Annotated in this window: 55 protein-coding genes, 1 tRNA gene and 1 pseudogene (2 of these 57 cut by a window edge); 30 read left to right on the top strand and 27 right to left on the bottom strand. The window is 68.3% G+C overall.

The window, feature by feature from the left end; all coding sequences use genetic code 11:
- The 4 genes in view from ACT3CF_RS01600 to ACT3CF_RS01585 are tightly spaced (at most 8 nt apart) and all read left to right on the top strand, a layout consistent with a single transcriptional unit that may run on beyond the window.
- Positions 1 to 1084 carry the 3' portion of an ABC transporter permease gene (locus ACT3CF_RS01600; protein WP_478419979.1) on the top strand. Its footprint begins 26 nt before the window's first position, so 1084 of the gene's 1110 nt are visible here — the last part of the coding sequence; the start codon falls outside the window, past its left edge; it ends in the stop codon at positions 1082 to 1084.
- Positions 1081 to 1935, top strand: coding sequence for an ABC transporter ATP-binding protein (locus tag ACT3CF_RS01595; RefSeq protein ID WP_478419978.1), 855 nt, complete (start codon positions 1081 to 1083; stop codon positions 1933 to 1935). The genes ACT3CF_RS01600 and ACT3CF_RS01595 overlap by 4 nt, the downstream gene beginning before the upstream one ends.
- 7 nt (positions 1936 to 1942) lie before the next feature.
- Positions 1943 to 2908, top strand: coding sequence for an MlaD family protein (locus ACT3CF_RS01590; RefSeq protein WP_478419977.1), 966 nt, complete (start codon positions 1943 to 1945; stop codon positions 2906 to 2908).
- 8 nt (positions 2909 to 2916) lie between these two features.
- Positions 2917 to 3504 carry an ABC-type transport auxiliary lipoprotein family protein gene (locus ACT3CF_RS01585; RefSeq protein ID WP_478419976.1) on the top strand — a complete coding sequence of 196 codons (588 nt, stop codon included), beginning with the start codon at positions 2917 to 2919 and terminating at the stop codon, positions 3502 to 3504.
- A gap of 494 nt (positions 3505 to 3998) precedes the next feature.
- Here the strand turns inward: ACT3CF_RS01585 and ACT3CF_RS01580 are convergent, their stop codons facing one another.
- On the bottom strand, positions 3999 to 4937 hold the full coding sequence (locus ACT3CF_RS01580) for a peptidylprolyl isomerase (protein WP_478419975.1): 939 nt from the start codon (positions 4935 to 4937) through the stop codon (positions 3999 to 4001).
- Between the two features lie 78 nt (positions 4938 to 5015).
- On the opposite strand from ACT3CF_RS01580, the gene ACT3CF_RS01575 reads away from it, so the two are divergent.
- Positions 5016 to 5106 (top strand) — tRNA-Ser (locus tag ACT3CF_RS01575).
- Positions 5107 to 5241: 135 nt separating this feature from the next.
- Here the strand turns inward: ACT3CF_RS01575 and ACT3CF_RS01570 are convergent.
- The 3 genes from ACT3CF_RS01570 to ACT3CF_RS01560 form a co-directional block, all read right to left on the bottom strand.
- Positions 5242 to 6291, bottom strand: coding sequence for a hypothetical protein (locus ACT3CF_RS01570; protein WP_478419974.1), 1050 nt, complete (start codon positions 6289 to 6291; stop codon positions 5242 to 5244).
- 6 nt (positions 6292 to 6297) lie between these two features.
- A complete protein-coding gene (locus ACT3CF_RS01565; protein WP_478419973.1) occupies positions 6298 to 7815 on the bottom strand; it encodes a hypothetical protein in 1518 nt (505 codons plus the stop codon).
- A 115-nt stretch (positions 7816 to 7930) separates the two neighbouring features.
- Entirely contained in the window at positions 7931 to 8734 is an 804-nt protein-coding gene (locus tag ACT3CF_RS01560) for a hypothetical protein (protein ID WP_478419972.1), read from the bottom strand.
- Between the two features lie 245 nt (positions 8735 to 8979).
- On the opposite strand from ACT3CF_RS01560, the gene ACT3CF_RS01555 reads away from it, so the two are divergent.
- The 9 genes from ACT3CF_RS01555 (at position 8980) to ACT3CF_RS01515 (ending at position 19170) form a co-directional block, all read left to right on the top strand.
- Positions 8980 to 9333, top strand: a complete 354-nt coding sequence (locus tag ACT3CF_RS01555; protein WP_478419971.1) for an ArsR/SmtB family transcription factor — start codon at positions 8980 to 8982, stop codon at positions 9331 to 9333.
- Complete coding sequence (locus tag ACT3CF_RS01550; protein WP_478419970.1) at positions 9330 to 9854, top strand: arsenate reductase ArsC; 525 nt, start codon at positions 9330 to 9332, stop codon at positions 9852 to 9854. Before ACT3CF_RS01555 ends, ACT3CF_RS01550 begins: the two co-directional genes overlap by 4 nt.
- Positions 9844 to 10275, top strand: a complete 432-nt coding sequence (arsC, locus tag ACT3CF_RS01545; RefSeq protein ID WP_478419969.1) for an arsenate reductase (glutaredoxin) — start codon at positions 9844 to 9846, stop codon at positions 10273 to 10275. The genes ACT3CF_RS01550 and arsC overlap by 11 nt, the downstream gene beginning before the upstream one ends.
- On the top strand, positions 10272 to 11363 hold the full coding sequence (arsB, locus tag ACT3CF_RS01540) for an ACR3 family arsenite efflux transporter (RefSeq protein ID WP_478419968.1): 1092 nt from the start codon (positions 10272 to 10274) through the stop codon (positions 11361 to 11363). Before arsC ends, arsB begins: the two co-directional genes overlap by 4 nt.
- Positions 11364 to 11389: 26 nt before the next feature.
- Positions 11390 to 12136, top strand: a complete 747-nt coding sequence (gene arsH, locus ACT3CF_RS01535; protein ID WP_478419967.1) for an arsenical resistance protein ArsH — start codon at positions 11390 to 11392, stop codon at positions 12134 to 12136.
- A gap of 371 nt (positions 12137 to 12507) precedes the next feature.
- Positions 12508 to 13089, top strand: coding sequence for an RNA polymerase sigma factor (locus ACT3CF_RS01530; protein ID WP_478419966.1), 582 nt, complete (start codon positions 12508 to 12510; stop codon positions 13087 to 13089).
- Positions 13089 to 14075 (top strand): FecR family protein, encoded by a 987-nt coding sequence (locus ACT3CF_RS01525; RefSeq protein WP_478419965.1) that lies wholly within the window; start codon positions 13089 to 13091, stop codon positions 14073 to 14075. The genes ACT3CF_RS01530 and ACT3CF_RS01525 overlap by 1 nt, the downstream gene beginning before the upstream one ends.
- 77 nt (positions 14076 to 14152) lie before the next feature.
- Positions 14153 to 17089 carry a TonB-dependent receptor domain-containing protein gene (locus ACT3CF_RS01520; protein ID WP_478419964.1) on the top strand — a complete coding sequence of 979 codons (2937 nt, stop codon included), beginning with the start codon at positions 14153 to 14155 and terminating at the stop codon, positions 17087 to 17089.
- Positions 17083 to 19170 carry an Atxe2 family lasso peptide isopeptidase gene (locus tag ACT3CF_RS01515; protein ID WP_478419963.1) on the top strand — a complete coding sequence of 696 codons (2088 nt, stop codon included), beginning with the start codon at positions 17083 to 17085 and terminating at the stop codon, positions 19168 to 19170. Before ACT3CF_RS01520 ends, ACT3CF_RS01515 begins: the two co-directional genes overlap by 7 nt.
- Here the strand turns inward: ACT3CF_RS01515 and ACT3CF_RS01510 are convergent.
- The 7 genes from ACT3CF_RS01510 to ACT3CF_RS01480 all read right to left on the bottom strand — a co-directional run bounded on the left by ACT3CF_RS01510 (position 19089) and on the right by ACT3CF_RS01480 (position 24757).
- Positions 19089 to 20837, bottom strand: a complete 1749-nt coding sequence (locus ACT3CF_RS01510) for an asparagine synthase-related protein (protein ID WP_478419962.1) — start codon at positions 20835 to 20837, stop codon at positions 19089 to 19091. The genes ACT3CF_RS01515 and ACT3CF_RS01510 overlap by 82 nt on opposite strands.
- Complete coding sequence (locus tag ACT3CF_RS01505) at positions 20834 to 21565, bottom strand: lasso peptide biosynthesis B2 protein (protein ID WP_478419961.1); 732 nt, start codon at positions 21563 to 21565, stop codon at positions 20834 to 20836. Before ACT3CF_RS01505 ends, ACT3CF_RS01510 begins: the two co-directional genes overlap by 4 nt.
- Positions 21562 to 21693: a benenodin family lasso peptide gene (locus ACT3CF_RS01500; RefSeq protein ID WP_478419960.1), complete on the bottom strand. Its 132-nt coding sequence runs from the start codon at positions 21691 to 21693 to the stop codon at positions 21562 to 21564. The genes ACT3CF_RS01505 and ACT3CF_RS01500 overlap by 4 nt, the downstream gene beginning before the upstream one ends.
- A 136-nt stretch (positions 21694 to 21829) precedes the next feature.
- Positions 21830 to 22438, bottom strand: a complete 609-nt coding sequence (locus ACT3CF_RS01495; protein ID WP_478419958.1) for a GntR family transcriptional regulator — start codon at positions 22436 to 22438, stop codon at positions 21830 to 21832.
- Positions 22435 to 23316: a phytanoyl-CoA dioxygenase family protein gene (locus tag ACT3CF_RS01490; RefSeq protein WP_478419957.1), complete on the bottom strand. Its 882-nt coding sequence runs from the start codon at positions 23314 to 23316 to the stop codon at positions 22435 to 22437. The genes ACT3CF_RS01495 and ACT3CF_RS01490 overlap by 4 nt, the downstream gene beginning before the upstream one ends.
- 14 nt (positions 23317 to 23330) lie before the next feature.
- Positions 23331 to 23948 carry an acyl-homoserine-lactone synthase gene (locus ACT3CF_RS01485; RefSeq protein ID WP_478419956.1) on the bottom strand — a complete coding sequence of 206 codons (618 nt, stop codon included), beginning with the start codon at positions 23946 to 23948 and terminating at the stop codon, positions 23331 to 23333.
- A 77-nt stretch (positions 23949 to 24025) separates the two neighbouring features.
- On the bottom strand, positions 24026 to 24757 hold the full coding sequence (locus ACT3CF_RS01480; protein ID WP_478419955.1) for a helix-turn-helix transcriptional regulator: 732 nt from the start codon (positions 24755 to 24757) through the stop codon (positions 24026 to 24028).
- Between the two features lie 365 nt (positions 24758 to 25122).
- On the opposite strand from ACT3CF_RS01480, the pseudogene ACT3CF_RS01475 reads away from it, so the two are divergent.
- The 5 genes and pseudogenes from ACT3CF_RS01475 to ACT3CF_RS01455 form a co-directional block, all read left to right on the top strand.
- Positions 25123 to 25185, top strand: a pseudogene (locus tag ACT3CF_RS01475) (hypothetical protein); the annotation flags it as partial.
- Complete coding sequence (locus ACT3CF_RS01470; RefSeq protein ID WP_478419954.1) at positions 25166 to 25843, top strand: DUF2285 domain-containing protein; 678 nt, start codon at positions 25166 to 25168, stop codon at positions 25841 to 25843. The pseudogene ACT3CF_RS01475 and the gene ACT3CF_RS01470, both read left to right, overlap by 20 nt.
- Positions 25844 to 26444: 601 nt before the next feature.
- Positions 26445 to 27494, top strand: coding sequence for an ArdC family protein (locus tag ACT3CF_RS01465; RefSeq protein ID WP_478419953.1), 1050 nt, complete (start codon positions 26445 to 26447; stop codon positions 27492 to 27494).
- Positions 27491 to 27922 (top strand): DUF2958 domain-containing protein, encoded by a 432-nt coding sequence (locus ACT3CF_RS01460; protein WP_478419952.1) that lies wholly within the window; start codon positions 27491 to 27493, stop codon positions 27920 to 27922. Before ACT3CF_RS01465 ends, ACT3CF_RS01460 begins: the two co-directional genes overlap by 4 nt.
- 85 nt (positions 27923 to 28007) lie before the next feature.
- Positions 28008 to 29852: a ParB/RepB/Spo0J family partition protein gene (locus ACT3CF_RS01455; RefSeq protein WP_478419951.1), complete on the top strand. Its 1845-nt coding sequence runs from the start codon at positions 28008 to 28010 to the stop codon at positions 29850 to 29852.
- Positions 29853 to 29991: 139 nt separating this feature from the next.
- Here the strand turns inward: ACT3CF_RS01455 and ACT3CF_RS01450 are convergent, their stop codons facing one another.
- On the bottom strand, positions 29992 to 30411 hold the full coding sequence (locus tag ACT3CF_RS01450) for a thermonuclease family protein (protein ID WP_478419950.1): 420 nt from the start codon (positions 30409 to 30411) through the stop codon (positions 29992 to 29994).
- A gap of 440 nt (positions 30412 to 30851) precedes the next feature.
- On the opposite strand from ACT3CF_RS01450, the gene ACT3CF_RS01445 reads away from it, so the two are divergent.
- The 4 genes from ACT3CF_RS01445 (at position 30852) to ACT3CF_RS01430 (ending at position 32770) form a co-directional block, all read left to right on the top strand.
- Complete coding sequence (locus ACT3CF_RS01445) at positions 30852 to 31172, top strand: DUF736 domain-containing protein (protein ID WP_272781441.1); 321 nt, start codon at positions 30852 to 30854, stop codon at positions 31170 to 31172.
- Between the two features lie 179 nt (positions 31173 to 31351).
- Entirely contained in the window at positions 31352 to 31579 is a 228-nt protein-coding gene (locus ACT3CF_RS01440) for a helix-turn-helix transcriptional regulator (RefSeq protein WP_478419949.1), read from the top strand.
- Complete coding sequence (locus tag ACT3CF_RS01435) at positions 31572 to 32144, top strand: S26 family signal peptidase (protein ID WP_478419948.1); 573 nt, start codon at positions 31572 to 31574, stop codon at positions 32142 to 32144. The genes ACT3CF_RS01440 and ACT3CF_RS01435 overlap by 8 nt, the downstream gene beginning before the upstream one ends.
- Positions 32132 to 32770 carry a lytic transglycosylase domain-containing protein gene (locus tag ACT3CF_RS01430; protein ID WP_478419947.1) on the top strand — a complete coding sequence of 213 codons (639 nt, stop codon included), beginning with the start codon at positions 32132 to 32134 and terminating at the stop codon, positions 32768 to 32770. Before ACT3CF_RS01435 ends, ACT3CF_RS01430 begins: the two co-directional genes overlap by 13 nt.
- A 12-nt stretch (positions 32771 to 32782) precedes the next feature.
- Here ACT3CF_RS01430 and ACT3CF_RS01425 read toward each other — a convergent pair whose 3' ends face one another.
- The gene (locus ACT3CF_RS01425; protein WP_478419946.1) at positions 32783 to 33034 is read right to left on the bottom strand and encodes a hypothetical protein; all 252 of its coding nucleotides are present in this window, start codon (positions 33032 to 33034) and stop codon (positions 32783 to 32785) included.
- 402 nt (positions 33035 to 33436) lie between these two features.
- On the opposite strand from ACT3CF_RS01425, the gene ACT3CF_RS01420 reads away from it, so the two are divergent.
- Together ACT3CF_RS01420 and rlxS are read left to right on the top strand one after the other, a co-directional pair.
- Positions 33437 to 33796, top strand: coding sequence for a hypothetical protein (locus tag ACT3CF_RS01420; RefSeq protein WP_478419945.1), 360 nt, complete (start codon positions 33437 to 33439; stop codon positions 33794 to 33796).
- Positions 33797 to 34142: 346 nt separating this feature from the next.
- The gene (gene rlxS, locus ACT3CF_RS01415; protein ID WP_478421308.1) at positions 34143 to 36116 is read left to right on the top strand and encodes a relaxase/mobilization nuclease RlxS; all 1974 of its coding nucleotides are present in this window, start codon (positions 34143 to 34145) and stop codon (positions 36114 to 36116) included.
- 127 nt (positions 36117 to 36243) lie between these two features.
- Here the strand turns inward: rlxS and ACT3CF_RS01410 are convergent, their stop codons facing one another.
- The 7 genes from ACT3CF_RS01410 to ACT3CF_RS01380 all read right to left on the bottom strand — a co-directional run bounded on the left by ACT3CF_RS01410 (position 36244) and on the right by ACT3CF_RS01380 (position 43872).
- Positions 36244 to 36642, bottom strand: coding sequence for a copper-binding protein (locus tag ACT3CF_RS01410; RefSeq protein ID WP_478419943.1), 399 nt, complete (start codon positions 36640 to 36642; stop codon positions 36244 to 36246).
- Entirely contained in the window at positions 36639 to 39806 is a 3168-nt protein-coding gene (locus ACT3CF_RS01405) for an efflux RND transporter permease subunit (RefSeq protein ID WP_478419942.1), read from the bottom strand. Before ACT3CF_RS01405 ends, ACT3CF_RS01410 begins: the two co-directional genes overlap by 4 nt.
- Positions 39803 to 41275, bottom strand: a complete 1473-nt coding sequence (locus tag ACT3CF_RS01400) for an efflux RND transporter periplasmic adaptor subunit (protein ID WP_478419941.1) — start codon at positions 41273 to 41275, stop codon at positions 39803 to 39805. The genes ACT3CF_RS01405 and ACT3CF_RS01400 overlap by 4 nt, the downstream gene beginning before the upstream one ends.
- A complete protein-coding gene (locus ACT3CF_RS01395) occupies positions 41272 to 42501 on the bottom strand; it encodes a TolC family protein (protein ID WP_478419940.1) in 1230 nt (409 codons plus the stop codon). Before ACT3CF_RS01395 ends, ACT3CF_RS01400 begins: the two co-directional genes overlap by 4 nt.
- Positions 42502 to 42631: 130 nt before the next feature.
- Positions 42632 to 42907, bottom strand: a complete 276-nt coding sequence (locus ACT3CF_RS01390; protein WP_478419939.1) for a hypothetical protein — start codon at positions 42905 to 42907, stop codon at positions 42632 to 42634.
- 97 nt (positions 42908 to 43004) lie between these two features.
- Positions 43005 to 43325, bottom strand: coding sequence for a hypothetical protein (locus ACT3CF_RS01385; RefSeq protein WP_478419938.1), 321 nt, complete (start codon positions 43323 to 43325; stop codon positions 43005 to 43007).
- Positions 43326 to 43488: 163 nt separating this feature from the next.
- Positions 43489 to 43872 carry a DUF305 domain-containing protein gene (locus ACT3CF_RS01380; protein WP_478419937.1) on the bottom strand — a complete coding sequence of 128 codons (384 nt, stop codon included), beginning with the start codon at positions 43870 to 43872 and terminating at the stop codon, positions 43489 to 43491.
- 189 nt (positions 43873 to 44061) lie between these two features.
- On the opposite strand from ACT3CF_RS01380, the gene ACT3CF_RS01375 reads away from it, so the two are divergent.
- Positions 44062 to 44811 carry a sulfite exporter TauE/SafE family protein gene (locus tag ACT3CF_RS01375; RefSeq protein WP_478419935.1) on the top strand — a complete coding sequence of 250 codons (750 nt, stop codon included), beginning with the start codon at positions 44062 to 44064 and terminating at the stop codon, positions 44809 to 44811.
- A 57-nt stretch (positions 44812 to 44868) separates the two neighbouring features.
- Here ACT3CF_RS01375 and ACT3CF_RS01370 read toward each other — a convergent pair whose 3' ends face one another.
- The 7 genes from ACT3CF_RS01370 to ACT3CF_RS01340 all read right to left on the bottom strand — a co-directional run bounded on the left by ACT3CF_RS01370 (position 44869) and on the right by ACT3CF_RS01340 (position 50511).
- The gene (locus tag ACT3CF_RS01370) at positions 44869 to 45315 is read right to left on the bottom strand and encodes a DUF305 domain-containing protein (protein WP_478419934.1); all 447 of its coding nucleotides are present in this window, start codon (positions 45313 to 45315) and stop codon (positions 44869 to 44871) included.
- 41 nt (positions 45316 to 45356) lie between these two features.
- Positions 45357 to 45959: a c-type cytochrome gene (locus ACT3CF_RS01365; RefSeq protein WP_478419933.1), complete on the bottom strand. Its 603-nt coding sequence runs from the start codon at positions 45957 to 45959 to the stop codon at positions 45357 to 45359.
- Between the two features lie 29 nt (positions 45960 to 45988).
- Entirely contained in the window at positions 45989 to 47128 is a 1140-nt protein-coding gene (locus ACT3CF_RS01360; RefSeq protein WP_478419932.1) for a copper resistance protein B, read from the bottom strand.
- Positions 47125 to 49095: a copper resistance system multicopper oxidase gene (locus tag ACT3CF_RS01355; protein WP_478419931.1), complete on the bottom strand. Its 1971-nt coding sequence runs from the start codon at positions 49093 to 49095 to the stop codon at positions 47125 to 47127. Before ACT3CF_RS01355 ends, ACT3CF_RS01360 begins: the two co-directional genes overlap by 4 nt.
- 119 nt (positions 49096 to 49214) lie before the next feature.
- Positions 49215 to 49799 (bottom strand): RNA polymerase sigma factor, encoded by a 585-nt coding sequence (locus tag ACT3CF_RS01350; protein ID WP_478419930.1) that lies wholly within the window; start codon positions 49797 to 49799, stop codon positions 49215 to 49217.
- Complete coding sequence (locus ACT3CF_RS01345) at positions 49796 to 50233, bottom strand: periplasmic heavy metal sensor (RefSeq protein ID WP_478419929.1); 438 nt, start codon at positions 50231 to 50233, stop codon at positions 49796 to 49798. The genes ACT3CF_RS01350 and ACT3CF_RS01345 overlap by 4 nt, the downstream gene beginning before the upstream one ends.
- Entirely contained in the window at positions 50230 to 50511 is a 282-nt protein-coding gene (locus tag ACT3CF_RS01340; RefSeq protein ID WP_478419927.1) for a hypothetical protein, read from the bottom strand. The genes ACT3CF_RS01345 and ACT3CF_RS01340 overlap by 4 nt, the downstream gene beginning before the upstream one ends.
- A gap of 179 nt (positions 50512 to 50690) precedes the next feature.
- Here ACT3CF_RS01340 and copC point away from each other — a divergent pair, with 179 nt between their 5' ends.
- The 4 genes from copC to cueR all read left to right on the top strand — a co-directional run.
- Positions 50691 to 51062, top strand: a complete 372-nt coding sequence (gene copC, locus ACT3CF_RS01335; protein ID WP_478419926.1) for a copper homeostasis periplasmic binding protein CopC — start codon at positions 50691 to 50693, stop codon at positions 51060 to 51062.
- Between the two features lie 3 nt (positions 51063 to 51065).
- Positions 51066 to 51998, top strand: coding sequence for a copper homeostasis membrane protein CopD (copD, locus tag ACT3CF_RS01330; RefSeq protein ID WP_478419925.1), 933 nt, complete (start codon positions 51066 to 51068; stop codon positions 51996 to 51998).
- Between the two features lie 135 nt (positions 51999 to 52133).
- Entirely contained in the window at positions 52134 to 54506 is a 2373-nt protein-coding gene (locus ACT3CF_RS01325) for a heavy metal translocating P-type ATPase (RefSeq protein ID WP_478419924.1), read from the top strand.
- Positions 54503 to 54823, top strand: partial view of a Cu(I)-responsive transcriptional regulator gene (cueR, locus tag ACT3CF_RS01320; RefSeq protein WP_478419923.1) — the 5' portion only. The gene runs 69 nt beyond the window's last position; only the first 321 of its 390 coding nucleotides appear in the window; it begins with the start codon at positions 54503 to 54505; the stop codon falls past the right edge of the window. Before ACT3CF_RS01325 ends, cueR begins: the two co-directional genes overlap by 4 nt.

Below are 54823 nucleotides of genomic sequence, written 5' to 3'. Positions count from 1 at the left end.
CATCGACGATGAAGGCGGCGTCACGCTGCGCTTCAGCGGCAATCTGTCGCTTGCCTGCCTGGCTGACCTGCCCGAACAGCTGCGGTCCGAGGACGGAGCGATCACACGGCTCGATGTCGGTGCGGTCGACCGGATCGACACCGTCGGCGCCTGGATTCTCCACCGTTTCGCGCGCGACCACGATGCCGAGATCGTCGGCCTCGGCACCGACGAGCGCCACTTGCTCGAACAGGTCGCCGCCGCCGAACAACCGATCGAACTGCCGCCGCGGCCCGCCGACCCGTTCACGCGGATGCTCGGCGACATCGGCGCGGCGGTCATCACCGCGGGCCAGACCTTTGTCGGCCTGCTCGGGTTCATGGGCGCCACGGTCGCCGCCTTCTGGAACGTCCTGCGTCACCCCGGCCGCTTCCGCTTCAACGCGACGGTGCAGCGGTTCGAGGTGGTCGGCGTTTCGGCGCTCGGCATCATCGGGCTGATGAGCTTTCTCATCGGCATCGTCATCGCGCAGCAGGGCGCGGTTCAGCTTCGCCAGTTCGGCGCAGAAATCTACACGATCAACCTGCTCGGCCGCATCACGCTGCGTGAACTCGGCATCCTGATGACCGCGATCATGGTCGCGGGGCGATCGGGATCGGCCTTTGCCGCGCAGATCGGCACGATGAAGCTTACCGAGGAAATCGACGCGATGCGCACGATCGGCGTGTCGCCGATGGAGGCACTCGTCGTGCCGCGCACGCTCGCGGTGGTGCTGATGCTGCCGCTGCTCGGCTTCTATTCGTCGCTGGTAGCGATCATGGGCGGCGGGCTGCTCTGCTGGATCAGCCTCGGCATCCCGCCGGTCAGCTTCATCCAGCGACTGCACGAGGTGGTGCCGCTCACCGATCTGTGGGTCGGGCTGGTCAAGGCGCCGGTGTTCGGTGTCATCATCGCGCTCGCCGGCTGCTTCCAGGGGATGCAGGTCAAGTCCGACGCCGAACAGGTCGGCCATCGCACCACCACCGCAGTCGTGCAGGCGATCTTCCTCGTCATCGTACTCGATGCCTTCTTCGCAGTGTTCTTCAGCGAGGTGGGCTGGATATGACGGCGACCGGAACGGCCCCTGAAACGCCCCCGGAAACGGTTGTCGACGCGGCGCGTAGACCCGACGACGATGTGCTGATCCGCGTGCGCGGGCTGCGCAACGGCTTCGGCGAACAGATCGTGCATGACGGGCTCGACCTCGACGTGCGCCGGGGCGAGATCCTCGGCGTGGTCGGCGGCTCGGGCACCGGCAAGTCGGTGCTGATGCGCTCGATCATCGGGTTGCAGATGCCGCTCGCGGGCGAGATCGAGGTGTTCGGCGAGGATACCGTCGGCAAGCTCGCGACCGAGGCGGTCGAGGTGCGCAAGCGCTGGGGCGTGCTGTTCCAGGGCGGCGCGCTGTTCTCGACGCTCACCGTCGCCGAAAATGTTCAGGTGCCGATCAAGGAATTCTATCCCGGTATCGACCCGGTGCTGCTCGAGGAAATTGCCGCCTACAAGGTGGTGATGACCGGCCTGCCCCCCAATGCCGGTCCCAAATACCCGGCCGAGCTGTCGGGCGGCATGCGCAAGCGTGCCGGTCTGGCGCGCGCGCTCGCACTCGATCCCGAACTGCTGTTCCTCGACGAGCCCACCGCCGGGCTCGACCCGATCGGCGCGGCGGCGTTCGACGAACTAATCGCGTCGCTGCAAAAGACGCTTGGGCTCACCGTGTTCCTGATCACGCACGATCTCGACACGCTCTATGCGATTTGCGACCGCGTCGCGGTGCTCGCCGACCGGCGCGTGATCGCGGTGGGAACGATCGACGAGCTGCTCGCTTCGGATCACCCATGGATCCAGGAATATTTCAACGGACCGCGCGGACGCGCCGCGGTCAGCACCGCGCACGCCGCGCAACCGCGAAAATGAGGCCCTGATGGAAACCCGATCCAACCATGTGCTCGTGGGCGCCGTCGTGCTGATCCTGCTCGGCGTGCTTGCGCTGTTCATCGTATGGCTCGCGCGGCTGGGCGGCGGCAACGAGCGCGAATACGACATTTTCTACAAACAGTCGGTCGACGGACTCAATCCCGGCTCGGCGGTCACCTTCTCCGGCGTCCCCTCGGGCCAGGTCAAGGAAATCGCCTTCTGGCAGCCCGATCCCAGCCTGGTGCGCGTCCGCATCACCGTGAAGCCCGAAGTGCCGATCCTCGAAGGTACCACCGCCTCGATCCAGGGCAGCTTCACCGGCCCCAGCACGGTCCAGCTCGACGGCGCGATGAAGGGGGCGCCGCCGATCCTGTGCCCGGCGGAAAATCCGCGCGCGGCCTGCCCGCTCGGCGTGCCCGTCATCCCCACCAAGCAGGGCGGGCTCGGCGCGCTGCTCAGTTCGGCGCCGAAGCTGCTCGAACGGCTGACGACGCTTACCGAACGCCTCGGCGACCTGCTCGACGACCGCAACCGCAATTCGATCGCGGGCATCCTCGCCAACACCAACCGGCTGACCAAGGCGCTCGCCGATCGCGGCCCCGAAATAGCCGCCACGCTCGCCGAGACGCGCGTGACGATTCAGAAGGCAGGCGTCGCCGCCGAACAGATCGGCCAGCTTGCCCAGAGCACCAATGGCGTCGTCCAGGAGGATCTGCGCCCGACGATCGCCAATCTCAACCGCACGATTACCGCGGCGCGCAGCAGCATGGAAACGCTCGACGCCGCGATCGGCGATGCGCGACCCGGGCTCCAGGCCTTCTCCAAAAAGACGATTCCGGAGGTCGGCCAACTCGTCCAGGATCTGCGCGACATGTCGCAGGCGCTGTCCTCGGTCGCCGAAAAGATCGATCGCAACGGCGCCGGCGGGCTGATCGGCGGGCCGCGCCTGCCCGACTACAAACCCAGGAAGTGAGAGGCCCGATGAACAAGCTTGCTCTGCTCGCGCCGATGGCGGCGCTCGCGCTCGGCGGGTGCATCTCGCTGGGCGCCAAGCCGCCCAAGTCGCTGCTCACGCTCACCAGTGCCACCAGCGTGCCCGTCGGCCAGCCGCAAAGCTCGGCCAAGGCGGAAACGATCACCATCGCCGTCCCCTGGGTACCCCAGGAGCTGGCGACGGGGCGCATCCCCGTCCATTCGGGCGCGGTCGCCGTCGCCTATGTCAAGGACGCGCAATGGGTCGAACAGCCGTCGCGGCTATTCGCGCGGATGCTCGCCGATACCGTCACCGCCCGCACCGGCCGCGTCGTGCTCAGCAACCGCCAGTCGCAGATCGACCCCGGCGCCCAGCTCACCGGCGAGTTGCGCCGCTTCGGCGTCGATGCTGAAACGAGCGAGGCGGTCGTCACCTTCGACGCCGCGCTGATGCGCGGGCCCGAGGCGGTTTTCGAAAAGCAGCGGTTCGAAGCACGGGTCAAGGTCGCGCGGATCGACGCCACCTCGGTCGGCGCCGCGCTCGGCACCGCCGCCAATCAGGTCGCGGTCCAGATCGCCGACTGGGTCGGCCGCTGATCGAGACAGGGGCGGCCATTCGGTCCGCCCCCGTCCCCCGCCGCCCTCTGAAGCCTCGTCGCCATCCACCGCATCCGCACCGCAGGGCTGTCGCCGCATCGCTGATCCCTACGCGCTGCACAGAGCTACCGGCTCGCGACCTAGGCTGAGCACGTCGGCCCGCATGCGGCCTCCCGACCTGGGCTCCGCCGTCCATCGCCCGAGCTACAGGACGTTCGTCGCGGCGGCGATCCCGGCCTCGGCTGCCCCTCGGTGCGCCGCAGCCGAGTGCGGACACCGCCCCCGGCCCCGCCGTTCGCTGTGTTCGGCGTAATCGCGGGAATCGACGCTTCGTGGGCCACCGCGCCGCCGCCACGCTCGCAGCCAGGAGTGCCGACCCGGTCGGCTACCTCAGGGTGCGGGGCACGGCCCGCGCCGACCGCCGCCCGCCGACCGCCCGCCCTGCCCGCAAGACCGACAGCTCTGCCCCCGCGCGAGGCGTCAGCCCCGACGGTTCAGGACGGCATCCGCCGCACCGGCGGCAGCGCGTTGCAGATGTCGGTGCCGCCCGCCGGCACGGTGAAGAAGGGCGGCTTGCGGTTCTCGCGCTCACGCAGCCAGCTCAGGAACGCGGGCGTATCGGTCGCGCGCACCTGGAAATGCGGGCGTTCGTCCTCGGGCAACTGGCTCGCCAGCCGCGCCGACAGGATGGGGGTGCGCTCGCCGGGGGTTTCATACACACCCATCGCGCCGGTACCGCGCGGCAGGCTCGACAGCCATTGCACCCCCTCGATCACGCGGCCCACGACGGCGATGTTGCGGTCGAGATGGCGCGGCGAATGGCCGATCACCGTGTAGAGTTCGGCGCCGCTGCCCGTGCTCGGTGCCATGTCGCGCGCGACACCCACCATGCCATAGCAATGCGGCAGCCAGCTCGCATTGCCGTCGCCGGCCACCGCCCAGCCGTCGGCAGTATAGCCGACGCGCGCGGCATAGGGGTCGGGCCGCGTAAGCGGGTTCGATGCCACGATGCCCCGCGTCTCATATTCGGCGGGCGGGTTGGCGATCACCATCGGCGGCAACGGCTTGCGCTCAGTTGCGTCGCCCCATTGCGCGACATAATTGTCCTGGACGCGATAGACGCTGGTGCCATCCCACCAACGCGCGTCGGCGAACTTGCGGATATTGGCGATGTGCGCCGGGGCAAAGCGCGGTGCGAGCCGGATCACCACCTGTCGACCGCCGCGCAGCGTAAACACCAGGATCTCGTCGTCGGGGATTGTGCGCCAGTCGGCATCGACATCGGCCGCCGGCGCGCCCGCGGCAGGTGCGGGCGCCGCCTGCCCCGGCAAGCCACCGCGCGCGATGACGGCATCGGTGACAAACGGCGCGGCAAGCGCAGCGAGGGCAAGCGCGGACGCCGCGGCGGCGCGCAGGAGCATGCAAGCGGTCATGTCCGCCAGCTTGGCATGCCCGACCCGGCTTGCCTAGCCCGCCGACACAGGGTAGGGCAGCGCGCTTCCAGCGCATGCGGAGCGGTGGCCGAGTGGTCGAAGGCGCTCGCCTGGAAAGTGAGTATACGGCAAAACCGTATCGAGGGTTCGAATCCCTCCCGCTCCGCCAAGACCCTTTGATTTTCCTAGATAATTTTCCTCATCAGATCCCTCCAACCCGGTTTGCAACCCGGTTTCGGTCGTGGACGTGAGCGGTCAACCGTGGACAAATCGGGTCGAATGGAGCCAATGAGCGCCTTAAGCGTCACTTCGCATTCGGCTTGCGGTAGCTGTCGAAGATGTCTTTTTCGCTTGCGAGCTTGACGTGCCTTGCGTCGATTTCATCTGCCATCGAGGCGTTGGGCACGTTCCCCGCATGTAGCGAGAAATAGGTTTCCCAGAACGGATCGGCCTCAACGATGCGATTAAACGTTACCGTTCCGGGCTTCGCTCCAGTGGCCACTCGAAGGGCCGATACGGTGTTGTGAAGAAGGATCGAGAGCAGCTGCAATTCGCAAAGCACCTTCTCGAGGGACCATGACACGCTGACCTTCTCCGTGAGGAAGTGCAGCTTGGATGCCTGCCTGGTCGCGTTCTTGAGCGGCCTTGCCACGTCAAAAAAGCTGGCGTCGCGCGAGAAACCGACCATCTGCATCGCCTCCGGCGGGGCGGGGACGCCCGGCGTTTCTTGGATGCCCACCGCCAGGCCGAACCTGCCATGCGACGCCCGGAGCCCGTGCTTGATGCTGTTGTATTCCCAGCGGTGCTGCTCACTCGCATATTCATGCAACATGCCCCGGAAGGCACGCGCGAGCCGTTCGACGATGGCGTCCCGGTCCTCCCACCCAGAGCAAAGATGGATGCCGTTGAACAGATTCACCAAAGTGAACGGGGCGTCGTTCAAGCGATTATACTTCGGGCGTTCCTCCCGCAGCAGATAGCCCGCGATCGCGGCCGCATCTTCGGATTTGCACTTCAGGAAATATGCATGCGCGGCCGAGGGGGCTTGGATCAACGCGCCTAGCATCATCACCAATGTCTCCATCCCGTGATGCCAGAGCAACCTCGAGAGGGAGGAAACGTCTTTGCGGTCCTGGTCGTCGTCGCTTTCCTGCTCGGCTGGCGCATCGTCGGGGCCGCCGGTGCCACCGATGATGTTGTGTGCAGTACGATAGTATAGCTCGGCATCCACCCGCTCGAGGAAATGGACATTGTCCCCGGACACGCCGTGCCCCCAGACCATGTACGGTTTCTCGACGACACAGAACGGCACTGACGTCATCCCAAGCTCCAGTGATTTTTCGCCGCCGGCCATCAATCGCTATGCCGCCTGCTGCAGCCGATAGGGATCGCCGATCCCGATGCGATCCGCTTCTTCGAGGAGGAAATGCAAAGCCTCGCCGCACTCCTCGGCGGAATCGTAACCTTCGGCATAGCGCGCTACGAGCCTGTTCCACGCGCGCTCCCGATTGCCCGCGCTACGCTCCAGATAATCGTTGAACAGCGCCCGGCAGTTCACCGCTGCATTGTGGTGGTCCCAATAGGAGCGAACCAACGGAGCCAGCGCAAAATTCTCGTCCGCACGCGCCGCAGCGCGCTCCCAATCGATCTCATGCGGCTGGTTCGGCGCAGCCGTTAGCACCGTGACCATGTCGCCGATCTGAAGCAGAGCGTCGGCGTCCGAGTATCGCGGCTTGCGCTGCTTCAGGCCAGGAAGAATTGTGGCGCAATCCATGCACACGAGCAGGATCTGGTGACGGTCAATAAATGCGTCTGTGGCCGAAGGCCCCACGTCATCCCAGCTCTCCGCCACGATGAACTCGGTGTGCCGGAACAGCTTGCCCGCCCAGCGACGGTTCCGATTGCGTGACCGACGAAGAATCTGAGCCTTGCTGCGTTCGCAGGCCGGACAGCGCCAATCGTTGCCTGAGGCGCGCCACAGCTCCGGTGCCCCGCCGCCGTCATAGTCCGCGACCTCCTGCGGCGTCGGGGCTTCAACCTTGATGGACCGCTTCCTGGCACTCGTCGAAGCGGCGGCCCCGTCCCGCGCAACCGAGCGCATCTCGAAGCTGGACAGATCGCGGGAGACGAGGCGATAAAGCTCCCTGTTCTGTCGAGCGAACCAGTTGTGCAGGTGGCGGAGCATTCCCACCGAACTCAGGCCGCCCGCAGGGGTCAGGTTCCCTGTCTCACAGGCGAGCGCGCCGGCGACGAGCATCGCGAATATCTGATCGACGAGTGCAAGGCGCCCGTCGAAGTCGGCCAATGCGGCATCGTGGATCGCCCGTGCGGCGCCGAGCTCAACGACATGCTCGCCGTTCGCGACCGGCCGCACAAATGACCGGATTTCGCTCGGGCGGAAGCTGAAATCGGGATGGGCATGAGCGATGCCGCGCTTCGCAGCGGCATCCGCGTTGTTGCACTCCTGGCAAACGAACGTCGGTTCGAACCGGGCCACGAGGCGGCTGGCGAGCTTCTCAACATGCTGGGTACCTTCCGGGACCTTGCCGATCCAGTCCGAGCCGAACCGAGCCTGCAGCAACGCCTTGAAGCGGTCAGTGAGGTGATCGTGATGCTCGACGAGCCGTCCCAGCAACACGCCATTGTCAAGAAGGCGAAAAATCTGCGGTTTCCGCCGCCCGCATCCCGGGCATTGCCAGTTTGACGAAGTCGAGGTCCAATTCTCGTCGAGGTCGAGCAGCTTGGTCCCGAACCGGGCAAGCGCGGCCTTGGTCGAGGCCGACCAGGAGCCATCGCGTTCGATATAGAGGCGCTCCAGCTCGTCATCCGAGCAGCTTTGCAGCATCGGAAGCCGGAGCTCCGCTTCGAACCAGTCCATGGGTACGCCCAACCTCCGAAGAACCAACAGCGTGAAGTTCGCTCAATGTTCTCCGAGACCATCGTCGCGCGTCAAGTACGGACGTGCCCGCCTGGCGGAAGGCACGTCCGAATACTCAGAGAGCGAAGCTCCCGCGATCGGCGAAGCCGGCGGGGCGCACATCCAGCGCCGCCGCTTCGGCGAGACGGTGCTTGCGGCAGCGGAAGGACCAACGCTGGGTGCTGTCGGAAGAAACCTGGAGCCAAGCACCATTGCGCCGCTCAAGCCATCCCGAAGCAAACAGCTCACCGGCATGGAAGCCAGCATTGGCGGCCGGCACGATCCGCTCCGCGTCCGGGGACGGCCAAAGCGCGACATGGACCGATATCTCGTCCCAGCCAGCATCCCAAAGCGACGCGATGGCGGGGATGTCGCCGATCGCGAAGCGATACACATGGGCCTCCTTGTGCTCGTGGCGCTCGCTATTGGCGCCCGGCCAGCGGTTGTCGCCCGGACGAAGCGAGAAGAACCGGCGTGCAAGTCCCTCGTTGATGCCCGCCACCATGGCGTTGCGCCACGCGCGTCGACGGGTTGACTTGGAATAGTCCACCTCATGGTACTTGGACGAGGTGGTCTTGAGTACATGCGTACCATGATCGAGCCCGAGCCAGTCGAATAGCATGTGCTGATCCTGGTGCGCAGGCGGCTCGCCGCGCAGCTCCGCGCGTCGAGCGAGGAAGGCAGCTTCGTCAAGGAGAACGAAGTCGGGGTCGTCGGGGTCAGTCTCGCGAACCGCGGCGAGCAGAGAGGCATGCGTGCGAAAACCGCAGGAAGCCGCCAGCGCCTCGGTCAGGTGAGAGGACTTATCTTCAGGGAAGCGCGAGACTAGCGCGCGCTTGACGGCCCGCAGGCCATCGTCGGTCAGGGAAATGGAGGCCACAGATCAATCCTTCGTATCTGGGTCGATGTCCGCCGATTACGCACCGACCAATACGAACGGTCGATCTGTCGATTGAAGTGTCAGCTTTGACCCGGCGGCAGGTCTGGCGAGACGGCCACTGCTATTTATGAGGGCCGGAGCATCAACTTTCAAGATGGACCAATTGATCTGGACAGAGCCGATAAAATTCCATATTTCCTCTTTTGTCGAAATATGGAATCATGATCCATGCTCGGATACGAATCATGGAACTGAAGAACGCCGTCGCCGCCTTGTCTGCGCTTGCCCATGACGGTCGCCTCTCCGCGTTCCGGCTGCTTGTGCAGGCCGGCCCCGAAGGAGTGGCGGCGGGCGAGATCGCTCGTCGCCTCGACGTGCCGGCGAACACGTTGTCGTCCAACCTCAATATCCTGTCGAATGCCGCGTTGATCGAAAGCCGACGCGAGGGCCGTTCGATCATCTACACCGCACGCTATTCGAACATGACGGAGCTGCTGGAGTTCCTGATGCAGGACTGCTGCGCCGGCTCGCCCGAAATCTGCGCGCCGCTCGCCGATCTGGCGCTGCGCAGCCGCTGCAGTCCGGAGGAATGCGCATGAGCGAGCACACCTACAATGTCCTGTTTCTGTGCACGGGCAACTCGGCGCGTTCGATCCTGGCCGAGAGCCTTCTGAACAAGCTCGGCGAGGGGCGCTTTCGAGCCTTTTCCGCGGGCAGCTTCCCCAAGGGGCAGGTGCATCCGGTGGCGCTCGAAATCCTCTCCTCGATGGGCTTCCCGACCGATGGCCTGCGCTCGAAGAGCTGGGAAGAGTTCGCAACGCCGGGCGCGCCCGACATCGATTTCATCTTCACCGTATGCGACAACGCCGCGGGCGAGACCTGTCCGGTCTGGCCGGGCCACCCGATGACGGCGCACTGGGGCATCGAAGATCCGGCCGCTGCCGACGAGGGACACCAGCGCGAGGCGTTCCTGAAGGCGCTGCACTATCTGCGCAATCGCATCTCGCTGTTCCTCGCGCTGCCGCACGAGAGCCATGACCGCATGGCGCTCGCGGGCAAGCTTCGCGAGATCGGCCGCAGCGAAGGCGCAACAAGAAAGGCGAGCATCGATGGCGACTGACATAATCATCTACCACAACCCGGAATGCGGCACCTCGCGCAACACGCTCGCGATGATCCGCAATGCCGGCATCGAGCCGCATGTCATCGAATATTTGAAGACCCCGCCCTCGCGGACCATGCTCGAGCGGTTGATCGAACGGGCGGGACTGACGCCGCGCGAGCTCCTGCGCGAGAAGGGCACGCCCTATGCCGAGCTCGGGCTCAGCGACGAGGCGCTGTCCGATGAAGCGCTGATCGACGCGATGATGGCGCATCCGATCCTGATCAACCGGCCGCTCGTCGTCAGCCCGATGGGCGTCCGGCTGTGCCGTCCTTCCGAGGCCGTGCTCGACATCCTGCCGTCGGCGCAGCTGGGTGCCTTCGCCAAGGAGGACGGCGAACAGGTGATCGACATCGCGGGCAACCGGGTCTCGGCATGAGCAACGGGATTGCAGTCGATCACCCGGCCCAAGCGTCAGCGCGACCCGGCATCGGATTCTTCGAGCGCTACCTGACGCTCTGGGTCACGCTGTGCATCGTTGCCGGCATCGCGCTGGGGACCTGGGTGCCCGGCGTCTTCGCCGCGATCGCCTCGGCCGAGGTCGCTCGCGTCAATCTGGTCGTCGCCGTGCTGATCTGGCTGATGATCGTGCCGATGCTGCTGAAGATCGACTTCGGCGCGCTCGGCTCGGTCCGGCAGCACTGGAAGGGGATCGGCGTCACCCTGTTCATCAACTGGGCGGTCAAGCCTTTCTCTATGGCGCTACTCGGCACGCTGTTCATCGGCTGGCTGTTCGCCCCGCTTCTGCCATCAGGCGAGATCTCGTCGTACATCGCCGGGCTGATCCTGCTGGCTGCGGCTCCCTGCACGGCGATGGTGTTCGTCTGGTCGAACCTGTGCGACGGCGAACCCAACTACACGCTGAGCCAGGTAGCGCTCAACGACCTGATCATGGTGTTCGCGTTTGCTCCGCTCGTCGGCCTCCTGCTCGGCGTCGCCTCGGTTACCGTGCCGTGGGACACACTGCTGCTCTCGGTCGTACTCTATATTGTCCTGCCGGTGATCGCGGCGCAGGTGATCAGGCGGACGTTGCTCGCGAGCGGAGGCCAACCGGCGCTCGACCGACTGCTCAAGGCGCTCGGCCCGATCTCGCTGTCGGCTTTGCTCACGACGCTGGTGCTGCTGTTCGGCTTCCAAGGCGAACAGATCCTGGCCAAGCCCCTGGTGATCCTGCTGCTTGCTGTGCCGATCCTCATCCAGGTCTATTTCAACGCCGGGCTCGCCTATTGGCTCAGCAAGCGCCTGGGCGTGGCCTGGTGCGTCGCGGCGCCGGCCGCGCTGATCGGCGCCTCCAACTTCTTTGAGCTGGCCGTCGCCGCTGCGATCAGCCTGTTCGGGCTGAACTCGGGCGCGGCGCTCGCCACGGTCGTCGGCGTGCTGGTCGAGGTGCCGGTGATGCTCTCGGTCGTGTCGATCGTGAAACGGACGCGCGGCTGGTACGAACAAGGCCGCGAAGCGGCCGCCTGACCTCCCCATATACCCGGATTGCCATCATGCCGTTGCGCGTTCTCACCGACCCCAATCACCTGCCCCAGCTCGATCCGCGTTTCGCCTACGAACGCCCAGCAGCCGGGCTCGGAGCGAGCGTTCCACCGCCGCGCATCCTCCTTCTCTACGGAAGCCTGCGCGAACGCTCCTATTCGCGGCTGGCGGTCGAGGAAGCAGCGCGGCTGCTCGGCTTCTTCGGCGCTGAGACGCGCATCTTCGATCCTTCGACGCTGCCGCTGCCCGATCAGGTCGCCGGTGACGATCATCCCGCCGTCCATGAGCTGCGTGAGCACGCGATGTGGTCGGAAGGCATGGTCTGGTGCAGCCCCGAGCGGCACGGCCAGATCACCGGCATCATGAAGGCGCAGATCGACCATCTCCCGCTCGAGATGAAAGGCATGCGCCCGACGCAGGGACGCACGCTCGCCGTCATGCAGGTCTCTGGCGGGTCGCAGTCGTTCAATGCCGTCAATACCCTGCGCCTGTTGGGCCGCTGGATGCGGATGTTCACGATTCCCAATCAGTCGAGCGTCGCAAAGGCGTTCCAAGAGTTTGACGAGAACGGGCGAATGAAGCCGTCGGGTTACTATGACCGGATCGTCGACGTGATGGAGGAGCTGGTGCGCTTCACGGTGCTGCTGCGCCCGCACGCCGATCAGCTCGTAGACCGCTATTCCGAGCGCAAGTCCGCAGGCGTCGTCATCGATCCCTCGAAAGATCTTTCAAGCATCGCCGTCTGCCAGCGGTGCTAGTTTTCTTGGCCGGCTCTCTCTCCCGAAGAGCGGCGACCTGGGGCCGCTCGGGCGGGCTGCAAATTGTGGCCTGACGCAAGCAGGTTGCGTATCTTTTCTGTGACATTACTCTGACCGCGCGCCACGAGGGTGGCGCCGAGGCGTGAGAACCTCGCTTGAGAGTCGAGACCCGCACCCATGCGGCCGGGTGGCCGATGCGCATGTCCAAGCTGCTTGCGGCCAAAGGCATCGGCGCATGTCTCAAGCATGTTCTCAACACCCGGCTTCTGCCCGCGAGCGCTCACGATTGTGGGTCAGACGGGCATGGTCGACGGTTTCGACGTTAGCGCATCCGGTCTTCCGAAGGCGGTGGCATTCGGGAGGACTGGCCGATGCGGGTGATCGGCGGCTTCCTCAAAGCAGTCACCGTTCCGCGTATCGCGGAGGGCGATCCGCTTCCGCCCGAGGATCGCCTCGTTCGGCCGACACTTGCCCTCGATGACCTCTACCGCGTGCACGGTCCGCGGCTGCTCCGTTTCTTCGCCCGCCGCGCCGACCGCCAGGACGCTTCCGACCTCGTCCATGAAAGTTTCATACGCTTCGCGAGCTCGGAGGCATGTCGGGACCAGACGGTCGAGTGCCCCGAGGCCTATCTCAATCAGATCGCGACCAACCTCCTGCGCGACCGCGCCAAGTCCGCGCTTCAGCGATCGCTGTCGAACCATGTCCCCGCCGATGAGGTGCCGCTCGCCGGAACCGACCTGGTTGCTGCGCTGGAAGCGCGCGACCGGCTCAATCGTCTGCAGAACGCATTGATGCGGCTCAAGCCGAAGACACGTGACATATTCCTTGCCCACCGCCTTGATGGCTTGAGCTACAAGCAGATCGCGGAGCGATACGGCTTGAGCACCAAGGGCGTTGAGTGGCACATGACGAAAGCGATTGATCATCTGGATCGAGCCCTGAGGCGCTGATGGAGGGTCGGACAACGGCATCCAGCGCACCCGAGGCGGTGCGAGAGCAGGCGATTGCCTGGCTCGCCAGGTTGCGCTCGGAGCCGACCGACATCGATCGTGCCGACTTCGAGCGTTGGTATATCGCGGATCCACAGCATGCCGACGTCTATGAGGCTGTGCTCACGACTTGGGATGAGACAGCCTTGGTCGGCCGGGTCCCGGCGGCGCGGAATCGGCATACCGGACGGCGCCATTCCCAAGTCAAAGTCGCAAGCGTCGCGGCGGCGGTGCTGCTCCTGTTGGTGGCGGGCAGCTTCGCCTTGACCCACTATGCGTGGCGCGGCCCTGCGCCCGAGACGCTGCTTGCCAGCCGCGTTGGGCAGATCCGCACGATCGTGCTCGACGACGGCTCGCGGGTTACGCTCGACACCGACAGCATCGTGCACGTGAACTTCGACGACGATCAGCGCCGACTCGAACTACAGCGCGGACGTGCGCGGTTCGAGGTCGCTCACGACGCGCGGCGACCGTTCATCGTGGCCGCCGGCGCCAGCGAGGTCGTCGCACATGGGACCGTTTTCGACATCGACCTGCGCCAGCCGCGCGCTCTCGTGTCGCTCCTGCAGGGGTCGGTCGAAGTCCGGCCGACCTCCAAGGCCCCTGATGTGCGCCGCCCGCCAACGATCCTGCGGCCGGGACAGCAATTCGCGCTCGACGGCACCGCCGCGATGGCGCAGCCCGCAGCGATCAGATCGTCCGAAACCCGCTGGCCAACCGGCATGCTCTCGTTCGAGGATGCACGCCTGGCAGAGGTCGTGGCCTCGGCCAACCGCTACAGCCAGACCCGGATCGTGATCGGCGATCCTGCGACGGAGGATCGCCGGTTCACGGGTACGTTCAAGGCCGGCGACTCCAAGCAGCTTGCCGACATGGTCGGATCGATGTTCGACCTGCGGGTCGAGCGCGATGCCGAGGACAATCTCGTGCTCGCCTCGCGCAAATAAATTCCCAGGGTTATCGCAGGCGGCCGCGTCGAAGTCCCCCAAGCAGCGCCACGAAGGCGCGCGAGGGGGAAACGCGAATGTCGATTGTTCCGAAGACCGCACTTGCTCTGTCCGCGTCCGTCGCGGCGATTATCCTGCCTGTAGCCCCTGCCGCCGCTCAGGAGCAGCGGCAAAGCTACAGCCTTCCGGCCCAGCCGCTGGCCCAGTCGCTGCGGGAGGTCTCGCTGCAATCAGGGCGGAACATCGTCGCCCCGGCCGAGATCCTTCGCGGGAAGACGGCGCCTGCGGTGCGCGGGAGCTACACGCTCGAGGAAGTGGTCGATGCGCTGCTGGCCGGCTCCGGCCTGGTCGTAAGGCGCGTCGGTGACGGGCTGCTCATCGACCGCAGGCAAACCAGCCTGAACGATGGCGCAGCGGAAGGCCCGGGAAGCGACGACATCGTCGTCACCGGAACCCGCATCCGCGGCGCGGCGCCGACCGGCTCGAACGTCGTCGCCATCGACCGCAAGGAGATCGAACGCAGCGGCTATGCGACGACGCAGCAGATCCTCGCCGCCGTTCCGCAGAACTTCTCCGGCGGCGCGAACGAAGGCACGGTCGGCTTCTCGGTGCGCAACAACAGCAGCACCAATTTCGGCTTCGGCTCGGGCATCAACCTGCGCGGGCTCGGCACGACATCGACCCTAACCCTGATCGACAGCAACCGCCCGGCGCTCGGGGGAGGATCGGGCACCTTCGCCGATCTCACCCTGATCCCGTCGAGCATAATCGAACGCATCGAGATTCTCGCCGACGGCGCCTCGGCGATCTACGGGTCGGACGCGGTCGCAGGCGTGGTCAATGTCAGGCTGCGCCGCGAGCTCGACGGCGCGGAGACGCGGCTACGCTACGGCTTCGCCGATGGTCTCGACGAGGTACAGGCCAGCCAGCTCGCCGGCTTCCACTGGACCGGCGGCCGGTTCATCGCCGGCTATGAATATTATCGCCGGGGCCGGCTGAACTCGGCGGACCGCGCCTATGCGACCGAGGACCTGCGCGCCTTCGGCGGGCCGGACTACCGGCAGGACTATGCCAATCCGGGGACAATCATCGCCGCGAACGGGCAGGTCTTCGGCATCCCCACGGGCCAGAGCGGGAGGGGCCTCACGGCGGGCGACCTCATCCCAGGCGTCGCCAATCTCGCCGACGGGCGCCGCGACACCGACCTGCTGCCGGCGCTGAAACGGCATTCGGCCTACGCCGCGCTCGAACAGGAGCTCGGAGACACCTTCCGTTTCAGGGCGCAGGGTTTCTTCGCCGACCGGCGCTCCTCCGCCCGCTATTTTCCCAGCAACTATGGCGGGGTCGTTGTCACCTCGGCCAACCCCTTCTACGTCGACCCGCTCGGCACGGGCGAGCCGGTGACGGTGCATTACGACTTCCGGCCCGACCTCAGTCCGCCGACGCTCGACGCGCATGTCACGAACTGGGCGGGCGCCGCCTCGCTCAGCGCCGCGTTCGGCCGCTGGAACGCCGAGCTCCACGGAACCTATGGCGAGCAGCGCGAGCGCCAGGTCACACGGAACGTGCCCAACTACTACCGGCTTGCGCTGGCGCTCGCCGACACCGATCCGGCGACCGCCTATAATCTGTTCGGCGACGGCTCGGTCACCAATCCCGCCACGATCGAGAAGGTGCGCGGCGGCTTCGTCCAGGCCGGCCATTCCCGGCAATGGTCGACGAGCCTCAAGCTCGACGGGCCGCTGTTCGCGCTGCCGGCAGGCGACGTCCGCATGGCGGTCGGGGGCGAATACCGCCACGAATGGTATGGCTATTCCTCGGCCGACGACGAGTTCACGCCGGGTCCGGTGGACGCGGGGTCGGCGGGCTTTCCGCTCGGGCGCTCAGTGGTCGCCGGCTATGCCGAGCTGCTGGCGCCGCTGGTCGGCCCGGATCAGCAGGTGCCCGGCATCGATCGGCTCGACCTGTCGATCGCCGGCCGGATCGAACGCTACAGCGACTTCGGCACCACCGCCAATCCGCGGTTCGGCCTCAGCTGGAAGCCGCTTCCCGCGCTCACGCTACGCGGCACCTTCGGCACCTCCTTCCGCGCGCCGACCTTCAGCGACATCCGCCATGGGCCCGGCCTCAATCAGATCATCCCGTTGCCGCTGCCCGACCCCGCCTCGCCGACAGGCGCAACCAACGTGCTCGCGCTGTTCGGCAACCGGCCGGACATTGGACCCGAGAAGGCGCGGACCTGGACTGCGGGCTTCGATTTCCGGCGGCCGAGCGTGCCGGGCCTCTCGATCAGCGCCACCTGGTTCGACATCGCCTATCGCGACCGCATCAGCAACGTCGCCTCCGAGCTCTTCTCGTTCCTGTCTCAGCGCAGCCGTTTCCAGTCGCTGATCACCGACAACCCCGCCGCGGCGACGGTCGCCGCGCTCTATGCCGACCCGACCTTCGTCAATCCCTACGGCATCCCGGCCTCGGCCGTGGCGGTGCTGGTCGACGCCCGCAACGCCAACCTGTCGCGCACGACCGAGCGCGGACTCGATTTCGACATCGGCTACCGCGGGGGCGACGAGAGCCGCGGCTTCGAGCTGGGGGTGAGCGGCACCTGGCTGGTCAGCCTCAAGCAGAAGCTCACCGCCACCGCCGAGAGCGCCGACGTCGTGTCGACGATCGGCAATCCCGTCGATCTGCGCCTGCGCGCCCGCGCCTCGGCGACGCGCGGCCGGGCGACCCTCGCCGCCTATCTCAACTATGTCGACGGCTATCTCAACAACGGCGTCACCCCGGCCGAACCGGTGCACAGCTGGACCACGCTCGATCTCCAGCTCGGCTATCGGCTCGGCGGCGAGAGCGGGCCGCTGCGCGGCGTCAGCCTCTCGCTCAGCGTGACCAACCTGTTCGATCGTGCGCCGCCCTACGTCAACAACCGCACCGCCTTTTCGGCCTCGGGATTCGATCCCGAAAATGCGAGCCCGCTCGGGCGCATGGTCGCCTTCCAGCTGGTCAAGTCATGGTGAGACGCTGGATTGCGCCCCTGGCGCTCCTGCTTGGCGTGCCCGGCATCGCCCATGGCCAGATGCCGACGATGCGGGATCTGATCGAGCTTACCGATCTTTCGAGCGTGGCCATCTCCCCCGACGGCAGGCTCGTGGCCTTCCGCGAGGAAAGCGCCTCGATCGAGCGCAACGACCACACCCTTACTTGGTTCGTCGCGCCGGTCGATGGCAGCACGCCGCCGCGACGCCTCGCCGACGCCGGCGAGGGCAACTGGCTCAACGGAACGCTGCTGTCCGAGCCGCCGATCTGGTCGGCGGACTCGCGCTTCCTCCTCTATCGCGCCGTGATCGACGGCGAGGTGCAGATATGGCGGGCGGCGGCCGACGGCTCGAACGTCCAGCGGATGACGCAGGAGGCGGGCAACGTTATCGATCTTGCCGCCGGGGCCGACCGCCGCTCGATTCTCTTCCGCGTCGGCGCCGCGCGTACGGAGGTGGTCCGGGCCGAGCAGCGCGAATATGACGAAGGCGTGTTGATCGACGCGAGCGTCGATCCCTCGCGACCGCTTTATCGCGGGGGCCGCATCGACGGGCGACAGGCGACCGAGCGGCTCAAGGGGCCGTGGTTCGGCCATGGCGGACTGCTCGCCGATCTTCCACCGCGTATACGGGTGCTGGATATTGCGAGCGGTACGGTCCGCGATGCGAGCGAGGCCGAGGCGGCCGGGCTGGCGCCGCCCACGCAGTTCTTCGACAGGCTCGACGGGCGCTTTCTGATCGCGCGCGCGGCGGCGGGCGATGCGCGCGGCACTGCCTATGTGCTGTCCTCCGGGATGACCCACGCCCTGCTCGTGGCGCGTGGCGCGGGACTGGCCGACGCGATCCTTTGCCAGGCTCCGGCCTGCACCGGGCAGCGCATCCGGTCGGTCACCTGGCAGGCAGGCGCCGACCGCGTCGTGTTCGAAACGCGCGACGGCAACGGCAACTCAAACCTTTTTCGCTGGGATGTCGGATCGGGAACCGTTGCCGTGCTCGCGAGCGGACAGGGCCTGCTCAATGGCGGGCGCGACGAGTCGGAAGGCTGCGCGATCGGCGCGCGCACCATGGTCTGCGTCGCTGCCGCAGCCGACGCGCCGCCGCGGCTCATCGCCATCGATCTCGACGCCGGGCACATGCGTACGCTGGCCGAACCCAATCATGCGCTCGCCGACCCGGACATCCGTTTCCGCCCGCTCGAATGGCGCGACACCGCTGGGCGCCGCTTCACCGGCCAGCTGCTGCTGCCGGCGGGCGCGGTTGGGCCTGTACCCCTGTTCGCCACCTATTATTCGTGCAGCGGTTATCTGCGCGGCGGGCTCGGCGACGAATTCCCGCTGCGCGAACTGGCGCGCCACGGCATCGCGACGCTCTGCATCAACCGCTACCCTGCGCCGGACGGCAACGGGAAAAATACCGATGCCTATCGGATCGCCCAATCGGGTATCTCTGCCGTAATCGCAATCCTCGCTGGGCAGGCCATCGTCGATCCAGCCAAGGTCGGCATGGGCGGGGTCAGCTTCGGAGGTGAGTCCACCATCTGGATCGCGATGCATTCGCGCCTTCTCGCCGCCACCTCGATTGCCAATGTGCTGCTGACGCCAACCTACTATTGGTTCAATGCGGTGGCGGGTCGGGATGTCCCTGAGACACTCCGCACTGGCTGGGGCATCGGTAATCCTGACCGTGATCGTAGTGGCTGGCGGACTCTTTCTCCATCGTTCAACGTCGAGAAGATCCGGGCGCCACTGCTGATGCAGTTGCCCGAACAGGAATACCGTCCCAATGTCGAGCTGCTGGCGCGTCTTCAACGCGCACGCACGCCGGTCGAGCTGTGGGCCTTTCCCGACGAGGTCCATATCAAATGGCAGCCGCGCCACCAGCTCGCGGCCAATGCGCGCAACCTCGACTGGTTCCGCTTCTGGCTTCGCGGCGAGATCGATCCCGACCCGGCTAAGGCGGAGCAATATCGCCGCTGGGAAGGCTATCGCCGATCGGCCGCCGGTGCGGGCTCGAGCCAGCCGCGCACCCAGGCTTCCGCGTCGATGACCGGCAGCAGGCGGTAGAAACGCTGGTCGCGTGGCCCGACCGGGCGGCGCAGGAAGGCCGCCACCGCGGGACGGTCGAGCAGGCCGGCGCGGGCGAGATGGCCTTCGAGCAGGAACGGTTCGAGCCGCGTCCGGTTGGCCTCGAAGTTGCGGATGCAATAGGCATCCATGCCGCCCTTCGACCGGCGATCAAGCACCTTTGCCGGCAGCACGTCGCGGAACGCCTGCCGCGCGACGGCGCGGTCGCGACCGCCCGCGATCCACAGCCAGGTCGGCACGCGGAAGCAGGCTTCCATCACAGGCTGACTGAGCAGCGGAAAGAGCGAGGGCGCGACGGCATGCCGGGCATAGCCGTCGAGATGGGCGAACGCGGCGATCACCGCGCGGATATGACTCCTGCGTCCTGGAAGCGCATCGTCCGGCTCGTCAAGCCAGGGATGAGGATCGGGTTCATCGGGCAGTTGGTCGCGCGCCAGGAATGCATCGTTGTTCGGCCACACACGATGGATCGGCGGGCGGTGCGCCTGGCGCCACGCCATCGAACCCGCAGTCCACAGATTGGTGTCGTGGATCTCGGTGATGTCCCGAACCGCGCGCAGGAAGCGGCGCCCCAAACCGAAGGCGCGCAGCGCGTCGGCGGCGGGCGCGGCCGAGGCCGGCGAACAGAAGACGCAATCCCCGCCCGTACCGCTGACGAAGGCATCGACGCGCCCCTCGCTGGCGATGGCGGCGAGCAGCTGATCTGCCGGGCGCAGGATGGCAGGAATGCCCGGCCGCGCAGTGCGCATCGCCACCGGCACGGTCAGGTCGACGTCGCTCGCGACGGCCTGTTCCGCCAGCGCGAGCCCGGTGCGCTCGGCGGTGGCGCGGGCATAGGTCCGCTCGTCCCCCTCGCTGCCCGGCGTGACCAGATTGATGGCGGAGGCAGGCGCGCCCGAGGCCGCGAGCGCCGCCGCCAGCACCGACGAATCGAGTCCGCCCGAGAGTTCGAGCAGGACCGAGCGGCGACCGCGCACCAGCCCCGCCACGGCCAGCTCGATGCTCTGGCGGACGGCGCGGCCCGCCTCGGCCGGGTCGACCAGCTCGCGCCCCGCCGTGGCAAAGGTCCAGGGAGTCCAGACGCTGAGGCGCTGAACGCCGGCAGCGGTGAAGCAGTTGGCGTCGCCGGCGAAGAGCTCGTCGATTCCGGCGAGACCGGTCGCGCCGGGCCGGAGATGCGGGAAGGCCAGATGATGCGCGACGAAATGCCAGTCGATCGCGGCCGGCTGCTGCGCGAGCGCCAGCAGCCATTCGGGCGTCGACGAGATCAGGGTCACACCATCCGCGGTCGTCCGAAATGCCGGCACGCCGCCGGAAGGCGCGCGGACGACCGTCGTCGCCGCCTTGGCGGCGTCATGCAGGAAGGCTACGTAATCGCCCCAGCAACCCGCAACGAGATGCCGGTCATGGGCCGGCGGCGTCTCGAAAGCTTCCATGCCCGGTTTGGAGGAGAGGATCGTGCCGATCGCGATCCCACGGTCGCCCCAGGACCGCTGTCGGCATCCCGGTGCGGCGAGGACGATCAGGCTCCCGCTTTCGAACAGGCGGTCGAGCGAGAAATCGACGCTCGCGCGGTCGGCGAGCCGGGTCGCGGCGGCGGGATCGGCGCCTGGAGCGACGATCGCCAGATAGGCGTCGTGACTCATATCGCGAGAATCGGCCGGAAGCGGCTTGCGTGGTCGAGCGCATCGGTCAGCACGGTATCGCCGTCCTGCACCCAGCAATGGGCGGTGAAGGGAAAGGCCTCTACGCCGAACACCAGCCGCGGGGCGTGGCCGCGGCGCATGACGAACCACAGGAACGCGATCGAATCGGGCAGGCAGAGCGGACGCAGCGGCAGCAACCGGCGCAGCCGGGCGAAGCGCTGGGCCAAGACGCCGAGTTCGGGTCCGTTCGCGGGCGATCGGTTGCGCGTGCGGCAAGCCGCGATGCGGTCGAGCACCGTTTTGAGCGGCCGCGCGCGCAGCACGATCCGCGCGGCGAAAGCGAGCAGCGCGACCTCGCCGATCGCCATCCAGTCCATGCGCGACGGACCGTCGGGCTGTTCGAGCATGCTGAGCGAGGGGGGCGGCAGCCGGCACTCCGGAGGGCCGGCGCGGTCGGGACTCATGCCCGCGGGCACCACAAACCCGAGCGCCAGCAGACGCGCCACGCTTCGCTCGTCCACCTGGTCGGTCGCGCCGGTCCGCAGCGCCTCCAGCGCTGCACCGGCGTCGGCGCCGAGCTGCCAGTAACGATCTGCGGTCACGTCGAGGATGATCGTGCGGCCTTCGAAGCCCACGAAGCCGATCCCGTCGCGGATCCGATGATGCGCCATGATGCGGGATGGAGCGGGCGCGTCGCAGGCGCGCCGCGTCCGCTCCGCCGGGGTCATTCGGCTTCGATGCCGAGCGGCTGGGCGATGACGCCGAATTCCGACAGGAATCCCGGCCGGCCCTTGGTCTCGGTGCTCGCCGCGCCGAGATCGATCAGCTCGTCATGCTCTTCATGCTGACGTTCCATGATGCACACTCCTTCTGATTGCTGCGCCATTGCAGCCTTGGGAGTGTACGAAGCGCCTTCTGCTATCCGAACTTTATACGGATCTTATATCGACTTTGTTTGGCGGCCGGGGGCCAGGCCCAGGGGCGGGTTCGGGCTAGTCGATCCGGTAGACCGCCCGGACGATGGCCGCCGCGGAGCGGCGGCGCCGGCTGTGATAGCCGGTGACGCGCCGTCGCAGCCGGTCACGCTCGCCCTGCAATGCCGCCACGGCCAGATCGCCAAGCTCGTCCTCGATCGCGTCGAGCACATGGGGCTCGACCAGGCGGACCGCGTGGAGCCGGGCGTTGAGCAGGTCGACGGCCCGCGCATGCTCGCTGTTCGCCGAGCAGCGGGCGATCGCGAGGAACAGCGAAGCGGTGCGAACGGCGATCGGCTCCTCGCCGAGACCGCCCGGCACCGCGACGCCGGCCATGGGACGCGGCCAGGCGCGTATGGAGAGTGCAACCAATTCCGCAGACCAGTCATAAAGGTCCTTGAGCGCCGGTTCGTCGAGCGCCGGCACGTGGAAGCCGCCGCTGGTCCGTGTCTCGACCAGGCCCTCGCCGGTGAGCAGATGGAGCGCGTCGCGGACCGGCGTCACGCTCGCCGAGAGCGGCGCGGCGAGCACCGCCGGATCGAGCCGGTCGCCCGGCCGGAACTCGCGGCCCATGATCCGCGCCTTGAGCACCTCATGGACGCGTTCGGCGGTCGCACCCGAATTCATGACGGAACCCGGCGCGCTTCTACGAAGGCGTCGACCATCGCCTGCTGGTCGGGACGGAGCGCGTCGATCGCGCCGAGCGGGCGACCGGCGCGATCATCGAGCAGGACGGAAGGGCACTGACCTTCATAGTTGCCGAGATTCGGACGATGCTGGCGGTAGCCGACCAGCGCCGCGAGCTCGCTCGGGAAGGTGCGCGCGACCTCGGGCGGATAGGCCAGCCACTGGTTCTCGTAGGGCTTGAGCCAGCCGAGCGAATAACCGACGACGAGGCCCCGTCGCACCGCATCGGTCAGGTTCGCGCCGGCGCCGTGCAGCGTCGAGCCGAGAAAGATCAGCGCCGCGCCGGGCTCCATCTCGGCCGCAATCGGGACTTCGGACGGTTCGGCCTCGAGCGCCTGTCGCCCATGGCTGCGCGGCCAGACGAGCGTGGCGCCGTTGTCGCGTGTGAAGGGGGTGAGCGGCCACATCACGTTGACGAGATATTCGATCTCGCCGACCGGCCCGCGCCACATGTCCTGGTCGCGATGCGGCAGCTGCGCCGGTGCACCGGGGTGCACCGCAATCGCCTGGGTGGTGTTGAGCTGGATGCAGTCGCACCAGGGCGACAGCACCGCCTCGACGATGCCCGTCACCAGCCGGTGCTGGACCAGCGATGCGGCATGCGGCGAACGGATGAGGAGGCGACCGAAGCGCTTGGTCGTGGTGCCGTAGAAGCCACCCTGCCCGAAGGGCGTGCGCGCGAAAGGTTCGGCGAGGTCCTCATCGAGCGCTTGGACGGTCGCGGCAGGCAGCGCATCGGGGACGATGCAATAGCCCTGCGCGGCGAGGTCGGCGATGCCGCGCGCGATCCCGGCGGCGAGGTCGGGGCTGTGTCCCATCGTGGTTCTCCCGGTCAGGCGGCCACGCGCCGCGCGTCGTGGGGTATGGGCCGCGCCTCGATGCCCGCGGCGGCGAGCAGCGCCGGGGTGTCGGGGGTGATGTCGATGCGCAGCGCCGCCAGCATCGTGCCGTCGACCACCCGCGGCAGACCGAGCGGCACGCAGCGCCAGCCGAAGGCGAGGATCTGCTGAAACCAGCCCATCTCGGCGATCGCGCTGTACGCGGTGATCCCGCTGGCGAGCGCATGCTCGACCAATGCGGTCACCAGCGTGTCGCGCACCGCGCGCCGCTCGCGCGCGGTCAGCCGCCGGTCGAGGCAGAAGCGCGTGATCTCGAAGGTGGCCGGTTCCCGCGGCGGCGCCTCCTCGCACAGCTCGGCATAGAAGGAATCGAGGATGTGCGGGCGGACGGTGGGGAGCAGCCGCGCCGATCCGAGATGGGTTCCATCCGGCTCGGCGAGGATCAGATAGGTCGCATGGACATCGTCGAACTGGTCGACCTCATAGGCGCCGGCGAGCACGGGAACGTCCCATTTGAGCAGGTCGACGAAGACCGATTTGCGCGCGGCGAACATCGATCGCATCGCCGCGTCCGACAGCGGGGCCGGGGCGGATTGAAGGATATGCAGCATGGGACTGGCTCCTGACCGTTTGCCGGCCAAGGGTCGTCGAGGAGCGGGCTACGTCACCATACCGGAAAAGGGGTATGTCAGCGGCGGAAGAGATCGGTGAAGGTCAGCGTTCCGTCGAACAGCGCCCGGATCACCAGCAATGTCCGCTTGTTCACCCCGTAGCGCTCGCAGGCATTCCTGATATGCAGCGCGACCGTCTCCTCGCTGATGCCGAGGATCTGGCCGATCTCCCAGTCGCCCTTGCCGCGCGCGACCCACAGCACGCAGTCGCGCTGGCGATCGGTCAGGACGCGCGCCGGCGGCAGGTGGCCGCGCCCGCTCCACAGCCGCCGGGCCGCCTCGAAGGCGAAGTTGCCGGCGAGCTGGGCGAGCGGCAGCATGGCCTCGGGCATCGGTCGGCCGTCCTCATTGGCGAAGGAGCAGGACCCGCGCGCCTCGCCGGGTACATGCGCGGGCACGGTGAAGCCGTCGCCGATCCCCTGCTCGCGGCCGAGCGCCAGCATGCGGTGGTCCGCCGCGGTCAGCGGGATCATCAGCGGCATGCGCGACCAGCAGAAGCCGACGCTCGTCACATGGCTGGCGCGGTGCACCGGATCGACCACGCCGAGCGCGTTGCCGTCATAATAATCCGCCCATTGCGCGGGATAATTGTGCAGCCGGATCGCGCTGCCGCTGGCCGCGACGATGTCGACATGATGCGTCAGCGCGAAATACTGAAAGCCGAGCTCCGACGCGATCGCGGCCATCGCCGCGGCGAGATCTTCGGCGTTACCCACCGCCTCGACGACGTGCATGAACCGCATCGCCATCGTATGCATACTCAACCGGCCGCAGCGCGACCGCGGGCGGCGTCTCAAGCCACCGCAATCCCGGCGATCACCCTTTCCCGTACCTACGGGCCGAACGGCGGGTTCTCAGGCCGTCGCCCGGCGACTCCAGCAATTAAGAATCAGTATCACATACACTTTGCTCAAAGAAGCGGCAGAACCGCGCCATCGAGGTGGACGAAAGGTAAAGGTCTCGCCGAAACCTCCATTATGGTTGTTCCTGGCGGCAACCAGCGTGGTCCTGCGGGCACCGGGCCGTGAACCATTCTGCCGGGGAGGATGTTCCTCCGGACTGGCGCGCGGCAACGGCCTATCTGCAGTTGCGCGGGATCGACCGCGCCGGGCTGATGTGGGAATGGCTGCGCCGCGACCCCGGCTATATCGCCTGGCATGTCCGCGCGAGCACCGCGACGCGGAGCACGCTTCCGGCCGCCGCCGGAGATCCGCTCCAGTGGGGGCTGCACTTTCGCCGAGGATCCGGACCGCGCAGCACCTTCGGCCCGGATCATCTGGCATGCCGATCTCGACCCCGGCACGATCAGCGTCGCCGCCGTCCCGGTCGATCCGACGGACCCCGACAGCCTGCGCCTCGAGCATCTCGCGCCATGGCTGGCGATCGCGGTCGGGCCCGACGGACGCGAGCATGTCGTCCTTTCGGACGGCTGGCGCCATATCCGGCTCGACATCGAGGAAGGGCGGCTCGCCGGAGAGGAGGCGGTGCTGCTCCACTATCGGCTGCGCGGCCTGGCCTCGGCCGAGACGCGCCTGCTGCCGCTGCGCCGTCTCCTGTCGCTGTGCCGGCACCGGCGGTTCGCGCGCTCGCTGTTTCCCCGCGACCCGCTGATCGGCCACGGTATCGAAGTGCTGCGCGTGCACGACGCGTTGCGCGACGGGGCGAGCCAGCGTGAGATCGCGACGGCGCTGTTCGGGGCCGAACGCGTCGACCATGACTGGAACGGCGCCTCGGACTCGCTGCGCTCGCGCGTGCGCCGGCTGGTTCAGGAGGCCCGAAGCCTGGCGCGCGGCGGATACCGGCAGCTGATGCGGTCCGGCGCCTCGCGCCGCTGAGGCGGCGCGACCGCGCTCTACGGCTCGAAGCGCCGCTTCTCGCCGCCGAGCCCCTGGCGGGTCTCGGCCTTCGGTGACGATCGGCTGGCGCGGGTCAGCTGACGCTGACCCCGGCGGAGCGGGGCTGCGGACGCACACTGCCGGCCGCTGCGCGGGCCGACAGGGTGCGGCGCCCGATCGCGGCCCCGCGGGCACTCGCGCTCCGGCGGCCGGGCGGCGCGCCCGTCTCGCGGCCGGCGACAATTGCCGCCGGGCTCGCGAAGCCCGGTTCGACGCCGCTCACCCGTCCGCCTGCGCGCGGGGTCCCGTTCTTGTCGGGCGGCGGCACGCCGCTGCGGCTGCGGTCGCCGCGCTTGCGGCGCGGCGGCGCTGCTTGTGGCCTCTCCCGGTCAAGCGCGGGTGGGCGGCGCTCCCTGCTAGGCCCGCCCGCGTCGCCGGCAAGCCGGCCCTCGGCTGCGCTCGGGACCGGCTCCTCCACTACCGTTGCGGCCCTTCGGGTGCCGGCGCCGCTCGCGGCGGGCCTTTCCGGTCGCTCGGGTGCCGCCCACCCCCGCTTTCCGGGGAGGCCATGGTGGTTTTGGGGCGGTGCAGGAGGTGAACGATGCGCGTTTCCCCGAACGCTCCCGCGCGCGGCAAGGGCCGCAAAGCCAAGGCAGCTCGTGGCGGACGGTCCCGCGCGGCCAAGGCACGAACCGATGCCCAATCGTCCCGCGTCAGCCTCTACGACGAGGTAACCGCAAAGATCATCGCCGAACTCGAGGCGGGGCGCTTCCCTTGGGTTCAGCCTTGGGGGACGGCCGGTGCTCCCGGCTGTCCGAACGGCGGCGCCGTCAGCCCCGGCCTGCCGCGCAATGCGCTGACCGGACGGCTCTATTCGGGCGTGAATGTCCTGATCCTGTGGGGCGCGGTCATCGAGCAGGGCTGGCCCTCGCAAGGCTGGCTCACCTTCCGGCAGGCGCTGGCGGCGGGCGGCAGCGTCCGCAAGGGCGAGCGCGGCACCACGGTCGTCTATGCCGACCGCTTCACCCCCGAAGCCGAGAAGGCCCGCGCCCGCGACGAGGGCGGCGAGGCGCGCGCCATCCCCTTCCTCAAGCGCTTCACCGTGTTCAACGTCGCGCAGTGCGAGGGACTGCGCCCCGGCCTCGCGCCCGAACCCGCTCCCTTGCCCGAACGGCAGATCGTGCCCGTCGCCGAAGCGGTGATAGCCGCGAGCGGGGTGGATTTCCGCGTCGGCGGCAATCGCGCCTTCTATGTCCCCTCGGCAGACTATGTGCAGGTGCCGCCGCAACCGGCCTTCTTCGAGCAGATCAACTATTACCGGACCTGCCTGCACGAGCTGACCCACGCGACGGGCCATGCCTCGCGGCTGGGCCGCAACCTCACCAACGCCTTCGGCAGCAGGGACTATGCGCGCGAGGAGCTGGTCGCCGAGATGGGATCGGCCTTCCTCTGCGCCACGCTCGGCATCGTCCCGACCGTGCGCCACGCCGACTATATCGCAAGCTGGCTCGACGTGCTGCGCGAGGACAATCGCGCGATCTTCCGCGCCGCCAGTCAAGCCAGCAAGGCCGCCGACTGGCTGCTCGCGCGCCACACGGCGGCGCAAGCCGAGGCATCGGACGACCGCACCGACGAGCGGAGGGCGGCATGATCCTGCTCACCCCCGACCTTCGCTTCGCGCTGCGCGCGAACGACATCGCCCGCCGCGCCGCCGACCGCGAAGGACGGCACGCGCCCGATCCGGCCCCCGTCGTCAAATTCTTCAATCCCGCTGGCGCGGCGACATGGCTCGCGACCGAGCTTGATGCCGATGGCGACACCCTGTTCGGCCTCGCCGATCTGGGCTTCGGCTGTCCCGAACTCGGCTGCTTCTCGCTCGCCGAGATCGAAGGGCTGCGCCTGCCGTTCGGGCTGACCATCGAGCGCGACCTCTATTTCGAGACTGCGCATCCGCTGTCGGTCTGGGCCGAATGGGCGCGCCGCGCCGGGTCCATCCTCTGGGCCGAAAGGCTGCTGGCGCGCTCGCCGTCCGCAGCGAACCCCGACGAGCTTCCGCCGCCCGAGCCGGACGGCGGCTGACGCGCGGCGCGTTCCCGCCGCATCGTAAGCCGGTCCGCCACCTCGCGAAAGATCGACGGACCGGCACTCACAAGGAGTGACGACAATGAAACTCGATTTTATCCCGCTCGACAAGCTGGTCATGAGCAAGGCCAATATGCGCCACGGCCGCAAGGCACCCGATGTCTCCGACATCCTGCCGACCGTGCGCGCGCGCGGCGTCATCCAGCCGGTCATCGTCCGCCCGAACTGCGCGCCGGACGGCTATGAGATCATCGCCGGAAGCCGCCGCTTCCACGCCGCGCGGATCGTCGCAGACGAACGCCGCGCGGGCGGCGAAGCCGATGCCGAGGCGGCGCTGCTGCCCTGCGCCATCCTCGACGCGGGCGACGATGCCGCCGCCGTCGAGGCCTCGCTGATCGAGAACCTCGCGCGGCTCGATCCCGACGAGGTGACGCAGTGGGAGACCTTCACCCGGCTGGTCCGGGAAGGCCGCAAGGTCGAGGACATCGCCGCGACCTTCGGCCTGCCCGAGCTATCCGTCCGCCGCGTGCTGGCGCTCGGCAACCTGCTCCCCGCCATCCGCGACCTCTATCGCCGCGAGGAGATCGACGCCGCCACCGTCCGCCACCTGACGCTCGCCTCCAAGAGCCAGCAGAAGGCATGGCTGGCGCTCGCCGACGATCCCGACAGCTATGTGCCGACCGGCCACCAGCTCAAGGCGTGGCTGTTCGGCGGGCAGTCGATCCCGGTCCGTCACGCGCTGTTCGACGTAGAGGCAAGCGGCCTTGCCACCGTCGCCGACCTGTTCGGCGAGGACCGCTATTTCACCGACGCCGACGCCTTCTGGACCGCGCAAAACGACGCGATCGAGGTGAAGCGCGCCGCCTATGTCGAGCAGGGCTGGGCCGACGCGATCGTCGTGCCGCCGTCCGAGCATTTCTCGACGTGGGAATATGAGAAGGCGGGCAAGCGCAAGGGCGGGCGCGTCTATCTCGACGTGCGCGCCAGCGGCGAGGTGATCGTCCACGAAGGCTATGTCAGCCGCAAGGAGGCCGCGCGCCTCGCCAAGGCGGAAGCGACGGGCGGCATCGCGACCGGCCAGAAGCCCGTCCGGCCCGAGGTGACCGGCACGATGCAGACCTATCTCGACCTGCATCGCCATGCCGCCGTGCGCGCCGCTCTGCTTGCCCATCCGGGCATCGCGCTGCGCCTGATGGTCGCCCACGCCATCGGCGGCTCGCACCTGTGGCGCGTCACTCCCGAGCCGCAATCCACACGCAACGACGAGGTGCGCGACAGCCTCGACAACAGCAAGGCGGAGGCGGATTTCGACGAGCGCCGCCGCGCGGTGCTGGCGCTGCTCGACTTCTCACCCGAAGAGCCGACTGTCACCGGCGGCAACGGCGACGATTATGGCGTCGTCGGCATCTTCCAGCGGCTGCTCGGCCTGCCCGATACGGTCGTCACGGAGGTGGTCGCGGTGGTCATGGGCGAGACGCTGGCGTCCGGAAGCGCCGCCGTCGAGGCGGTGGGCATGGAGATCGGCATCGACATGGCGCGGTTCTGGCAGGCTGACGATGCGTTCTTCTCGCTGATCCGCGACCGCGAGGTGCTGACCCGGATCGTCGCCGAAGTGGCGGGCGAAGCCGTCGCCAGCGCCAATGCCGGGGAGAAGTCGAAGACGCTGAAAGCCATCGTCCGCGACCATTTGGGCGGCACCAACGGACGGACGAAGCGCGACCATTGGGTGCCGCGCTGGATGGCGTTCCCGCCCGCCGCCTATACCATGCGCGGCGGCGTCGGCACGGTCTCGGCCCATGCCAAGGCACAGGCGGCGCGCGAGATCGAGCGGCGGGTGCCGGGCGACGACGACCCCGATCCGACCGCGCCGGGCGCGGTTCTGGCACCCCCGGAACCCGAGGAAGAAGCCGACCGCCTCGCGGCGTGACCGATCAGCCGGGCGGCCTCGTGCCGCCCGGCTCCTTGCCCGGACCCCTGAAATCCGGCCGCGCGCCCTCGCCCTGGCGGGCTCGGGCGCGCGGTTTCGGAATGCCCAATCCCGGCCGTCCAGCTCGCCCGGCAGCCGGTCAGCGGCCGCGGCGTCCGCACCAATCGGGCTTGCGCGCGCCGCGCGGCCACCAGCGCGCGACCCCGATCGCGACCAGCGTTTCGGCCAGATCGCGCCCGCCGAGCCGGACTTCGGCAACCGTCCGATCATAGCTGCGGCCGACCCGCGCCAGCGTAACCGGGCGGCCTTCGAGCACCGCGCGCGCCCGCGCGGTCGCCGCCTTGCCCAGCGCCAGTTCGGCCCTGCACCTGGCTTGGCCCTGCCGCGATTCCGGCGCGTCGATGCCCGCGATCCGGATGCGCTCGCCGCCCGCCAGCCGGAACGTGTCGCCGTCGATCACATAGGCGACCCGCGCCTGATCCGGACCGGGCGCGGCGATCAGCGGTTGCGCGAGGCAGGCGGACAGGACGATCGCGGCGAGCGCCGGCACGGACTTCACTTGCTGCTCCTTCGTTCCGGGCCGGGCGTCGGTCGGCCCTCGCGTTCGAGGCTTGCCGACGCCGATATCGGTGCGGCCACGGCGCGTCCATCGGACTGCCCGGTCGGCACGGCGAAGCGTTGCGCAAGCCGTTCTCTTCTCGCCATTGCGGTCATTCGCAGCGGCATTACGGTCCTCGCTCTGTCGGCCTGCCCGCACCGTTCCCGGCTCCTCGGGCGCATGACCTGGGGCGGTCGCAGTCCCGCGAAACCATCGCCCTGCGGCTTATTTCCCCGCCTGCTGACGCAGGCTCCTCGCGGCCGCTGGCGCTCTCAAATAAGCCTTCGGCTCCGGTCCTGCGCTGCGCTCCGGCCTGCCGGTTCGCGAGCCCGCTCACACCGCCCCTGACGGTCCGCCCATCGCCCGGAAACGGTTCGGGCGACCAGTCAAGGAGACGAACAATGCCCGCCATCGGTTATGTCACCCGCGAAGGCCAAGGCTTCAAGGGCCAGCTCAAGACGCTCTCGATCCGCACCGAGATCGAGATCATTCCGAACAGCCGCAAGACCGGCGACACGCAGCCCGACTATCGCGTGTCGGCGAACGGCGTCGAGGTCGGGGCCGGCTGGGTCCGGCGCGGCGAAATGAGCGGCAAGGACTATGTGTCGCTGTCGCTCGCCGCGCCCGAGTTCGGCCCGCGCCGGCTCTACGCCAATCTCGGCCGCGCCGCCGGACAGGACGACGACGACGCCTTCGCGATCATCTGGAACCCGGCCGACTGAGCCGGCCCGGCGCTCCCGCGCCCGCAGGCGCGGGAGCGCCATTCCACGAAACGCAATCCCCAGAAATGGGGGGGTCGAATCCGGCTATAGGCGAATCCGACCCTGCCGGCGGCGGACCGATCGGGCGATGTCGGGCCGGACGCGGCGATGACCGCCGCGTGGCAACGCTGGACCGCACCATGACCGACGACGCCGAAGCGCGCGCCAGAGCCGCGCGCGAGACCTGCCCGTTCCTCACCGCCAAGCAGACCGCCTTCCATCTCGGCATCGCCGGCTCGACGCTCAAGGCGATGCGCCTCGCCGGCAAGGGACCGCGCTGCCGGCTGCACGGCCGCACCTGGCGCTATCATATCGACGATATCGAGGCCTGGTCGGCGTCCCGTGCGCGGGGAGGCGACCATGGCTGAGCGCCGCGACCTGCCGCTGTTCGCCTGGGGCGAGAGCCTGCGTATCGCCCGCGCCCGGCGCGTGACGCTGCGCCGCCGCGCCGTGCTGCTCGGCGCCGGAATCGCAGCCCTCGGGCTGACGATCGTGCTGCCGCCGCTGCCGAGGTTGGTCTGGAACGCGAGCGCCAGCGCGCCGATCGGCCTCTACGCGGTGGCACCCGGCGCGAGGATAGAGCGTGGCGACATGGTGGTCGCCTGGCCGCCTGCCGAGGCGCGCCAGCTCGCCGCCGAACGCCGCTATCTGCCGCGCAATGTGCCGCTGGTGAAGCGTGTGGCCGGCGTCGCGGGCGATACGATCTGCATGGCGGGTCGCCTCGTGACGGTGAACGGTAGACCGGCTGCAATGCGGCGTCTGGCGGACGCCGCCGGGCGACCGCTGCCCGCTTGGGAAGGATGCATCCGGCTCGGGCCGGGCATGGTCTTCCTCCTCATGAACCGGACCCCGGACTCGTTCGACGGGCGCTATTTCGGGCCGACGCTGGCGCAGGACATCATCGGCAAGGCGACTCCGCTATGGCTGCGCTGAGGGCGTTCATGGCCGCAGCGGCGCTGCTCGCCGCGATCCCCGCCGCCGCCGATCCACCCCCCGATCTGGTGCTTCGCTGGCGCGCCGAGATCGCCGAGGCCTCGGCGCGGTTCGGCATTCCGGAGGCGTGGATCGAGCGAGTGATGCGCGCCGAGAGCGGCGGTCGGACCATGCTCGGCGGACGCCCGATCACGTCCAGCGCGGGCGCGATGGGGCTGATGCAGCTGATGCCCGGAACCTGGGCCGAGATGCGCGCCGCGCACGGTCTCGGGGCCGATCCGCATGGCCCCCGCGACAACATTCTCGCCGGCACCGCCTATCTGCGCATGATGTACGACCGCTTCGGCTATCCCGGCCTGTTCGCCGCCTATAATGCCGGCCCGGGCCGCTACGCCGCGCATCTCGCCTCCGGCCGCGCGCTGCCGGCCGAGACGCGCGCCTATCTCGCACAAGTCTCCGGCAGCGCTCCGGCTCCGCCGCCATCCTTCCGCCAAGCGCCGCCGCCAACCTTGTTCGTGACGCTTCGGCCCAGCGGCGGACCCGTGGATCAATCGCCGCCCCGCGCGGCAAATGAGGGATCCGGCAGCCTGTTCGTGTCCCTGTCGTCCGATCGTCCCGATCGATAGACGGTCGGCGGTTCAGTGTGGCCGCTCTCCCAGGAACGCCTTGGTGCGTTCCCGGCCTTCGGCGGTAATGATCGCCTCTTCCGCATGCGCGCATTCGTCGCCGCGCACCGTGCCGTCGCGGCAAGCTGCGACGGTTTCGCGCGCCTCATCGAGATGGGCGGCGAAATATTGCGTCGCACGGGGAGCCGCGAGGCCTGTGGCGGCCGGTCCGACGATGGGGCGCACCACGAACCCGGCCGCAAAGCCGATGGCGAGCGCGACCAATGTGATGACGACCGACCTACCCTGCTTCATCGCCGTGAAACTCTGCTGCTGGCGATCCGCATTCTATCAAATTCCATCGGCATTTCGAAAGCCGGGACGTCGCAGGATCGGAGGGATTCACCGGCGGTTCGACGGCGGCGAGGGTGGAGGGCTCGTCTCGGCAAGGCCCAGCATGACGGGCGGCGAAGCGGCTGTGCAAGGCCGGCGGCCCCTCCAATTTTGCTGCGATGCGGAGCGTGCTTCGCACGCGAGTCTGTTTGTTCTTGGCGCAACAAAATCGGTTCCTCCGCCGCCGCTGGCGCGGCGCTTCCGGCTACGCCTCCAGCGGCCCTGACAGCCGCTCCGCCACCCGTCTCCGGACTGCTGTCCTCGACTGAGGGGACGCAAGCGAAGGAGGCGATCATGACCATGTTTCAACCCATCGGTGCGGTGTCGGACCGGGTGATGGCGGCGCTCGTGGCAGGGCTCGAGATCGAGTTCGGACGGGGCGCCGGCGAGGCGCTGGCGCAGCGGTTTCTCGAGGCCGAGGAGAGCGATTTCCTGTGGGAGGCACGGCAGTCGGAGCGCTGGCTCGGGGCTTACGAGAGCATCGACGACGATGATGTCGAGCTCGATCGGGTAGCGATCCTGGGGCGTCTCGACGGCCGCTGGTTCGTCGCGGTGAGCATTGTCGACGGTGACGGGAATGCGCAGGGATTGATGGGGCGACGCAGCTTCCGCAGCGAACGCCGGGCACGCGAAGCCTTCGCGGCGACGCATTGAACGGCTGCTCTGACATGCCGGGACGCAGGTGCCGACAGGCATCGTGTCCCGGCTCTTTTTTGCCTCGGCTCGGGAGGCATGGATGGGCAGCGGGGCGAGCGGGAAAGGGCGACTGGAGCGGTTCAGTCGGGAGGGCGGCGTAAGGCAAGATAAAGCGCCGGCACCGGCCGGCGCATAAGTCTTTGCCTGCACATCATAATTCGGCGCCTCGACCGGCACTGCCGCGCGACGGCCGGTGCCGGTTTTGCGAATTGCCCAGCATTTCCGCGCGCTTGGCCGGCACCGGTTTTCACGCGCGGCAGCTTCCGCCACAGTGTCGGCGGGGCGCCTCATGAGGGCCGACCGGATGAGCGCCGAGGACGATTTCGAACCCAGGCTGGGGCGCCAGCGCAGCCGCGGCGGCAAGCGGGCGCGACGCTATCTCCAGCGCGTGCTCGCCGCCGCCAATCTCGCGCGCGCGGGCAGCGGGCGCCGGGCCGCCTTCACCGGCTCGCGTGCGGGGCGCGGCGCCGGCGTCGGCCGGCTGCTCAGCCGCCGCGACCGGTACGCCGCACACCGCCAGCGCCGCGTCATCGTCAAGACCCGGATCGTCCGGCTTGCCGGCAAGGGTCTCGACGGCGCCCGCGCGCACCTGCGTTATATCCAGCGCGACGGGGTCACCCGCGAGGGCCGGCCGGGCGAGCTCTACGGGCCGGCATCGGACCAGGTCGACGGCAAGGGCTGGCTCGACCGGCAGACCGGCGACCGCCACCAGTTCCGCTTCATCGTCAGCCCCGAGGACGGCGATCAATATGCCGACCTCAAGGATCTCACGCGCCGGCTCATGGCGCGGGTCGAGGCGGACCTCGGGACCCGGCTCGACTGGGTGGCGGTCGATCACTTCAACACCGGCCATCCGCACACCCATGTCATCGTCCGCGGCAAGGACATGACAGGCAAGGATCTCGTCATCGCGCGCGACTATCTGACCCAGGGCATCCGCGAGCGCGCCGCCGAGCTCGTCGACCTCGATCTCGGACCGCGCTCGACGCGCGACATCGAGGCGCGCCTGCGCGCCGAAGTGGAGCAGGAGCGCCTGACCGGCATCGACCGCCAATTGCTCCGCGACATGGACGCCGACCGCACCGTCTCCGCCGCCACGCGCGATCCCTTCCAGCAGACCCTTCGGGCAGGGCGGCTCGCCAAGCTGGCGCGCCTCGGCCTGGCCGAGCCCGGCGCCCCCGGTCATTGGCGGCTGCCGGAGGGTCTCGAGGACACGCTGCGCCGCATGGGCGAGCGTGGCGACATCATCCGGACGATGCAGCGCGCCTTCACCGACCACGGGCTCACGCCCGCTGCCGCCGATCTCGCCATCTACGAGTCCGCGGCGGCGGACGCGCGCGTTCTCACCGGGCGCGTCATCGAGCGCGGTCTTTCCGACGAATTCAAGGATCGCCACTACCTGCTCGTCGAGGCAACCGACGGACGCACTCATTATGTCGATGCCGGCAAGGGCGAATCCCTCGCCCCGCTGCCGGCGCGGGCGATCGTCCGCATCGCGCCGATGCCGGTCACGATCCGCGAGGCCGATCGGACGGTCGCGGCCGTCGCCGCCGCGAACGGCGGCCGCTACGATATCGATGCGCATCTGCGCCACGACCCCGCCGCCAGCGAGGCGTTCGCGCAAACCCATGTCCGTCGGCTCGAAGCCATGCGCCGGCTGACCGGCGCGGTGGAGCGCGCGGCCGACGGGAGCTGGATCATCGCCGAGGACCATCTCGACCGCGCGGCCGCCTATGAGGCGGCGCGCGCGAAGGAGACGCCCGTCAGGGTGGAGATCCTCTCTGCGCAGCCGCTCGAGACGTTGGTCGGCGCCGAGGGGGCGACCTGGCTCGATCGCGAGCTCGTTGCGGCCGAGCGCGAGCCGTTGCGCGAGGCCGGCTTCGGACAGGCTGTGCGCGAGGCTCAGCGGCAGCGCCGGCAATGGCTGATCGCGCAGGGCCTTGCCGAGAAAACACCGAGCGGGACGGTCTACCGCACCGGCTTGCTCGGCGCGCTTCAGCGGCGCGAGCTGCTCCGCGTCGCCGGGCAGCTTTCCGACGAGCGCGATCGGCGGTTCGTGGAGACGGTGCCCGGCATGCGGGTCGAGGGCATCTATCGGCGCGCCGTCGAGCTTACGAGCGGGCGGTTCGCGCTCATCGAGAAGTCGCGCGAGTTCACCCTCGTGCCGTGGCGTCCAGTCCTCGACCGGCATGCCGGCAAGACGGTGTCGGGCCTGATGCGCGGGGATGGGATCAGCTGGACCATCGGCCGTGGCCGAAGCGGACCGGCGATCTCGTGACTCGGGCGGGCCTGATCGGATGATGGTCGAAGGTCGCGGGTGCGGGGCCGTGAGCCGCGGCAGCGCCCCCGGTTGGAGAGCGCCGCCGCGAGACGGTTCGGCACCGGTAGAACCCGGCGCCCGCGTCCTACTTCTTGGTGATCGCGGTCACCTCGCCCGAGCCGTCCTTGAGCGCCAGCTCGAAGTCGACCTTGTCGCCGGCCTGGACGCTTCCGATCAGCGCCGGAGCCGCCTTGAACGCCATCGTCATCGCCGGCCAGTTCGCTTCGGGGATCGGACCATGATCGAGCGTGATCGTGCCGGCGGCCTTGTCGATCGCCTTGACCGTCCCGGTTCCCTTGGCGGTCTTCGCGGCCGGCATCGCCATATTGCCCATGTTGCCGGACATATTGTCCATGCCGCCCATCGCGCCCGGGGTCTCGGTCGCCGCGTTGGTCGGCGCGGCCTCGTTGGTCGCGGACTTCTCGCCGCAGGCGGCGAGCAGGGCCGCGAGGCCGAGGGCAGCGGTCAGGCAGAGAGGTTTCATTGGTCGTCTCCTTCAGGGTTGAGGACTGGAATCGGGCGTGGCCCGGATTTCGCTTCCCTGCGGCGCATCAGCAGATAGGCGGCGGGGATCACGAACATGGAAAGCAGCGGCGCGGTCAGCATGCCGCCGATCATCGGCGCGGCGATCCGGCTCATGACCTCCGAGCCGGCGCCGCTGCCGACCAGGATCGGCAGCAGGCCGGCGATGATCACCGCGACCGTCATCGCCTTGGGGCGCACGCGCAACAGCGCGCCCTCGCGGACGGCTTGCCCCACCGCGTCGGCGTCGGGCGCCGGTCCCCGCTCGTCGAGCGCGCCGCGCAGGTAGATCAGCATCACCACGCCGAACTCGGCGGCGACGCCAGCGAGCGCGATGAACCCGACCGCGGTCGCGACCGACTGGTGGTAGCCGAGCAGGTAGAGGATCCAGAATCCGCCGGTCAGCGCGAAGGGCAGCGTCCCCATGATGAGCGCCGCCTCGCCGACACGCCGGAAGATCAGGTAGAGCAGCAGGAAGATGATCGCGAGCGTGGCGGGAACCACCAGCATCAGCCGGTCGACCGCGCGCTCGAGATATTCGAACTGTCCCGAATAGGCGATCGAGACGCCGGGCGAGAGCCGGACCTGACGCGCCACGGCAGTGCGGAGATCGGACACCACCGAGGCGAGATCGCGCCCTCGCACATCGACATAGACCCAGGTCGAGAGCCGGCCGTTCTCGGTCTTGAGCATCGGCGGCCCGTCGGCGACATCGATCCGCGCCACCGTGCCGAGCGTGATCTGCTGGCCCGACGGCGTCAGCACCGGCAGCGCGCGCAGCGCCTCGGGACTGTCGCGCAGCTCGCGCGGATAGCGGACGCTGATCGGATAGCGCGCCAAGCCCTCGACGGTCTGGCCGACGGTTTCGCCGCCGATCGCACCCGAGACGATGGCCTGGACGTCGGCGATGTTGAGTCCGTAGCGCGCCGCCGCCGCGCGATCGATGTCGACGTCGATGTAGCGGCCGCCGGTGAGCCGCTCGGCGAGCGCCGAGCTGACGCCGGGCACCGACTTGGCGACGCCCTCGATATCCCGCGCGATGCGGTCAAGCGCGGCGAGATCGCTGCCCGCGACCTTGACCCCAATCGGACTCTTGATGCCGGTCGCGAGCATGTCGATGCGATTGCGGATCGGCGGCACCCAGATGTTGGCGAGGCCGGGGACCTTCACCGCCCGATCCAATTCCTCCACCAGCTTGTCGGGCGTCATGCCTGGGCGCCACTGGTCGCGCGGCTTGAAGCGGATCGTCGTCTCGAACATTTCGAGCGGCGCCGGATCGGTCGCGGTTTCGGCGCGCCCGGCCTTGCCGAACACGCTCTGCACCTCGGGCACCGTCTTGATCATGCGGTCGGTCTGCTGGAGCAGCTCTGACGCCTTGGCCGCCGACAACCCGGGCAGCGCCGAGGGCATGTAGAGCAGGTCGCCTTCGTTCATCGCTGGCAGGAACTCGCCGCCGAGCCGCGAGGCCGGCCAGGCGGTGGTCGCGAACACCAGCGCGGCAATGATGAGCGTCGTTTTGGGGCGCCGCAGTACCCAGTCAATCGCCGGCCGATAGGCGGCGGTGAGCGCGCGGTTGATCGGATTGGCCTGCTCGGACGGAATCCGCCCACGGATCAGCCATCCCATCAGCACCGGCACCAAGGTCACGGACAGGATCGCGGCCGCCGCCATCGTGTAGGTCTTGGTGAACGCGAGCGGCGCGAACAGCCGGCCTTCCTGCGCCTGGAGCGTGAACACCGGCACGAACGACAGCGTGATGATCAGCAGCGAGAAGAACAGCGCCGGGCCGACCTCGATCGCCGCCTCGGTGATCACCCGCCAGCGCGTCGTACCTTCGAGCTTCTCGTCGGGATGATCGGTTTCCCAATGCTCGATCTTCTTGTGCGCGTTCTCGATCATCACGATCGCGGCATCGACCATCGCGCCGATCGCGATCGCGATGCCGCCCAGCGACATGATGTTGGCGTTCACCCCCTGGACGCGCATCACGACGAAGGCGGCGAGCACGCCCAGAGGCAATGTCACGATCGCCACCAATGCCGAGCGTACGTGCCAGAGGAACAGCGCGCAGACGAGCGCGACGACGACGAACTCCTCGGCGAGCTTGTGCGTGAGGTTCTCGATCGCCGCGTCGATCAGCTGCGAGCGGTCGTAGGTCGGCACGATCGCCACGCCGGCGGGCAGGCTCTTCTTCAGTTCCTCGAGCTTGGCGCGCACTGCCTCGATCGTCGCGCGTGCATCGGCCCCCTGCCGCAGAATGACCACGCCGCCCGCAACCTCGCCGTCGCCGTCGAGATCGGCGATGCCGCGCCGCATCTCGGGCCCGACCTGGATCGTCGCGACCTCGCCCAGCGTCACCGGCACGCCGCCCGCCGCCGTCTTGAGGGGGATGGCGCGGAAATCGTCGAGCGATGTGAGATAGCCCGAGGCGCGGACCATATATTCGGCCTCGGCCAGCTCGACCACCGCGCCGCCGGTCTCCTGGTTGGCGTTCCGGATCGCCTCAACCGCCTGAGCCTGCGTCACGCCGTATCCGGCGAGCTTCACCGGATCGAGCACCACCTGATACTGCTTGACCATCCCGCCGATGCTGGCGACCTCAGCAACCCCGGGCAGGCTCTTCAGCTCATAGCGCAGGAACCAGTCCTGCAGGCTCCGGAGCTGCGAAAGATCATGCCCGCCGGTGCGGTCGACCAGTGCATATTCATAGACCCAGCCGACGCCGGTCGCGCCGGGACCGATCGCACTTCTCGCCTGCTCGGGAAGCCTGCCCTGGACCTGGTTCAGATATTCGAGCACGCGGCTCCGCGCCCAATAGAGATCCGTGCCGTCCTCGAAGATCACATAGACGAAGCTGTCGCCGAAGAAGCTGTAGCCCCGCACCGTCTTCGCGCCCGGCACCGACAGCATGGTGGTGGCGAGCGGATAGGTGACCTGGTTCTCGACGATCTGCGGCGCCTGGCCGGGATAGGATGTCCGGATGATCACCTGCGTGTCGGAGAGATCGGGCAGCGCGTCGATCGGGGTCGCGCGCAGCGCGAAGAGGCCGGCGGCGACCAGCGCGAGCGCGCCGAGCACCACGAACAGCCGGTTGGCCGCCGACCAGCGGATGAGCGCGCCGATCATCGGCCGCCCTCGCGCATCATGCGCCGGAGCGTCGGCCCCTGCGGCGGCTGGTCGAAGCCGAAGCGCACTCGGTCGCCGGTCTTGAAGCCGCGGGCGAGCCCCGGATTGCCGAGATGGAAGGTCATCGTCATGGCCGGCCATCTGAGCGCTGGCACCGGGCCATGGCTCAGCGTCACGCCGTTCGCGTCGATCTTCTCGATCCGTCCGATCGTTTCATAGAGCGCAGGCTGCGCGGCCGGCGCAGGTGTAGCGCCGTTGATCGGGCGCGCCTGAACCCCCGACAGGCTCGCTTCGGAATCGAGCAGGAACTGGCCGGAGGCCACCACCTTCTCGCCTTCGCTCAGCCCCGCCAGGATCTCGGTCCGGCCGCCGCCTTCGCTGCCGATCTTCACCTCGGCGGGTTGATAACGGCCGTCGGCAAGCGCGAGCATGACCAGGGTCCGCCGGCCGGTGCGAATGACCGCTTCGGAGGGGACGAGCAGCGCGGCGCGGTCGCTGCCGCCGAAGTCCACATTGGCGAACATGCCCGGCCTGAGCCGCCCGCCGCGGTTGGGCAGCTCGATCCGGACGGTGAGCGTGCGGCTCTCGGCCTCGACGCTCGGCAGGATCGCGGCGACGCGGCCGGTAAAGCGCTCGCCGGGGAAGGCCGCAAGCGTCGCGCTCGCAGCTTGGCCGGGACGGAGCGTGCCCGCCACCGCCTCGGGCACGGCCGCGTTGAGCCACACCGTGCCCAGCCCGTTCACTTCGGCGAGCGTCTGGCCTGCGGCGACGGTCATGCCCTGCCGCACGCCCAGGGTCTTGATCGTGCCGCCGGTGGGGGTGGAGATGGTGATGACGTTGTGCGGCCGCCCGCCGCGCTCGACCGCCGCGATCGTGCCCGCCGGCATGCCGAGCAGTGCGAGGCGCTGCCGCGCGGCGCGGATCATCGCGGCATCGCCGGTGCGCCTGACCGCCAGATATTCGCCCTGCGCGCCCGCCCATTCGGGAACCAGCAGGTCGGCGAGCGGCGCGCCCGCGCCGATTACGTCGCCGGGCGCGCGGGCATAGACGCGGCTGACGAAGCCGCCGCTCCGCGCCTGGACGATCGCGACGTCGCGCTGGTTGAAGTCGATCGTGCCGGTCGCGGTGAGCGCGCTCGACAATGCGCCGCGCTCGGCCGCGACGATGCGTACCCCGAGATTCTGCACGCGCGCGGGATCGATCCGGACGCCGGCTTCGCCGCCGGCCTCGCCGGCATATTTGGGGACGAGCTGCATATCCATGAAGGGCGACTTGCCCGGCTTGTCGAAATGCTGGCTCGGGACCATCGGGTCGTACCAGTAGAGCACCTTCCGGCCGTTTTCGGCGGTAGCGGGAGCGTCGCCATGACGGGTCAGGGCGGCAATGCCGTACCCGGCGCCCCCCGCGACGAGCGCGAGCACGGCCGCCGCAAGACCGAGCTGTGCGCGGCTGGAAAATTCGAGCGTCATGAGCGGTCTTCTCCATAGGTCAGCACGAGCCGGGCGCCGTCGCGCGCGACCGTCGCCTCCCGGTCGAGCGCGGTCAGCGAGGCGTCGGCGAGCATCGCCTGGGCGGCGATCATGTCGGTGAGGCTCGCGCGGCCCGCCGAATAGCTTGCGATCTCGAGGTCGGCGCGCTGGCGGGCGAGTGGCAGCAGCGTGCCCTGCGCGCGCATCCACTGCTCGTGATGCATCAGATGGTCGGCGATTCCCGCTTCAAGATCAGCGAGCAGGCCGCGGCGCAGATCCTCCTCGTCGGCGCGGGCGGCGCCGGCGTCGGCGACGCTCGCATCGATCATGGGGTCTTGGCGCTTCCGGGTGAACAGGGGCAGCGAGACGGTGGCGCCGACCGAGACCATGTCGCCATAGCGTTCGGCGCGGCGACCGTAGCTCAGGTCGAAGCTCCAGTCGGGCCGCTTGCCCGCGCGCGCGACGGTGATGCCGGCTTCGGCGCGCCTGGTACGCGCGATCGCGGCAAGCAGGTCGGGATGGCGCTCGATTGTGGCACGCAGCGCCGCAGGATCGACGGCGAAATCGGGAATCGCGCCCGCGATCTCGGGATCGGCATCGCCGGTCCAGCGCGCGAGCACCGCTTTGGCGCGCGCCACCTCGGCGGCGATCTCGCTGCGCCGGTCCTCAAGCCCGGCGATCGACTGACGGATATCGAGTGCCTGCGCCGGGCGGGATCCGCCCGACGCAATCCCCGCCGCCGATGCCGGAACGAATTCGCGCAGCCGGGCGAGCACGCCATCTATCGCCGTCAGCCGACGCTCGGCGAAGGCCAGATCGATCCAGGCGAGCGCCGTCGCGACCCGCACCCGGCGTGTCTCGGCGACAAACGTCGCATCGGCCACGCCGATCTCGGTCCGCGCCCGCGCCGCCTCGGCGCGGCGCTTGGCGAGGTTGGGCACGTCCTGGCTGATCCCCACGCGCGCCATCGTCATGCTGTCGCCGGCGTAGGTGAAAGCCGGCGGACCCGAGACCGGGAAATTGTCGAGCCCGACGCCGAGCTTGGGGTCCGGGAGACGGCCTGCCGCGGTCGCGGCCGAGCGGCGGGCATCGACGTCGAGGCCGCGCGCCTTGAGCGAGGGTGCCTCAGCCGCGGCGCGGGTCAGCGCATCGTCGAAGGTCAGCGGGTCGGCAAGTGCCGCCGTAGGGAGGGCCGCCAACAGCGGCACGAAAAACAGCAGTCGCATGGAATGCTCCTGATCGGGAGCGACCGATGCGCGAGAAGCCGGTCAGGCATGAGGGCGCCGGCGGAGCATCGCAGCTCCGCCGGCGCCAGCGCCTGGCCAGGCCTTATCGCCACCGGCCAGAAAGCCTGCCTCAGCCGGCTGACGGTGCGGCGCTTCCGGGCTGCATGTGCTTCATGCAGTCGTCGGCGCTCATCTTCATCATGTCGCAGTCGCAACTGGCCATCTGCGCGTGATCGGGCACCCAGACGCGCTTGCGCGCCGGTCCGGTGCTGCGCGGCCCGTATTGCGGCACGTCGCGCCATTCATAGTGGCCGGAGCCTTGGTCCTGCGGACTGGTCGCGGCGAATCCAGCTGTGGATGCGAGCAGGGCCGCGCCGAGCGCGGCGGCAATCGTGAACGTCTTCATGACAAATATCCTTAGGTGATCTGGAAACGGCCGGACCGCGCGGGCGGAGCGCCCGCGACGAAAGCGGGCACCACGCATGCGGCGCGTCCGGCGGCGATCAGCTAAGGATACTGGGCGGGTGTGGCTCGGGTACGAGATCGTGGCCGACCAGCACGGTCGAGGTCGGCCAGAAGCTCTGGGCGCTCACCATCGGAGCGCGATCGAGCGGCGGTAACGGATCCCGCGTGAGCGGCAAGGCGCAGCCCATCGCCGAGATGCAGTCGAGCGTGAGCCCGGTGCAGGGCTTCTTCTCGGGCTTGGCGGGGTGCTGGCCCATCATCTCCATGCAGTCGGCGCTCATCGCCGCGGCCGACGCAGCGGCCGCCACCGGGATCGACGCCGCGGCAGCGGCGGTCTGCTGTCCCAGCAGCCCGAACATCGCTCCAAGAAGAAGCAGAAGGGGAAGCGCGCGTTTCACAAGCCCGACCCTAACGGATCCGTGACGGAACGGCAACGAGGGAACACGGCGAGCATAGCGCGCCCGGCGGCCGCGCGACGTCGCCGTGACGCCGGCCGCGACCATGCTGGCCGTGTGCCGTCGGTCATTGCGCCCGCTTGCGATGCTCGCGGAGCCAGCCCTGCAACTCGGTGATCCCGCGCCGCTGCTCGGCCATGGCTTTGGTCGCCATCGCGCGCACCTTCGGATCTCGCGTCTCACGCAGCACGATCTCGGACATCTCGATGGCGCCACGATGGTGCTCGATCATCTTGCGCACCCAGGTTTCCGTGGCATCGCTACCGACGGCATTCATCATCGCCTGGTGCATCTTCATCTCCGCAGGCGGATACGGATTGGCCGGCGTGGGCTGCATCATTCGCTGATCCATCCCACCCATCCGCGAATGGTCCATGCCGCTTTGCGCCACCGCAGCACCTCCGATCAGCGATAACGCGACGAGGGCGGGGAGCGTTCGGGCTGCTTTCATTGTCGGTCTCCTGCATATGCCCCGCCTTGAGGATATACGCAGCCGAACCCGTCAGCCCTCTTCCCGTATCGGATAAACGTTATTTAGGATCGGCCGCGCGACGTCCTGGCGGATGCGCCAAGTCACCCGATCGTGTAGGATCGGGCAATCTATGGGGAGCCGCGCCCCTGAAGGAAGGGGGGCATAGGCGTGAGTCCGGTCGAACTGGCTCTACTCGGGACAGCATTCCTGATCACCGCAACGCTGTACGCCGCGGTCGGGCAGGCTGGCGCCTCAGGGTATCTGGCCGTGATGGCGCTGGCGGGGCTGGATCCCGCGATGATGAAGCCGACAGCGCTCGCGCTCAACATCCTCGTGGCCGGAATCGGCACCGTCCAATTCTGGCGTGCCGGGCGCTTTTCATGGCGCTCCTTCTACCCTTTCGGCGTGCTGGGGTTTCCGTTTTCGCTGATCGGCGGAGCGATCAACCTTCCGGCACACATGTACTTCCCGGCGGTGGGCGCGATCTTGCTTCTTGCGGCCGCGCAGCTTGCCCGGTCGGCCGCGGCAGGAGCGGTGGAGACCGTCAAACCGCCGCAAGCCCCACCGTTCCTCGCATCGCTTCTTGCCGGCGCCATCATCGGCCTGATCTCCGGCATGACCGGGACGGGCGGAGGCGTCTTTCTCGCACCGCTGATCCTGATCATGAACTGGGTGGAGGTGCGACAGGCCGCCGCCGTATCGGCGGCCTACAACCTGCTGAACTCGCTCGCCGCGCTCGCGGGTGCATATGCGACGCTGAACCGGCTTCCGCCCGAATTGCCGTGGTGGCTGGTGGCGGTCGGCATCGGCGGAGCAATCGGAAGTTCGCTTGCCAGCCGTCATCTTCCGGATCGATTGCTGCGATACCTGCTCGCGGCGGTGCTCACAGTCTCGGGACTGAAGCTGATCGTCATGTGACGGCCGCCGGATATTTTAGACCCTGCGGCGACCACGCAGATTTTCGGGGAGCCGCGCTCATTTGCGCGCAAGGATCGCCTTCATCTGGTCGATTTCCTGCGCTTGCGACCGGATGATCTCGCCGCATAGCGTCTTGATCTCCGGGTCCCGGATCGAGGCCTCGCGGCACATCAGGATCGCTCCCGAATGATGCGGGATCATCGAGCGCAGGAAGGCGGTGTCGCCGATGGTCGTCTGCGTGCGGATCAGCGCGAAGGCACCCAGGAATATCACGACGGCGCCGGCGAGCAGCGCGGTGTTGACAGCCTTGGACGGAAACATGTGTTGCATGGCGAGGATCATCAGCACCACCATCGGCGCGACCATCATCAGCGTCATGTAGAGCATGTTGAGATTGTTGTAGAAGCTGCTCAGGCTGTCGATCATCACGAACATCACCAGATACATGATGATGCCGCTGACGATCGTCTGCAGCGCGAGGCTCGCATAGGCATTTTTCATCATCGCGTCTCTCCTTGGCTTGCCCGCCCCGCTCGATACGACCCTCAGTGGCTCCCGTGCATGTGCTCGTCGTGCCCGCCCGCTTCGCCGTTCATGTTCCGCATCATCGCGTCATGACTTTCAGGCGCGCCGGCGACGAGCCTCCGGTATTCCTCAGCCGACATGCCCGGCAGCCGCCGCACGAACGCGACCATGTCCCAGATCAACCGATCGGAATGGGTTTTGCCCCAGGCCGGCATCGCGGTCAGCTTGACTCCATGCTTGATAATCCAGAACTGCTCGCCGGGGCTGTGGCCGGAACGCTTCGCGAGTTCCGGCGCCTGCGGATAGAGGCCTTGGCTTAGCTCCGACCGTTCTACGCCCGGCCCGAGGTGGCAGCTCGCGCACATCTCGCCGTAAAGTCCCGCGCCCGCTGCTACCCGCTTTGGCGACGCCAGGCCAGCCGGCGGCACGATACCGCGCGCGTGGACCGCGACCGAGCGGTCGCGCAGGCTGTCGAGGAATGCATAGACCGGCCGCGAGTGGGGGGCGTCGGCCGCGATATTGTAGAGGCCGAAATAGACGAAGGCGGCGATCCCGAGGAGAAGAACGCCTGCCAGCGCGCCGGTGAAGGCCAGGCTTGGCAGATGGCGCCGCATGGTCCCCATGATCTTCTCCTCGAGCCAGCGGCGCCGGCTCAGAACCAGAGCCGCACGCCGGCGACGAAGCTGGTGGTGGTCGGATCTTCCCCGGCGGCGCGCGTGAAATCGGCGGTCCGGCCGGTCTTCGCCTCATAGGAGACTCCGATATAGGGCGCGAACTGCCGGGTGATCTCGTAGCGCAGCCTGAGGCCCAGCTCCGCATCGGTGAGGCCGGCACCGAGCCGGTTCTCGGGCACGTCCTGCGCGGAGAGGTTGAGCTCGACCCGCGGCTGCAGGATGAGCCGCTGCGTGATCCGCTGGTCGTAATAGCCTTCGAGACGACCGAGCAGATCGCCCTTGTTGCTCATGAACAGGGCGCCCTCGACCTCGAACATGTAAGGGGCGAGGCCCTCGAAGCCGACCGTTGCATAGGTACGGTTCGGCCCCGGCCCCAAATCCTGCCGCACGCCGGCCTGGAGATTGAAGTAGGGACCGATGGCATGGCTGTAGAGCGCCTGGACCTCGGCGCTATCGATGCCTTCCCGAAATGCGCCTTCGCCTTCCGACTTCAGCCACAGGCGGTTGATGTCGCCGCCGACAAAGGCCTCGCCGTCCCAGCGATAGCCGTCGCGGCCCTGCTTGGCCTGATATTCGGCGAGATTGAACATGACCTGATAGAGGGTGCGTCCGCCCTGCTCGCGCATCATCTGTTCTCGTGAGCGCTTCATTTCCTCGCCGGGGAACTGCCGGTCGGCATAATGGTCCATCGGCGGCGGCGGGGCCGGTGCATCGCCGGCGGGAAGCGCCGTGCCCGTCATTTCCATGCCGCCATGGGCGCCCTGCGACGCGGCGTCATGCTGGCTGTGGTCCTGCATGTCCATGCCAGGCATCGCCGGCTGGGGCTGCGGTGCCGTCTCCATGCCGGGCATGGCGGAATGATCCATGTGCTCCATGGCCCCGCCGGGCGCGGCTTCCTGCGGCGCCGGCTTGGCTGCAGGGCGGACGGCCGGCCTGCGCGCCGGCCGCTTGGCTGGCGGCTTCTTCGCGGCGGGGCGTTTCGCTGCCGGCTTCGGCGGCGCCGGCATCTGCATGCCCGGCATGTTCATGCCCTGATGCTGTGAATGGTCCTGGGCCAGCGCCGGCTCGATCGCCAGCAGCGCCGCGGAAGCGGCGAGCGTCGCGAGCAGGCGGTTCATTGCGCCTCTCCCTTCGGCCGCACGCTGACGATCCGCATCATGCCCGCCTCCATGTGGTAGAGCAGGTGGCAGTGGAACGCCCAGTCGCCGACCGCGTCGGCGGTGAAGTCCCAGGTCACCTTGCCGCCGGGCTGGACGATCACGGTATGCTTGCGCGGACCATGGTCGCCATGGCCCGTGACGAGCTCGAAGAAATGCCCGTGGATGTGGATCGGGTGGCTCATCATCGTGTCGTTGATGAGATTGACCCGCACTCGCTCGCCCTCGACGAACGGGATCGGCTCGTGGACGTCGGACATCTTCCTGCCGTCGAACGACCACATGAAGCGCTCCATGTTGCCGGTCAGGTGGATGTCGATGCTGCGCGAGGGGGCTCGCACATCGGGGTTACGATCGAGCGCCATCAGGTCCTTGTAGACCAGCACCTTGTGGCCGACGTCCTCGAGCCCCTGGCCAGGCTCGCCAGTGCGATCCATCGGCATCGGCGCGATCGTCTGCACGCCCGGGTCCCTCTTCACCTGGGGCGCGTTCGAGAAGTCGCGCATCTTCATCGAACCCATGTCCATGGAGCCCATGTCCATCCCGCCGTGCTGGCCGGACATGCCGGACATCCCGCTGTGGTCCATGGCGCCCGACGCCCCGCTGTCCATGCCGGCCATCGCGCCATGATCCATGCCCGGCATCGCGCCGTGGTCCATGGCGGGCATTGGGCCGTGATCCATTCCCGCCACCGCGGCTGCGCCAGCGGTCGCGAGCCTGGCGGACGCGTTCTGCTCGGCCGTCGGATCGACACCGCGCGGCGCGCCGTGGCCGGCTGACATGTCCATGCCCTCCATGCCGGGCATGTTCGACATGTCCATTCCCATGTCCTTCATCGTCGCGAGCGGCCGCTTCCTGAGCGCCGGCACCTCGCCGGCCATGCCGGCACGCGGCGCCAGCGTGGCGCGTGCCATGCCCGAGCGATCGACCGCCTCGGCGACGACCGTATAGGCCTTGTCCTCGGTGGGCGTGACGACCGCGTCATAGGTCTCGGCGACGCCGATCTGGAATTCCTCCACCGTCACCGGGTGGACATTCTGCCCGTCGGCCTGAACGATCGAGAGCTGAAGCCCGGGAATGCGGACGTTGAAGTTGGTCATCGCCGAGGCGTTGATGACGCGCAGGCGCACGCGTTCGCCGGGCTTGAACAACGCCGTCCAGTTGTCGCGCGGCCCATGGCCGTTGATGATGTAGGTGTAGGCCGAGCCGGTCACGTCGAGAACGTCGGTCGGGTCCATCCGCATCCTGCCCCAGTCGAGCCGGTCCTTGAGCCGCTGGTCGCGGCCCGAAAGCAGGCCGGCCAGCGTCTGGCGCTGGAAGTTGAAGTGACCGGGGTCGACCTTGATCCTGCGGAAGATCTCGCTCGGCGAAATCTGGCTGTGATCGGCGAGCACGAGCACATGCTCGCGGTCATACTGGACCGGGTCGGGCCCGGCGGGATCGATGATGATCGGCCCATAATGGCCGAGCTGCTCCTGAAAACCCGAATGGCTGTGATACCAGTAGGTGCCGTTCTGCTTGAGCGGAAACTCGTAGAGATAGCTCGACCGCGGCTTGATGCCGGGGAAGGATACGCCGGGCACTCCGTCAAACTGCGGCGGCACGAGCACGCCGTGCCAGTGGATCGAGCTGTCCTCGTCGAGATCGTTGACCACGTTGAGCCGCACCGTCTGCCCTTCGCGCAGGCGCAGCAGGGGCGCCGGAACGGTGCCGTTGACGCCGATCGCATTGGACCTGCGACCGTCGATCACCATCGTCTGACGCGCGATCCTGAGGGTGATATCATTGCCGGAAAGCGTCGGCAGCGGACGGACGATGCCCGGCGAGACGGTCTGCGCCCAGGCCGGCAGCCATGCCGACAGCCCGAGGCCGCCGCCCGCGAGCGCGGCGCCGCGAAGCAACTGTCGGCGGTCTATCATCTCATGCATGTCTGTCCCCAAGGTCGCGGGCCTGAACCTATGATTGCGATACGCACGCGCGCGCCGACGCCCTCACGATCGGCCCCGTTTTTCATTCGCCTCAGATGGGGTTTGACATCATGTCAGGGTCAAGAGGCGGTGAATCGGCCTCGCTGCAATCGCTCGGAAAGCCTGGCGCGCGCGCGCCGAACCCGCGTCTCGACCGCCTTTTCGGTGATGCCGAGAAGCGCCGCGGTCTCGGCCTGGCTCATGTCCTCGACGGCGCGCAGCACCAGCGGCTCGCGCAGGGCCGCGGGAAGCTCGGCAATGGCGGCGGCGACCCGCCGCACCTCGGCGCGATCCGCCGCCTCTCTATCCGGAAGCGCGCGATCCTCCGCCACTTCGGCGCTGCCCGCGTCGAGCGGAAGCGCGAAGGCGAAGAGGCGCCTGACCGCGCGGCGGCGGCGCCAGTCGCGGCACTTGTTGAGCGCGATGGTCGAGAGCCACCCGCGCATCGGACGCGCACCCTCGTACCGGCCAAGGGCCCGATGCGCGGCAACGAAGGTTTCCTGAACGAGGTCGAGCGCTTCCTCCGGATCGGCGATATTGGCAACGATCAGGCGGTAGAGCGCATCGCGGTGGCGGCGCATGATCTCGGCAAAGGCGGCCTGCCGCCCGCCGAGGCTGAGCCCCGCGAGCTCTCCGTCGCTCAGCGCGGGCAGGTCGAGGCTCACCGCGCGTCGGCAGTCAACGCCTTCACCACTGCCCGATCGAATTTGTCCGCCTGATCGGGACGCAGGATCTGCCGCATCGCGAAGATGTGCGCGAGCGTCGCCTTCTGAAGCTCGCCCATCGCGGCATGCGACGCATCCACGGCGGCGGCGACGCGCGGTCCGTTGCCATGCTCGGCCTGGATCGCATCGGCGAGCCTGGCATTGGCCGCGCGCAGCTCGAACTCAAGCGCGCGGCGGCGCACCGCGAACTGGCGCTCGACCTGCTCGAGCCGCGCCTCCTGCGCTGCGTCGAGCTTCAGCTGATGATGCAGCACGTCGTGAAGCTCCGAGGGCTGTGGCCTCGCCGGGATCAGCATCCGTCCCGCAAACACGCCGATCAGGCCCGCCAGGAAGGCGATCACCGCAATCCCGATCGTCCAGCGCCAGCGAGTCACCGTTCGCCCACCAGCAGCGTCGACGGCGCGAGCGGGCTCGACGGCCCGAATGGCGACAAGGTGTCCGGGGATGGCGACGCGGCGACGGGGCTGCCCGCCGCGATGCCGAGCCCGAGCGCGGCAAGCGCCGCGACGGCACCGACGCGCAGTCCGTGCGACGCCTGTCCGGCGAGCGCCGCGTCTTCCCGGACTCGCGCGAACACCTTATCCTCGATGCTTGTGAGGCCGGGATGCAGCGGCGCAGCCGCCAGCCTGCCCAGCGCCTCGTCCAGTTCCATACTCATGTCCTAACTCCGCACCCCATCTCCTCTATCTACGCAAATGCGCCGGCAATCCCTCACGGATTCTGATCCCGTCGGGATCGAAGCGCGCGCCGCGACGTTCATGAGGGTTGCGCTTCTGCCGTGCGTATTGGGGGTTCCGGCAAACGGGCCGGTGTCTCGGAGTATCGAACCCAATGCGCATTGCCTCCCTTCTCGCCGTTGCGGCGCTGGTCGCACCGCTGCCGGCCTTTGCCCATCCCCGACTGCTTTCGGCCACGCCGGCAGCCAATTCGACGACAGCCCCGACCGCACGCGTCCAGCTCGCCTTTTCCGAACGACTGGTGCAGCAGTTCTCGGGCGCCGACGTGGTCATGACCGCAATGCCCGGCATGAAAATGAATGCACCGATGCGCATGCAGGGCCAGGCAAGCCTCGCCGAGGACGGCAAGACGCTGGTGGTCACGTTCGCCAAGCCGCTGCCCAAGGGCAGCTACCGGGTCGACTGGCACGTCGTCTCGACGGATACGCACCGCGTGCAGGGCAATTACGGCTTCGAGGTCCGATAGACCGTGGATCCGGTCGGCGTCACGGTCCGCCTCGCGCTCTATCTCGATCTCGCCGCCTTGTTCGGGATCGCGGCGTTCGGCCTCTATGCGCTTCATGGCGAGGAGCGTCGGTCAGGCGCCGCGATCCCGTTCCGTCCGCTGATCGTCGGCACAGTGCTGTTGGGGCTACTCGTCTCCGGGGTCGGCCTTGCGACGCTTGCGGCTGGCATGGCCGGCGTTCCTCTGGCGTCGGTCGATCTCGCGTCGGTCCGGATGATCCTGACCGAAACCAGCGTCGGCACCGCCTCGCTGGTTCGCATCGCAGCGCTGACCGCCGCGTTGATCCTTGGGCTAATGGGACGCATGCGGCCCTGCGTGGCGTTGTCCGGTACGGCGGCGGCGGGCGGCACGGCGCTCGCCAGCCTTGCCTGGGCCGGGCATGGCGCCATGGATGAAGGCACTGCGGGGCAGATTCATCTCGCCGCGGACATCGCCCACCTTCTAGCAGCCGGCATCTGGGTTGGTGCGCTGTTCGCGCTTCTGCTCATGGTGTTCCGGCGGCCCAGCCTCGTCGACCGCGACCATCTGATCCTGTCGCATCGTGCACTGGCGGGCTTCTCGACCGTCGGAACCTTCACGGTGGCGATGATCGTCGTTTCGGGGCTGGCCAACAGCTGGCTGCTGGTTGGTCCCGCCAATGTCGCCAGGCTGCCGCTTACGCTCTACGGCCAGCTCCTCCTTACCAAGCTGCTCCTGTTCGGCGCGATGCTGGCCCTGGCAGCGGCCAATCGCTTCCGCCTGGTTCCGGCGTTCGAACGCTCTCTCGCGCAGGCGAACCATCTCGCCGCGCTGAACGCGCTACGGCGCAGTCTGGCGATAGAGACCGGATGCGCAGTGGCTGTGCTCGCGCTGGTCGCCTGGCTCGGCACTCTCGAGCCGCCGGCATCGGGACTGTGACGGAGGACGCGCAGAGACCGCGCCTGCGCCAAAGTGCCGAGCAGACCGGCGGATGCAAGGTGGAGGCGCGAAGATTTCGCCCTTGACCCTGACATGATGTCAAACCTTATCTGGGGTGGCGTTGGAGGAACGGACATGACGAACAGCCACCACGACGCACATCCCGCGCACGGCCACGGCTGCTGCGCAGGCCACGCAGCGAAGCCGACCGGAAGCGGCGCCGAGATCAAGGATCCGGTCTGCGGAATGACGGTCGATCCCGACAGGACCGAACATCACGGCTGGCATCAGGGTCAGGAATATCATTTCTGCAGCGCCGGCTGCCGCACGAAGTTCCTGGCCGATCCCCAGCGCTATCTCGGCGAAACTTCTGCCGAGCCCGAAGCGGTGCCGCCCGGCACAATCTGGACTTGCCCGATGCACCCGGAGATCCGTCAGGATCATCCCGGCGCATGTCCGATCTGCGGCATGGCGCTCGAGCCGGAGATCGCGACTGCCGATACAGGCCCGAGCGCAGAGCTTGTCGACATGAGGCGGCGCTTCTGGATCAGCTTGGCGCTCGCGGTTCCGGTCCTCGTCCTCGAAATGGGCGGCCATCTCTTCCCGGCGCTCCATCATCTCGTTCCCGAGCGTGCCTCGAATTGGATCCAGCTGCTGCTGGCGACGCCGGTGGTGCTGTGGGGCGGCTTGCCCTTCTTCGAGCGCGGCTGGCTGTCGCTCAAGACGCGCCACCTCAACATGTTCACGCTGATCGCGATGGGGACGGGCGTCGCCTGGAGCTACAGCATGGTCGCGACGCTGGCGCCCGGCATCTTCCCCGCCGCCTTCCGGGAGGGTGGAACGGTCGCGGTCTATTTCGAGGCGGCGGCAGTCATCACCGTGCTGGTGCTGCTCGGACAGGTGCTCGAGCTGAGAGCCCGTGAGCGCACGTCGGGCGCGATCAAGGCGCTGCTGGGCCTCGCGCCGAAGACGGCGCGCCGGATTGCGGCCGACGGCCAGGAGGAGGAAGTCTCTCTCGAGCTGATCGCGGTCGGTGACCGGCTGCGCGTCCGCCCCGGCGAGAAGGTGCCCGTCGATGGCACGATTGAGGAGGGCCGCTCGGCGATCGACGAGTCGATGGTGACGGGCGAGTCCATGCCAATCGCCAAGCAGGCCGGCGCCAGCGTCATCGGCGGCACGCTCAATCAGAGCGGCGCGCTGGTGATCCGTGCCGAGCGGATCGGGCGCGACACCATGCTCGCGCGCATCGTCCAGATGGTTGCCGAGGCGCAGCGCTCGCGTGCGCCGATCCAGCGCCTCGCCGACCAGGTCGCGGGCTGGTTCGTGCCCGCCGTGCTCGCAGTGGCGGTCGTCGCCTTCATCGCCTGGGGCATCTGGGGGCCCGATCCGCGTCTCGCTCATGGCCTGATCGCGGCCGTCGCGGTGCTGATCATCGCCTGTCCCTGCGCGCTTGGCCTCGCGACGCCGATGTCGATCATGGTCGGCGTCGGGCGCGGCGCCGGATTGGGCGTGTTGATCAAGAATGCCGAGGCGCTCGAACGCCTGGAGAAGGTCGGGACGCTGATCGTCGACAAGACCGGCACGCTCACCGAAGGTAAGCCTTCGGTCACCCGGATCGTCACGGCCGAAGGATTCGACGAAGCCGAGGTGCTGCGCCTGGCCGCGGCGGTCGAGCGCGCATCGGAGCATCCGCTCGCGCTCGCCGTGGTCGCTGCGGCCACGGATCGGAGCATCACCATCCCGCCGGTGTCGGACTTCGACGCGCCGACCGGCAGGGGTGCGGTCGGAACGGTCGAGGGTCGCCGCGTGACGCTCGGCAATGCGCGCATCATGCGCGAAAGCGGCATCGATCTCGCGGGCGTGGAAGCTGCGGCCGACGAGCTTCGCCGTGACGGGGCCACCGCCATCTTCGTCGGCATCGACGAAAAGGTCGCGGGCGTGCTCGCCATCGCCGACCCGATCAAGGCGACCACGGCCGATGCGCTTAGTGGATTGCGCGCTGCGGGCATCAAGGTGGTGATGCTGACCGGCGACAACCGGACGACCGCCGAGGCCGTGGCGCGCAAGCTCGGCATCGATGCGGTTGAGGCCGAGGTGCTGCCCGACCAGAAGAGTGCGGTGGTCGAACGGCTGAAGCGCGAAGGCCAGATCGTCGCCATGGCCGGCGACGGCGTGAACGACGCGCCCGCGCTGGCCGCCGCCGATGTCGGCATCGCGATGGGTTCGGGCACCGATGTCGCGATCGAGAGCGCCGGCGTGACGCTCCTCAAAGGCGATCTGGGCGGCATCGTGCGGGCGCGCCGGCTGAGTCAGGCGACGATGTCCAACATCCGCCAGAACCTGTTCTTCGCCTTCATCTACAATGCGGCGGGGGTCCCGGTCGCGGCGGGGATACTCTATCCCTTCTTCGGCATCCTCCTGTCACCGATCATCGCTGCGGCGGCGATGGCGCTGTCGTCGGTCAGCGTCGTTGGCAACGCGCTCCGGCTCAATCGGGTCGACCTATGAACATCGGCCAGGCCTCGAACGCGAGCGGCGTCTCGCAGCGGATGATCCGGCACTACGAGAAGATCGGCCTGATCCCGACGCCGCCGCGGCGGGACAGCGGCTATCGCGACTATTCGGATACCGACATCCACCGATTGCGGTTCATCGCCAATGCGCGCGACTTGGGCTTCCCCATCGTCGAGATCGAGACCCTGCTCGCGCTCTGGTCCGATCGTCAGCGATCGAGCAGTGAGGTCAAGGAGCTGGCGGAGGCGCGCGCCGAAGAGCTCGGCCGAAAGGCCAGGGCACTTGAAGCCATGCGCGCGACTCTGCTCGAT

Source organism: Sphingomonas chlorellae, from assembly GCF_056485145.1.
This window is presented reverse-complemented; position numbering and strand designations above follow the sequence as displayed.

What these genes read in the sequence shown, in the direction of transcription:
- ACT3CF_RS01495 (WP_478419958.1), bottom strand. Translation starts at nt 22,438, where the DNA reads ATGAATTCGGGTGCGACCGCCGAACGCGTCCATGAGGTGCTCAAGGCG.
- ACT3CF_RS01520 (WP_478419964.1), top strand. Translation starts at nt 14,153, where the DNA reads ATGTCGATTGTTCCGAAGACCGCACTTGCTCTGTCCGCGTCCGTCGCG.
- ACT3CF_RS01465 (WP_478419953.1), top strand. Translation starts at nt 26,445, where the DNA reads ATGCGCGTTTCCCCGAACGCTCCCGCGCGCGGCAAGGGCCGCAAAGCC.
- ACT3CF_RS01490 (WP_478419957.1), bottom strand. Translation starts at nt 23,316, where the DNA reads ATGGGACACAGCCCCGACCTCGCCGCCGGGATCGCGCGCGGCATCGCC.
- ACT3CF_RS01580 (WP_478419975.1), bottom strand. Translation starts at nt 4,937, where the DNA reads ATGACCGCTTGCATGCTCCTGCGCGCCGCCGCGGCGTCCGCGCTTGCC.
- rlxS (WP_478421308.1), top strand. Translation starts at nt 34,143, where the DNA reads ATGAGCGCCGAGGACGATTTCGAACCCAGGCTGGGGCGCCAGCGCAGC.
- ACT3CF_RS01480 (WP_478419955.1), bottom strand. Translation starts at nt 24,757, where the DNA reads ATGGCGATGCGGTTCATGCACGTCGTCGAGGCGGTGGGTAACGCCGAA.
- ACT3CF_RS01385 (WP_478419938.1), bottom strand. Translation starts at nt 43,325, where the DNA reads ATGTTCGGGCTGCTGGGACAGCAGACCGCCGCTGCCGCGGCGTCGATC.
- ACT3CF_RS01365 (WP_478419933.1), bottom strand. Translation starts at nt 45,959, where the DNA reads ATGGGGACCATGCGGCGCCATCTGCCAAGCCTGGCCTTCACCGGCGCG.
- arsH (WP_478419967.1), top strand. Translation starts at nt 11,390, where the DNA reads ATGCCGTTGCGCGTTCTCACCGACCCCAATCACCTGCCCCAGCTCGAT.
- ACT3CF_RS01435 (WP_478419948.1), top strand. Translation starts at nt 31,572, where the DNA reads ATGGCTGAGCGCCGCGACCTGCCGCTGTTCGCCTGGGGCGAGAGCCTG.
- ACT3CF_RS01515 (WP_478419963.1), top strand. Translation starts at nt 17,083, where the DNA reads ATGGTGAGACGCTGGATTGCGCCCCTGGCGCTCCTGCTTGGCGTGCCC.
- ACT3CF_RS01380 (WP_478419937.1), bottom strand. Translation starts at nt 43,872, where the DNA reads ATGAAAGCAGCCCGAACGCTCCCCGCCCTCGTCGCGTTATCGCTGATC.
- ACT3CF_RS01555 (WP_478419971.1), top strand. Translation starts at nt 8,980, where the DNA reads ATGGAACTGAAGAACGCCGTCGCCGCCTTGTCTGCGCTTGCCCATGAC.
- ACT3CF_RS01370 (WP_478419934.1), bottom strand. Translation starts at nt 45,315, where the DNA reads ATGATGAAAAATGCCTATGCGAGCCTCGCGCTGCAGACGATCGTCAGC.
- ACT3CF_RS01360 (WP_478419932.1), bottom strand. Translation starts at nt 47,128, where the DNA reads ATGAACCGCCTGCTCGCGACGCTCGCCGCTTCCGCGGCGCTGCTGGCG.
- ACT3CF_RS01585 (WP_478419976.1), top strand. Translation starts at nt 2,917, where the DNA reads ATGAACAAGCTTGCTCTGCTCGCGCCGATGGCGGCGCTCGCGCTCGGC.
- ACT3CF_RS01525 (WP_478419965.1), top strand. Translation starts at nt 13,089, where the DNA reads ATGGAGGGTCGGACAACGGCATCCAGCGCACCCGAGGCGGTGCGAGAG.
- ACT3CF_RS01420 (WP_478419945.1), top strand. Translation starts at nt 33,437, where the DNA reads ATGACCATGTTTCAACCCATCGGTGCGGTGTCGGACCGGGTGATGGCG.
- ACT3CF_RS01590 (WP_478419977.1), top strand. Translation starts at nt 1,943, where the DNA reads ATGGAAACCCGATCCAACCATGTGCTCGTGGGCGCCGTCGTGCTGATC.
- ACT3CF_RS01530 (WP_478419966.1), top strand. Translation starts at nt 12,508, where the DNA reads ATGCGGGTGATCGGCGGCTTCCTCAAAGCAGTCACCGTTCCGCGTATC.
- copC (WP_478419926.1), top strand. Translation starts at nt 50,691, where the DNA reads ATGCGCATTGCCTCCCTTCTCGCCGTTGCGGCGCTGGTCGCACCGCTG.
- ACT3CF_RS01570 (WP_478419974.1), bottom strand. Translation starts at nt 6,291, where the DNA reads ATGGCCGGCGGCGAAAAATCACTGGAGCTTGGGATGACGTCAGTGCCG.
- ACT3CF_RS01325 (WP_478419924.1), top strand. Translation starts at nt 52,134, where the DNA reads ATGACGAACAGCCACCACGACGCACATCCCGCGCACGGCCACGGCTGC.
- ACT3CF_RS01460 (WP_478419952.1), top strand. Translation starts at nt 27,491, where the DNA reads ATGATCCTGCTCACCCCCGACCTTCGCTTCGCGCTGCGCGCGAACGAC.
- ACT3CF_RS01505 (WP_478419961.1), bottom strand. Translation starts at nt 21,565, where the DNA reads ATGACCCCGGCGGAGCGGACGCGGCGCGCCTGCGACGCGCCCGCTCCA.
- arsB (WP_478419968.1), top strand. Translation starts at nt 10,272, where the DNA reads ATGAGCAACGGGATTGCAGTCGATCACCCGGCCCAAGCGTCAGCGCGA.
- ACT3CF_RS01340 (WP_478419927.1), bottom strand. Translation starts at nt 50,511, where the DNA reads ATGGAACTGGACGAGGCGCTGGGCAGGCTGGCGGCTGCGCCGCTGCAT.
- ACT3CF_RS01565 (WP_478419973.1), bottom strand. Translation starts at nt 7,815, where the DNA reads ATGGACTGGTTCGAAGCGGAGCTCCGGCTTCCGATGCTGCAAAGCTGC.
- ACT3CF_RS01470 (WP_478419954.1), top strand. Translation starts at nt 25,166, where the DNA reads ATGTCCGCGCGAGCACCGCGACGCGGAGCACGCTTCCGGCCGCCGCCG.
- arsC (WP_478419969.1), top strand. Translation starts at nt 9,844, where the DNA reads ATGGCGACTGACATAATCATCTACCACAACCCGGAATGCGGCACCTCG.
- ACT3CF_RS01550 (WP_478419970.1), top strand. Translation starts at nt 9,330, where the DNA reads ATGAGCGAGCACACCTACAATGTCCTGTTTCTGTGCACGGGCAACTCG.
- ACT3CF_RS01405 (WP_478419942.1), bottom strand. Translation starts at nt 39,806, where the DNA reads ATGATCGGCGCGCTCATCCGCTGGTCGGCGGCCAACCGGCTGTTCGTG.
- ACT3CF_RS01395 (WP_478419940.1), bottom strand. Translation starts at nt 42,501, where the DNA reads ATGCGACTGCTGTTTTTCGTGCCGCTGTTGGCGGCCCTCCCTACGGCG.
- ACT3CF_RS01455 (WP_478419951.1), top strand. Translation starts at nt 28,008, where the DNA reads ATGAAACTCGATTTTATCCCGCTCGACAAGCTGGTCATGAGCAAGGCC.
- ACT3CF_RS01510 (WP_478419962.1), bottom strand. Translation starts at nt 20,837, where the DNA reads ATGAGTCACGACGCCTATCTGGCGATCGTCGCTCCAGGCGCCGATCCC.
- ACT3CF_RS01440 (WP_478419949.1), top strand. Translation starts at nt 31,352, where the DNA reads ATGACCGACGACGCCGAAGCGCGCGCCAGAGCCGCGCGCGAGACCTGC.
- ACT3CF_RS01390 (WP_478419939.1), bottom strand. Translation starts at nt 42,907, where the DNA reads ATGAAGACGTTCACGATTGCCGCCGCGCTCGGCGCGGCCCTGCTCGCA.
- ACT3CF_RS01430 (WP_478419947.1), top strand. Translation starts at nt 32,132, where the DNA reads ATGGCTGCGCTGAGGGCGTTCATGGCCGCAGCGGCGCTGCTCGCCGCG.
- ACT3CF_RS01500 (WP_478419960.1), bottom strand. Translation starts at nt 21,693, where the DNA reads ATGGAACGTCAGCATGAAGAGCATGACGAGCTGATCGATCTCGGCGCG.
- ACT3CF_RS01595 (WP_478419978.1), top strand. Translation starts at nt 1,081, where the DNA reads ATGACGGCGACCGGAACGGCCCCTGAAACGCCCCCGGAAACGGTTGTC.
- ACT3CF_RS01400 (WP_478419941.1), bottom strand. Translation starts at nt 41,275, where the DNA reads ATGACGCTCGAATTTTCCAGCCGCGCACAGCTCGGTCTTGCGGCGGCC.
- ACT3CF_RS01485 (WP_478419956.1), bottom strand. Translation starts at nt 23,948, where the DNA reads ATGCTGCATATCCTTCAATCCGCCCCGGCCCCGCTGTCGGACGCGGCG.
- ACT3CF_RS01445 (WP_272781441.1), top strand. Translation starts at nt 30,852, where the DNA reads ATGCCCGCCATCGGTTATGTCACCCGCGAAGGCCAAGGCTTCAAGGGC.
- ACT3CF_RS01410 (WP_478419943.1), bottom strand. Translation starts at nt 36,642, where the DNA reads ATGAAACCTCTCTGCCTGACCGCTGCCCTCGGCCTCGCGGCCCTGCTC.
- ACT3CF_RS01355 (WP_478419931.1), bottom strand. Translation starts at nt 49,095, where the DNA reads ATGCATGAGATGATAGACCGCCGACAGTTGCTTCGCGGCGCCGCGCTC.